This is a genomic window from Chromobacterium haemolyticum, from assembly GCF_009936155.1.
Classification (GTDB): domain Bacteria; phylum Pseudomonadota; class Gammaproteobacteria; order Burkholderiales; family Chromobacteriaceae; genus Chromobacterium; species Chromobacterium haemolyticum.
The window spans coordinates 1,408,196-1,465,866 of record NZ_AP019312.1; the positions used below are offsets into that span (position 1 = coordinate 1,408,196).

A 57,671-nucleotide genomic window follows, 5' to 3' on the forward strand; every position below is an offset into this window, starting at 1 on the left:
TTGTCTATTTATTTTTATTTAAAAAACATCTGGTTATATTGATTTTGTGTGCTGTTAAACCGTTGGAATAATTTATTTTTCTGTTATTTTAATGCACATAGCATTTTCAAAACTGTACATTAGTTGATTATAATCAAACGGCTTAAAAAATGATGTCAAAATCATTATTTTAACCATTGGATATAGTGTGTTTCAGGACTTTTTTGTTTGAAACCAAGCGTTTGCCGAGTTTTTGGGGCGGGGTTCAGGCTGGTTTGCGCGCGCCTCGGCCGGTTTCGCTCTGGCGCTCCTGATGCCAGGCTTCCAGAGCCTCTTCCGCGTTCAGAATGTGCTGCCGCAAGAAGGCTGCAGCGCTGATTGCATCCTTGCGGCGGCACAATTCGAGCATTTCGCTGTGTTCGCGGTGGGCGCGGTCGCTGAAATTGGTCAGCAGAATCTGCATACGCGTGTAGCGGTCGGTGCGATTGTGAAGCTGCTCTATCAGCGCCAGGGTTTGCGGCCGGTTGGCCGCCTGATACAGCGCCAGGTGGAAGCGTGAATTCAGGATGCCCCAGGCGCCGACATCCCGTCGGCGCAGCGCCTCTTCGAACTGCGTCAGCAGCGCGCCGGCCGCGTCCAGATCCGCCTGGGTTTGCCGCGGCACGGCCTCCAGCAACATATCGCATTCCAGCAGCACTCTCACCCGCAGCAACTCCATTACTTCCGGCAGCGACAGTTGGGCGATCACCGCGCCGCGTCGCTCGGTAATCGCCACCAAACCTTCCGCCTCCAGTTGCCGCAGCGCCTCGCGCAAGGGAACCCGGCTGACGCCCAATTCCTTGGACAGCGCTTCCTGGCGCAGTTGAGTGCCGGCCGGCCATTCTCCCAGCAAGATGCGCTGGCGCAGCGTGTCGGTAGTGGTGGCGGTGAGGGTTTGGCGCGGCGCTGTGGTTCGAGGCATGGCGGTGTCGACAGTTGGAGTTCTCAAATTATCACAGGCGCGGGGTGGGTCGGCAATGGTCAAGGCAACGGAGACTTGATTGCGGCCGGCTTTGATCTTTGCGGGTGCTGTTTACGGATTGGGTTGTGATTTTGTATTCAATTATTGATGATTTTTTCGTTTTTTTCACGAGTTGATATGGTGTGAAATATGTTGCAATGCAAGGTGATTAAAAAACAACAAACAATAACAATATGATTTCATTGGATCAAAATTTGATTTTGATGTAAAGAAACGCTTTCCCATCACTATCGCCTTTCCATTTTATGTCTGCAAAATTGTATTCAAAAAATGGCGGGGTTAGAGTGGCCCCATCACAAGCGAGGAGCAAGATCATGGCGGTGAGCGAATTCGAATGTCTCGATGGCCATACCTGCGGCAACCCAGTGCGGCTGGTGGTGAACGGCGGCCCGCGGCTGGACGGGGAGACGCAGGCGGAGCGGCGGCTGGACTTCATCCGCCGCTATGACTGGATACGCACCGGCCTGATGTTCGAGCCGCGCGGCCACGCGCAGATGTCCGGCGCCTTCCTGTATCCGTCGACGCGGGAGGACTGCGACATCGCGGTGCTTTACATCGAGACCAGCGGCTGCCTGCCGATGTGCGGCCACGGCACCATAGGCGTGGTCACCATGGCGCTGGAGCACGGCCTGGTGACGCCGGCAACGCCCGGGGTGCTGAACCTGGACACGCCGGCGGGCAAGGTGGCGGCGCAGTACCGGATGGAGGGCGACAAGGTCGCCGCGGTGACACTGACCAATGTGCCGTCCTTCCTCTATCTGCGGGACGTGGAGGCGGAGGTGTCGGCGCTGGGGCGCTTGCGGGTGGACATCGCTTACGGCGGCAATTTCTATCCCATCGTCGAGACGCAGCCGGGCTATCGCGACATGGCGGATTACTCACCGGCGCAACTAGTGGCGATGGGGCGCGAGCTGCGCGAATACCTGAACCGGCATTACGACATCGTCCATCCGCTGGACCCGAACATCCGCGGCGTCCGCCATTGCCAGTGGACCGGCGCGGCCAAGAACGCCGGCTCCAGCGCGGCCAACGCGGTGCTGTACGGCGAGTCGGCGCTGGACCGCTCTCCATGCGGCACCGGCACTTCGGCGCGGCTGGCGCAGCGCCATGCGCGCGGCCTGCTCGCCGTCGGCGAGAGCTTTGTCCACGAGAGCATCATCGGCAGCCAGTTCGTCGGCCGCGTGCTGGCGGAGACCCAGGTTGGAGATTATCCGGCAATCGTGCCTTCGGTTCAGGGCTGGGCGCGCTTCACCGCTTACAACCGCATCCTGCTGGACGACGCCGATCCCTACGTTCACGGTTTCGAGGTGGCCTGAGCATGAGCGAGCGAGTCATTGTCGTCGGCGCCGGCATCGTGGGCATCGCCACGGCGCTGCAATTGCGGCTGGCCGGACTGGATGTGTTGTTACTGGACCGCGGCGAGCCGGCGCGGGAAACCAGCTACGGCAACGCCGGCGCGCTGGCGGTCAGCGATGTGATCCCGCTGGCAGAGCCCGGAGTCTGGCGGCGATTGCCCGGCTGGTTGCTGGATCCGCTGGGACCGCTGGCGGTGCGCTGGCGCTATTTGCCGACGCTGACGCCGTGGCTGGCGCGCTTCGCGCTGGCCAGCCGGCCGGCGCGGGTGGCTTCGCTGACCCGCGCGCTGGCTGCCTTGTTGAGCCGAGCCGCCGCCGACTACGCGCCGCTAGTGGCGCGGGCCGGGCTGGACGGCATGTGGCGGCGGCACGGCGCATTGACCTTGTACCGCGACGCGGCCGAGCTTGAACAGGCCTTGCCGTCCTGGCGGCGCAAGGCCGAGCACGGCGTGGTCTGGCAGATGCTGGATCAGGCGGCCGCTCAGGATTGCGAGCCGGCGCTGCGGGATGGGTGGGCGCGCGCGGTCAAGGTGGCGGCCTGGTCCCATGTCGACGATCCCTATCTGTTCAGCCGCGGCCTGCTTGATGCCTTCGTCGCCGCGGGCGGCGTCTTCGAACAAGCGGAAGCGGCCGCCTTGAGCGAGAGTGGCGGCAAGGTGGACGGCGTGGTCTGCGCCGACGGTCGCACGCTGGCTGCCGGGCAGGTGATCGTCGCCGCCGGTATTTGGAGCGACCGCTTCACCCGCCAGTGCCGCTACCGGGTACCGCTGGAAAGCGAGCGCGGTTATCACGTCAACCTGCCCAAGGCCGGCGTGGCCTTGCGTCATTTCATCCAGTGCGCTAGCGAAAGCTTCGTGATTCTGCCGTTGGCCGATGGCGGTTTGCGGCTGGCGGGCACCGTGGAGTTGGCGCACCGCGACGCGGCGCCGGATTGGCGGCGCGCGGAGATCCTGCTGGACAAAGCGAGGGCCATCGTCGGCGATTTCTCCACCGAGGGCATGACCTTGTGGATGGGCAATCGGCCGTCGCTGCCTGACACCGTGCCGGTGATCGGCCCTGCGCCGGATCGAGCCGGCCTGTATTTCGCCTTTGGTCACGGCCACTTGGGCCTTACGCTGGCCGCCACCACGGGCGCGTTGCTGTGCGACATGGTGTTGCAGCGTTCCAGCGGCCTGGATTTGCATCCTTACCGCTTGGCGCGTTTTTAGCGCCGCGGCCGCACCGGCTGCTGAGAGCCGCCGGCCACCCACCCGCAGAGGAGAGACGCCATGCAGCAAACATCGCCGCGCTTGCCGAGCGCGATTCAGGTCGTCGCGGTGATGGCCGGTTTCGTCGCCATCATGTTCCTGTTCCTCAATGTGCTGGATCTGCCCATCCAACTGGCCTTGTTCAGCAGCTGGTTTCTGGTGATTGGCCTGGGCGTGTGGCTGGGCCGCAGTTACGACGATATGCAGCAGGGGCTGATTCAGGGCATTCACAATGGCATGGTGGCTGTGCTGGTGTTGATCACCGTGGGCGCGCTGATCGGCGCCTGGATCGCCGGCGGCGTGGTGCCGGCCATCATCTACTACGGCCTGGCCATCATGGACCCGCAGATATTTCTGGGCGCGGCCTTCGTCATCTGCATGTTGACCTCGCTGGCCACCGGCACCTCCTTCGGCACCGCCGGCACGGCCGGCATCGCGATGATGGGCATAGGCTACAGTTTCGGCATGCCTTTGCCGCTGGTGGCCGGCGCGGTGATTTCCGGCGCTTACGTCGGCGACAAGATGTCGCCTCTGTCGGACACCACGGTGATGACCGCCTCCTTGTGCAAGGTGGATCTGATAGACCATATCCGTTCAATGATGTGGGTCAGCGCGCCGGCTACGCTGTTGACCGCTTTGTTGTTCCTCGGCGTCGGCTTCTTCTATGCGGACGCCAGCCTGGATACCAGTCGCGCAGATCAGGCGATGCAGGCGCTGGCCTCGCACTTCGTCATAAATGGGTGGCTGCTGCTGCCCGCGGCGGCGGTGATCGGGATGCTGGCGATGCGGTTACCGTCCATTCCTGTGATCACTGCCGGCGCGGTCATGGGCGTGGTCTGCGCCTGGTGGGCGCAGGACATGCCCTTGTTGGACGCAGTGCGCACCGCGTATTTCGGCAACCGCACCGCGTCCGACGTGGAGTTTCTCAATACCTTGCTCAATCGCGGCGGCATTGAATCCATGCTCAGCGTGATCGCGCTGATCCTGTTCGCTCTGGGCCTTGGCGGCCTGATGGAGCGCGCCGGCATTCTGGAGGTGATCAGCGCTAATTTTCTGCGCTGGGCCAATAATCCGGGCCGGCTGACCGTCTCCACGCTCCTGGGCGGTTTCTTCGGTAATTTCTTCGGCGGCGCCGCCTATGTGTCGCTGATCACCGCCAGCACCATCACCGAGCGCAATTACGATCTGCAGGGCATTGAGCGCAGGGTGTTGTCGCGCAATGTCGAGGCCGGCGGCACTGTGACCGCGCCCATGGTGCCGTGGAGCGACGGCGGCGTGTTCATGGCGGCGACGCTGGGCGTGTCCACGCTGCAGTATCTGCCCTTTCTTTGGTACCACCTGCTGGTGATCGCCATTAGCGTGTTCTACGGCTACGCCGACATTGCGATTTGGCGCACCCGTCCCGCCGCCGCGACGCCGGTTTGAGCCGCGCGGCTTCCGTCCACCCTCAAGCACAAAGGAAACACCCTATGCAACAACAAGGCATTCTGGTCCCCATCGTCACGCCGTTCGACCGCGACGGCCGCCTGGATTTGGCGGCGCTGCGGCAGCTGGTCGAGCGCTTCATCGAACAAGGCGTCGCCGGCATCGTCGCCTGCGGCACCACCGGCGAATACTACGCGTTGGACGAAGACGAGCGCAGCCAAGTGCTGGAATGCGTGGCCAAGGCGGGCAAGGGCCGGTTGCGCTTGATCGCCGGCGCCAACGACCTATCCACCCGCGGCGCGATAGCGCGCGCGCGCCAGGCGGCGGAGCTGGGCTACGAGGCGCTGATGCTGGCGCCGCCGGCCTATAGCCTGCCGGATCAGGCCGGCATCGTCGCTCACTTCAAGGCGGTAGCCGCCGCCAGCGCGCTGCCCATCATTCTCTACAACTTCCCGGCCCGCGCCGGCGTGTCCATCGACGTCGCCAGCGTGATCGAGTTGAGCCGCGTGCCCAATATCGTCGGCATCAAGGAAAGCAGCGGCGATTTCAGCCGCGCGCTGGCGCTGATTCAGGCGCGGCTGCCGGATTTCGAAGTGATCTGCGGTTGCGACGACCAGGCGGCGGATTTCCTGTTTTGGGGCGTGCGCAGCTGGATCAGCGGCGCGGCCAATGTCTTCCCCGGCGAGCAGGTGGCGATGTTGAACGCCGCCAAGGCTGAAGACTGGGCGCGAGTACGCATGCTGATGGCGGCTATGTATCCGGCGATCCAGGCGATGGAGTCCGGCGGTTACAACCAGAAGGCCAAGCTGGGCGTGCGCCGCCACGGCGTCGAAGCCGGAGATGTGCGTCTGCCCCTACTGCCTTTGCCAGGCTCGGAAGCCAAGGCTTTTCTCGACGCGCTGGCCGCGTTCGATCGTTAACGGGAGACTGAGATGCCATTAAGCAAGGAAGCGGTATTCGAGAGCGCCCGCGCCGGGCGTTTGTGGGCCGGCTTGCTGATCCCCGGATATGAGGGCAGGGGAGCGCGGCTGGACAATATGACGCCGATGGACAACAGCCTGATCGGCCATGTCGCCGCCGGCGACGCCGCCGACGTCGACGCCGCGGTGGCGGCGGCGCGCGCTTGCTTCGAGTCCGGCGAATGGTCGCGTCGGCCGCCCGCGGAGCGCAAGCAGGCGATGCAACGGTGGGTGGCGCTTTTGCGCGAACACGTGGAGGAACTGGCGGCTCTGGACTGCATCGACGCCGGCAAGCCGATCACCGAATGCCTGAACACCGATCTGCCGGCCACGCTGGACACCTTCGCCTGGTACGCGGAGGCGATAGACAAGTGCTACGGCAAGGTGGCGCCCACCGGGCCGGAGGCGCTGGGCTTCATCGTCAAGGAGCCGATAGGCGTGGTGGGCGCGGTGCTGCCGTGGAACTTCCCGGCGCAGATGTACGCGTGGAAAGTGGCTCCGGCGCTGGCCGCCGGCAATTCGGTGGTGGTGAAACCGGCCAAGCAGACCTCGCTCAGCGCTTATCGCATTACCCAATTGGCGCATCAGGCAGGTATTCCCGCCGCGGCGCTGACCCTGGTCACCGGCTCCGGCCAGGCGGTGGGCGAGGCGCTGGGCCGGCATCAAGACGTGGACATGGTGTCCTTCACCGGCTCCACCGAAGTGGGCCGTTTGTTCCTGCAATACGCCGCAGAGAGCAATCTGAAGGAAGTGGTGCTGGAGCTGGGCGGCAAGAGCCCGCAGTTGGTGTTCGAGGACGCGGCGCTGGACGAGATCGTCGACGACGTGCTGGCCGCGGCGTTCTGGAATATGAGCGAAAACTGCAGTTGCGGTTCGCGCTTGATCGTCGCCGCCGGGGTTAAGGACGAGTTGCTTGAGAAGCTCAAGCGTCGGCTGGCCGGCTGGAAGCTGGGCCTGCCCACCGATCCGGCGGTGCAGGTGGGGCCGCTGGTGGAGCAAGCCCATTTCGAGCGGGTGAAAGCCTATTTGGAAGCGGCCAAGGCCGAGGGCGCGCGGCTGGTTCACGGCGGCCGCATCCACGCAGAGCTGGGCAGCGGTTGGTATATCGAGCCCACCATCTTCGATCAGGTCAGCGCCAAGATGCGTATTTTCCAAGAGGAAATCTTCGGCCCGATCCTGGCGGTAAGCACCTTCGACAGCGAGGAAGAGGCGGTGCGCTTGGCCAACGACAGCGTCTACGGCCTGGCCGCCTCGCTGTACACCCGAGACGTCAAGCGCGCGCAGCGCGTCGCCGCCGCGTTGCGCGCCGGCACGGTGTCGGTCAACGGTTTTTCCGAAGGCGACATCACCACACCCTTCGGCGGCTTCAAGCAGTCCGGATTCGGCGGCCGCGACAAAGGCCTGGAAGCGCTGGAGCAATATCAGCAGACCAAGACCATCTGGTATGTGAACTAGAGTCAGGCCCGGCGTCGCCAACGCGGCGCCGGGCCGCCTTCGGCAGCACCCATGTCAAAACAAAGGAGAGACGAGATGAAATCCATTACCCCCTTGCGAGCGGCGCTCGCCGGCGCCGCGTTGCTGATAGGCGCCTGGCCGGCCGCCGCCGAAACTCTGGTCAAGATCGGCTTCGCCTCGCCCTTGTCCGGCCCGCAGGCGCATTACGGCAAGGACAATGAAAACGCCGCGCGGCTGGCGGTGGACGAATTGAACGCGCGCAAGTTGCAGGTCGGCGGCCAGCCGGTGCGCTTCCAACTGCTGGCGGAGGACGATCAGGCCGATCCGCGCATCGGCACTCAGGTGGCCCAGCGCTTCGTCGACTCCGGCGTCAAGGCGGTGCTCGGCCATTTCAACTCCGGGGTGTCGATCCCGGCGGCGCGCATCTACGCCGCCGCCGGTGTTCCGCAGTTGTCTGTGTCCACCAACCCGGCTTATACCCGGCAGGGCTATCGCACGGCCTTCCGGCTGGTGGGCAGCGACAGCCAGGTGGGGGCGGCGTTGGGCCGCTTCGCGGTGCAGACGCTGAAGGCGGCGAGCATCGTGGTGATAGACGACCGCACCGCCTACGGTCAGGGCATCGCCGACGAGTTCGCCAAGGCGGTGCAGGCCAGCGGCGGCAAGATCGCTCGCCGTGAATACACCAACGACAAGGCCAGTGATTTCTCCGCCATTCTGACCGCGGTCAAGCCCTTGCGGCCCCAGGTGATCTTTTACGGCGGGGCCGACGCCCAGGCCGCGCCTATGGCCAAGCAGATGAAGCGGCTGGGCCTGGACGCAAGGCTGTTGGGCGGAGACATGCTGCAGACGCCTACCTTCCTCAGCCTGGCCGGCGACAGCGCGGGAGGCCACTTCGCCGGGATTCCCGGCGGCCAGTTGAACGACAGACCGGCGGGCAAGGCTTTCCGCCAGCGTTATCAGGCGCGTTTCAAACAGGATGTGGTGCGGCTTGGGCCGTAGTTCTACGACGGCATGATGATGGTGGCCGCCGCGATGCAGCAAGCGGGCTCGGTTGAACCGGCGCGCTTCATGCCGGCCTTGACCAAGCTTAGCTACGCCGGGGTCAGCACTGATTTTTCCTTCGACGCCAAAGGCGATCTCAACAAGGCGGCGGTGACGATTTCCGAGGTCAAGAACGGCCAGTGGACGACAAGAGCGGTGATGCAGTGAAAGGAGGTTTGAATGATGCGGTATTCCCAAGGGCAGTTGGACGAATGGCTGAGCTTCGCTCGGGAACTGGTGGCGGACAGCCGCGACTTGCTGGCTTCCCGTTCTGACTGGAGTTCGCAGTTCAAACCGGACCGCACTCTGGTGACCCAGTTGGATCTGGAGATTGAGCAAAAGCTGCGCGAGCGCATCCTGTTGCGCTATCCGGGCCACGGGGTGCTGGGCGAGGAGTTCGGCGCGCGGGAGCGAGACGCGGAATGGCTGTGGGTGTTGGACCCTATCGACGGCACCGCCTCTTTCATGGCTGGCATGCCGGTCTACGGCACGCTTATCGCGCTTTTGCATCAGGGGGCGCCAGTGCTGGGCGTGATAGATCAGCCGGCCACGGACGATTGCTGGATCGGGCGTCAGGGATTGCCCACCTTATTGTTTACGCGCGACGGAGCCCGCGAATGCCGCACCCGCGGCTGCGCCAGCCTGGAGCGGGCTTTCGTCTCGGTCAGCAGCCCGGATTTTTTTCTGCCGGAGGAAAGGCCGGTATGGCAGGGCTTTTGTCAGCGCAGCGGCTGGCGGGTCTACGGCGGCGCTTGCCGCAGCTACGGCCTGCTGGCCTCCGGGCGCACCGATCTGGCGCTGGACGCCGGCCTCAAGCTCTACGACTACGCGGCGATGCGGCCCATTATCGAGGGCGCCGGCGGCGTGATCAGCGATTGGGAGGGCAGGGCGATCACATTGGACAGCGGCAGCCGGGTATTGGCGGCGGGCGATCCAGCCCGCCATCGCGAGGCGCTGGATCTGATTCAGCGCCTGGGTTGAGGCAAGGCGCGCGGAGACGCGCCAGTAACAACAGCGCCGCCGTCGCAGCGGCGCGGACAGAGGAGAACGCACATGTCCCTGAGACCATGGCTGAGTTGGCTGCGCGCGCAGCCGGAAGCGCCGGTAGACAAGAGCCAGGAAGAAATCAACGCCAGCTACCGCCATTGGCGGCTCCACATCATGCTGGGCTTGTACGCCGGTTATGCCGTTTACTATTTCACCCGCCGCAGTTTCAACTCCATCATGCCGGCGATGCTGGACGACCTGGGCTGGGAACGGGCCGCCGGCGGCGCCATCCTGTCGATGTTCTACATTGTTTACGGCGTGTCGCGTTTCGTGTCCGGCATGATGAGCGACTTCGCCAATCCGCGTTACTTCATGGGCCTGGGGCTGATCGCCACCGGCATCGTCAACATTCTGTTCGGCTTCAGCAGCAGCCTGCTGGCCTTCACCGCGCTGTGGACGCTGAACGCTTTCTTTCAGGGCTGGGGCTGGCCGCCGTGCGCCAAACTGATGACGGCCTGGTACTCGCGCAACGAGCGGGGTTTCTGGTGGGCGATTTGCAATACCTCGCACAATGTCGGCGGAGCCTTGATCCCGCTGCTGGCGGGCGCCTTGGCGATGGGGTACGGCTGGCGCTACGGCATGATCGTGCCGGGCCTTATCGGCATCGCCGTCGGTCTGTTGCTATGCGTCCGTTTGCGCGATCGGCCGGCGTCCATGGGGTTGCCTACGGTGGGCGTCTGGCGGCGAGACGAACTGGAACTGGAGCAGGAAAAGAACAGCGCCAAGCTGCCGATGGCGCAGGTGCTGCGGCGTTATGTGTTCGGCAACCGTTTCATCTGGCTGCTGGCCGCGTCTTATCTGTTCGTTTATGTGGTGCGCATCGGCATCAACGATTGGGGCAACAAGTATCTGCAGGAGCAGCATGGCTACGCGTTGCTGAAGGCCAACCCGGCGATTTTCTGGCTGGAGGTGGGGGGCTTCATCGGCACCATTGTCGCAGGCTGGGGGTCGGATCGTTTTTTCCGCGGCAACCGGGTGCCGATGAACATCATCTTCACGCTGGGCATCTTGCTGTCGGTGCTGCTGCTGTGGACATTGAGCGTCGATCACTACTTATTGATCGCCGGCAGCTTCTTCTTCATCGGCTTCTTTATTTTCGGGCCGCAAATGCTGATCGGCATGGCGGCGGCCGAGGCCGCGCACAAGGAGTCGGCGGGCGCCGCCACTGGTTTTGTCGGCGTGTTCGGCTATCTGGGGGCGGCGCTGTCCGGCTATCCCTTGGCCAAGGTGACCGATGCCTGGGGCTGGGACGGGTTTTTCCTCGCCCTGTCCGTGACCACCATGCTGTCCGCCGCCTTGCTGCTGCCCCTGCTGGGGCAGCGCAAGCGGCTGGAGCCGGCTCGTGGCCGGGCCTGAGGAGACTTAGCGGACGTTGGCCGGGCTGAGCAGTTCGGCCAGCAGGGGCACGCCGGAGCGGTGTTGCAGCGGATCGAAGAAGCTGAAGTTCAGCCGCATCGCGTTGCCGGTGTCCTGGCCAGGGGTGTGGAACATCTGGGACGGCGCGAAGTGCAGCCCTTGTTGCATCGCCATCGGCAGCAAGCGGCGGCAGTCGACGCCGGGCGGCAGCTCCACCCACAGGAAGTAGCCGCCTTGAGGCCTAGGCATCCGGCAGTCGGCGGGGAAGTGGGCGGCAATCTGTTGTTGCAGCGCGGCCAGATTGTTTTGCAGACGCTGGCGCAGCAGGCTGAGCATGTCCTCGTGATGGCCGCCGGCCAGCAGCCGGGCCAGCGCCATCTGGCTGGGCAGCGGCGTGGCCAGCGAACTGCATAGTTTGAGGCCCAGAATGCTGTCGCGGAAACGTCCGGCGGCGATCCAGCCCACGCGATAGCCGGGAGCCAGCGATTTGCTGAAGGAGGAGCAGTGCAGCACGCTGCCGCGCTGGTCGAAAGCTTTGAGCGGCAGCGGCGCGCCTTCGCCGAAGTACAGCTCGCGATAGGTGTCGTCCTCGATGATGGGCACGCGGTGGCGTTCCGCCAGCGCCAGCAACGCGGCTTTTTGCGAATCGCTCATCACCTGGCCGGTGGGGTGTTGGAAATTGGGCATGGCGATGATGCCGGCCGGCTGGTGCTGGATCAGCAGCGCCTCCAGCCGCTCCAGGTCCAGCGGCTGCCCTGGCGGGCAGTTGAAGTCGACTGCGCGTAGCTCCAGGTGTTCCAATTGCTCGAAGATGGGCGGGAAGGCCGGAGTGATCACCAGCATGCAGTCGTTGCCGCTGAGGCGGGCCACCGAGCGGATCGCCAGGTTCAGCGCCTCCATGCCGCCGCAGGTGATCAGCATTTCCTCGCCGTCCAGCTCCACGCCCTGGGCCAGGTAGCGCAGTGCCAGTTCTCGGCGCAGGCCTTCGTAGCCTTCGCTGTCGGTGCTGGACAGCGCGTAGCGGTAATCGCTGAGCGCGCGGGTCAGCGCGCGGGTCAGCGGGGTGGTGTTGATCAGCACCGGGTTCATGAACGGGCAGCCCCATGGCATGGGCAGCGCCATGGTCAGGTGCTCGGCGCGGAACTCCCCGGGGTGGTCCGGCAGCGGCGGCGCTTGGCGCAGCGACAGCGAAGACAGGCCCAGCACCCGGAAGCCGGAGCGGGGGAGGGATTCGATCAGGCCTTGTTTTTCCAATTCGGCGTAGGCGCGTTGGGCGGTGGTGATGCTGACCTTGTGGTCCAGGCACAGTTTGCGCAGCGAGGGCATGCGATCGCCGGGGCGCAGATGGCCTTGCTCGATGGCATGGCGAAAGCGCTGGCTCAGTTGACTGGTCTTGCTCATTGTATTCCTGGCGGTTGGACCGCGGCGGCGTTGCGCCGCGGCTTGACTCCTGATGGACTGCCTAGGATCGCCGACGTTTGCTTGGCGCTGAAAAAACGTCGGCCGGTCCTAGATTCATTCGCCGATGAAGCTGGATTTTTCCCTGATCATACTACCGTCATGGCTCAGCGAGCTGACCACAAAGTAGATGTCGTGCGCGCCGCGGGTGGCGTGCTCGGGTTCGGCCTGCACCCGCACGGTGACGGTCTCGGTTTGCGTGGGCGCGACTTCGACCACCTGTCCAGGCTTGTCCAGCCTCAGGCTGGGCAGGCCTTCCACTTGGATCTTGAAGCGCTGCGCTTGTTCGCTGGTGTTGATCAGCTTCAGGTTGTAGCTGTTTTCCAGCAGGCCGTCGTCGGTGGCGCGCACCAGGACCGCGCGGTCACGCAGAACGTCTACTTTGAACGGCTTTTTCAGGATCAGCGCGGTGGTGGACAGGGCGATGATGCCGGCCAACAGACTGGAGTAAACGATGACCCGCGGACGATGGCTGCTGCTGGGGCGGTTCGGTTTGCCGGCGGCTTCCAGCGCGGCGGCGCTGGTGTAGCGGATCAGCCCGCGCGGCGCATGGATTTTGTCCATTACTTGGTCGCAGGCGTCGATACAGGCGGCGCAGCCTATGCACTCGTATTGCAGGCCGTTGCGGATGTCGATGCCGGTGGGACAAACCTGCACGCAGATGCCGCAATCGATGCAGCTGCCGCGCGCCTTGTCCGCCGCCTGCTTGCTTTTGCCGCGTGGTTCGCCGCGGCGGTTGTCGTAGGAGATGATCAGGGTGTCATTGTCGAACATTGCGCCTTGGAAGCGGGCGTACGGACACATGTGCAGACAGACTTTCTCGCGCAGCACGCCGGCCAGCAGCCAGGTGAAGCCGCCGTAGAACAGTATCCAGAAGCTTTCCCACGGGCCGTAGGCCAGGCTGGGTGCGGCGGCGGCCAGTTCGCGCACGGGGGTGAAGTAGCCCACCAGAGTGAAGCCGGTGATTAGCGAGAACAACCCCATCAGCCCGTGCGCCAGTGTTTTGCGCGTGAATTTGTTCACGTTCATCGGCGCGGCGTCCAGCTTGCGGCGCGCGTTGTGATCGCCCAGGGTTAGTCGTTCGATCCACAACATGATCTGGGTGTAGACTGTCTGCGGGCAGCTGTAACCGCACCAAAGCCGGCCCGCCAGCGCGGTCCAAAGGAACAGACCCAGCGCGCAGATCACCAACAAGGCGGCGAAAAAAATGAAATCCTGCGGCCAGAAAGTGAGGCCGAAAATCAGGAAACGGTGTTGTTCCAGGTCCAGGTGCACAGCCTGTCTGCCGTTCCACTGCAACCAAGGCAGGCCGAAGAACACCAGTTGGGTGGCGAGAACCATGAACACCCGAACATTGTTGAAGCGGCCGGTGGTCAGGCGCGGATAGATTTTAATGGGGACGGCTTGCTGGCTAGACATGGCAAAATGACCATTGGATGAAAACCCCTTATTAGTACTGCTTGGGATCGGTACAAACAATGAACAGTTGCTCTTGAAAATGTGTATACAGCGTAATCTGTCTATATACAGATCAGGGCTGGGGCTTGACGGGTATTTAGGGAAACTTCAAGTGAAAACAATGAGTTTCCCGTGCATGAAACGGGTGCTTCCCCTGGCCGGTCCCGCTTCATGCTGTATTGGATGCGTGGGACTGTGCTGATCGCCTCCACACAATAATCCTGCCAAGTTTGTGGGTTTTACGGGATTTTATCTGGCAAGCTGCGGGAAAAGCCGATAAATCCCGTCCACGATGATTTCCACCGACACCGCCGCCAGCAGCATGCCCATCACCCGGTTGACGATGTTGATGCCGGTTTGCCCCAGCAGGCGCGACAGCGGGGAGGCAAGTACCAGCGCGCCGTAGCAGGTGATGGCCACCAGCAAACTGCTTACCAAAAGGTAAACCACCTGTACCCATGATGAAGCCGTGGTCGCATAGATGATCACGGTGGAGATGGTGCCCGGCCCGGTCATCAGCGGAATTGCCAGCGGCACCACGGCGATATTGGTTTTGGTTTCCGCCTCCTCGCGTTCCACCTTGGTGGTTTTGGTGGGGCCCGGCTTGGCGTTCATCAGCGCGATGGCGATGAGCATCACCAGCAGGCCGCCGCCCACCTGGAAGGAGCCGACGCTGATGCCGAGAAAGCGCAGCAAAGTTTCGCCGACGACGGCGAACAGGCAGAGCACGATGGCTACGGCGATGGCCGTGGTCTTGGCGATCTTCTTGCGCTCCAATTGATTGGAGGTGGGCGTCAGGCTGATGAAGATGGGGATGGCGCCCAGCGGATTGACCAGCACCAGCAGCGCGATGAATATTTTTGCGATTTCGACTTCCATGGTTCGGATCATACCTTTCGCTGAAGGGCTGCGCATTCAGGCGGGAGACGGGAAGCGTCGGCACTGCGTCAGACAGGGGCGTCTCCACGTAAAAAACCGGTTGGCCCAATTGGGCGCAACCGGTTTCAGCATAGCTGGAATTCAGCTCAGTCCGTGTTCAGCAATTGCTCCAGCGTGCGGCGGTAAATTTCGGACAGCGGTTCGATGTCGGCCACCTCCACGCATTCGTTCAGCTTGTGGATGGTGGCGTTGACCGGGCCGAACTCCACCAGTTCGCGCGCGATGCGTTTGATGAAGCGGCCGTCGGAGGTGCCTCCGGTGGTGGACAGTTCGGCCTGGCGGCCGGCGACGGCGGTGATGGCGCGGCCGAGGGCATCGGTAAGCTTGCCTGGCTGGGTCAGGAAGGGCTGGCCGGACAACTGCCAGTGCAGTTCGTAGCCCAAGCCGTGGCGGTCCAGAATGGCGCAGACGCGCTCCTTCAGCGATTCCGCGCTGCTCTCCGGCGAGAAGCGGAAGTTGAAGCGAATTTCGCAATGGCCGGGGATGATGTTGCTTGCGCCGGTTCCGGCGTGGATGTTGGAGACCTGCCAGCTGGTGGGCGGGAAAAAGGCGTTGCCCTCATCCCAGCGCGTCGCCGCCAGTTCCGCCAGCGCCGGCGCCATCAGATGCACCGGGTTTTTGGCCAGATGCGGGTAGGCGATATGGCCCTGGATGCCGTGCACGATCAACTGGCCGGACAGCGAGCCGCGGCGGCCGTTTTTGATGGTGTCGCCCAGGGCTTGATCCGAAGTGGGTTCTCCGACGATGCAATAGTCTATGGTTTCGCCACGCGCTTCCAGTGCGTCTACTACCTTAACGCTGCCGTCCACCGCCACGCCTTCCTCGTCCGAGGTGATCAAGAGGGCGATGGAGCCCGTGTGTCCAGGGTGGAGGGCGACAAAATCTTCGCAGGCGGTGACGAAGGCCGCCAGCGAGGCTTTCATGTCGGCGGCGCCGCGGCCGTAGAGCAAGCCATTGCGGACGGTGGGTTCGAACGGCGGGCTGTCCCATTGTTCCAGCGGGCCGGTGGGCACTACATCGGTGTGGCCGGCGAAGCAGACCAGCGGGCCGTCGTCCCCGCGGCGCGCCCAGAAATTATCGACGTCGCCGAAGCGCATGCGCTCCACGCGAAAGCCGATGGCTTCCAGCCGGGCTATCATCAGCTCCTGACAGCCTTGGTCGCGAGGGGTGACCGAGTCCAGCCGGATCAGTTGCCGCGCTAGTTCTAGGGTTGCGCTCATTTCAGCAGGCGCTCCGCCCAGTCGGCTTCGACGAAGCCGACGCTGATCTTGCCATTTGCGTCCAGCACCGGGCGTTTGATCACAGAGGGGGTGGCCTGCATCAAGGCCAGGGCGGCCGGCAGTTGATCGGCGCCGGCCTTGACCTCGTCCGGCAGCCCGCGCCAGGTGGTGCCCTGGCGGTTGATCAGCTTGGCGAGGCCGACCGCGTCGGCCCAGCGCTCCAGGCTGGCGGCGTCCGCGCCTTGTTTCTTGAAATCATGGAAGTGGTAGTCGAGGCCGTTGTCGCTTAGCCATCGGCGCGCTTTTTTGACGGTGCTGCAGTTGGGGATGCCGTAAAGAGTAATCATGGGTGGGTTACAGGTCCAGTTTGATGCTGTCGAAGCTTGGCGGCTCGTCGCCGGCTTGCTTATCGTCGCCGCTCGCCGCTTTTTCCTTGCTCTGATTGATCAGCCAGTACAGGTTGGTGGGCGAGTCGGCGTTTCTCAGGGCCTCGTCCAGGCTGATGCGTCCCGTGCTGTAGAGCCGGTACAACGCCTGTTCGAAGGTTTGCGAACCATCGCTCATGCTGCTTTCGATGGCCTCCTTGATTTTGTCTATCTCTCCGTTTCGGATCAACTCCGAAATGCGCGGGGTGTTGATCAATATTTCAATCGCCGGCACTCGGGCGCCGTCCACGGTGGGGATCAAGCGCTGCGAAACCACCGCCTTCAGCGCGGAGGAGAGGTCCATCAACAAGGCGGCACGGCTTTCCGCCGGGAAGAAATTGATGACTCGGCTCAGCATGTGATAGCTGTTGTTGCCGTGCAGCGTGGAAATGCACAGATGGCCGGATTGGGCGTACGTGACCGCCTGGGTTAGGGTTTCGGGGTCGCGGATCTCGCCTATCATCAGCACGTCCGGCGCTTCGCGCATCGCGTTCTTCAGCGCGCGGGCGTAGGAGAGGGTGTCGAAGCCCACCTCGCGCTGGTTGACGATGGATTTGTCGTGGCGGAACAGAAACTCGATCGGGTCCTCCACAGTGAGGATGTGGCCGCTCATGGTCTGGTTGCGGGTTTGCAGCATCGCCGCCACGGTGGAGCTTTTGCCGGAGCCGGTGGAGCCTACCACCAGGATCAGGCCGCGTTTGAGCTTGATCAGTTCGCTGAGTATCGGCGGCAGCTGCAAGTGATCCAACGAAGGAATATTGGGCAGGATGTAGCGCACTACCATGCCCACCGAGCCGCGCTGCCAAAAGATATTGATGCGGAAACTGCCGAGGCCGGGCACGGGATGGCCCAGATTCATTTCCCGCTCCTGCTCGAAGACGCTTATCTCCTCTTCGCTCATCAAGCTGTAGGCCAGTTGCTTGACCATGTCCGCGGTCAGCGGTTTTTCATTCAGCGGCAGCAGTTCTCCGTTCTGCTTGATCATCGGCGGAGAGAAGCTGGTGAAGAACAGATCGCTGGCGCGGCGTTCGGCCATCAATTTGAAAAACGGCAGCATCAACATAATCGGGCACCCGGAAGCGGCAAGGTTTATCAATAAAACGGTTTTTTAAAGTGTAGCCGTCTCGCGTCCAAAAAAAACGCCGCCCGACAGGACGGGCGGCGGCGATTTCATGGTGTCGGCATGCGTCAGGCTGGTTTGGCGCCGCTGTTCTCGTCCCGCAGCGCGCGGCGCAGAATCTTGCCGACATTGGTCTTGGGCAATTCGTCGCGGAATTCCACCAGCTTGGGCACTTTGTAACCGGTGAGGTTGTCGCGGCAATGCTGGATGATGTCCTTTTCCGTCAGCGCGCGGTCCTTGCGCACCACGAACACCTTAACCACTTCGCCGGACTTGTCGTCCGGCACGCCGATGCAGGCCACTTCCAGCACCCCGGCGTGGCCGGCCACCACGTCTTCGATCTCGTTGGGGTAAACATTGAAGCCGGATACCAGAATCATGTCCTTTTTGCGGTCCACTAGTTTGACGAAGCCATCCGCGGTCAGCATGGCCATATCGCCCGTGGCGAGGAAGCCGTCCGGGCTCAACACCTTGGCGGTTTCGTCCGGGCGGTTCCAATAGCCTTTCATCACCTGAGGGCCGCGGATGCATAGCTCGCCCTGTTCGCCGGGCGCCACTTCATTGCCGTTCGCGTCGCGCAGTTGCATTTCGGTGGAGGGCACCGGCAAGCCGATGGCGCCGTTGTAGGCGGGGAGGTCCAGGGGGTTCATGCACACGGCCGGGCTGGCTTCGGTCAGGCCGTAGGCTTCCACCAGAGTGACTCCGGTCACTTGCTTCCACTTGTCCGCCACGGCTTTTTGCACCGCCATGCCGCCGCCCAGCGCCAGGCGCCAGGTGGAGAAGTTCAGCTTGGCGAACTCGGGATTGTTCAGCAGCGCGTTGAACAGGGTGTTGACCCCCGTCATGCAGGTAACCGGGTACTTGCCCATTTCCTTGATGAAGCCGGGGATGTCGCGCGGATTGGTGATCAGGATGTTGAGCGCTCCCACCTCGGTGAATACCATGAGGTTGGCTGTCAGCGAGAAGATGTGATAGAGCGGCAGCGCGGTGACGATGATCTCTTGTCCTGGACGGATAACCGGCTTCACCCATTCGCCGGCCTGCAGCATATTGGCGACAATATTGCGGTGCAGCAGCATTGCGCCCTTGGACACGCCGGTGGTGCCGCCGGTGTATTGCAGGAAGGCGATGTCGTCGTGGCCCAGTTCCACCGGGCTGTAAGGCGCGCGCGCGCCGCGGGACAGGGCGTCGCTGAAGCGGACATGGCCGGGCAGGCGCCATGGCGGCACCATTTTCTTAACCTTGCGCACCACGAAGTTGACCAGCATGCCCTTGGCGAAGCCCAGCATCTCGCCAATGGAGGCCACGATCACGTGCTTGACCTGGGTGCGAGGCAGCACTTGCTCCAGCACATTGGCGAAGTTTTCCAGGATTACGATGGTTTCCGCGCCTGAATCCTTCAACTGATGCTCCAGCTCGCGCGGGGTGTACAGCGGGTTGACGTTGACCACGGTGCCGCCGGCGCGCAGGGTGCCGAACACCGCAACCGGATATTGCAGCAAATTGGGCATCATCACCGCCACGCGGTCGCCCTTCCGGAGTTTCAGCTCATGCTGCAAATAGGAGGCGAAGTGACCGGAAAGCTGATCCATCTCGCGGTAGCTGAGCTCTTTGCCCATGCAGGCCAGAGCGGGGCGGTCATGGAATTTCTTTACGCTGCGGTCGAAAACCTCGACCACGGATTGAAACTGATTGATGTCGATTTCGTGAGCTACGCCCGGCTGGTAGTTTTTGAGCCACACCTTTTCCATAAATCCCGGTTTCTCCATCGTGCTGGTTAACGAGAGTCGCGCCAGCGTGTCGCGCGCCGGCGGGCGTCGTACCTTTTGGTAACTATAATATTTGTTATGTCGCGGCGGCTTGGCCGCTCATGACGTCAAACTGCTGTTTGAGTGCCCGGTAATGTACCGTAACTAGAACCGCTCGCAAAGAAGTCCGGCGCAAACAGCCGCCCGAGTCCGTTGGCGGCGGGTGGTTCGCCGGTTTTCTTTTTCAATGGAATAGGTTACAATCGCGTCGGTTAGGGATGGGCGTTTCGCCCATTTTTTATTTGTGGAAAAAGCAATGGATGTTCGTTTGCTGCTGGACAGCACCCTGCCGGGTCTCGGCTATGAGTTGGTCGATTTCGAAATGACCCCGGGGGGCGGTTTTCGCGTTTTTATCGACAAGCCGGGTGGCATCACCGTGGAAGATTGCGTCCAGGTGAGCAATCACTTCACCCGCCTTTTCATGGTCGAGAACATCGACTACGAGCGACTCGAAGTATCTTCGCCGGGCTTGGACCGTCCGCTGAAGAAAGAGGCTGATTTCGTCCGCTTCGCCGGAAAGCTTGCCAAGATCAAGACGCGCATGCCGATCGAGCAGCAGAAGAAATTTACCGGTCGTATTGCCGGGGTCGAGGAAGACTCTGTGAAGCTGGATGTGGATGGCCGCATCATGGCAATTCCGTTTGCCAATATCGACAAAGCCAGGCTGGAGCCTGAGTTTTGATGTCTGGACGGCCATAAAGCCACGCAAAAGGACAAAAATCGGAGAGGAATGAATGAGTCGCGAGATTTTGTTGCTGGTGGATGCCCTGGCGAGCGAAAAGAATGTCAGCAAGGATGTGGTGTTTTCCGCCCTTGAGATGGCGCTTGCCTCGGCAACCAAGAAAAAGTTTACCGATGACGAGATGGACGTGCGCGTCGAAATCGACCGTCACAGCGGCCAATACCAGACCTTCCGCCGCTGGTTGGTGGTGGAAGACGAGCTGCTGGAGTCGGAAAGCAAGGAAATCGGCGTAATCGACGCGCGTGAGCGCGATCCGCGCATCGAAGTGGGCGCGTTCATCGAAGAGCCGATGGAAGCGGTGGAGTTTGGCCGCATCGGCGCTCAAACCGCCAAACAAGTGATCCTGCAACGCATCCGCGACGCTGAGCGCGAGCAGCTGCTGAACGAGTTCCTGCAGCGCCGCGAGCACCTGGTGACCGGCACCATCAAACGCATCGAGCGCGGCAACGCCGTCGTCGAGTGCGGCAAGCTGGAAGCGGTGCTGCCGCGCGATCAGATGATCCCCAAGGAAAACCTGCGCGTGGGCGACCGCGTCAAGGCCTTCCTGTTGCGCATTGATCGTTTGGGGCGCGGCCCGCAGTTGGTGCTGTCGCGCACCTCTCCGGATTTCCTGACCAAGCTGTTTGAGTTGGAAGTGCCGGAAATCGACGAAGGCCTGCTGGAGATCAAGGCCGCCGTGCGCGATGCCGGCATGCGCGCCAAGATCGCGGTTAAAGCCAACGACGCGCGCATCGACCCGCAGGGCACCTGCATCGGCATGCGCGGTTCGCGCGTTCAGTCGGTCAGCCAGGAGCTGGGCGGCGAGCGCATCGACATCGTGCTGTGGGCGCCGGAACCGGCTCAGTTCGTGATCAACGCGCTGTCGCCGGCCGAGGTCAGCCGCATCATGGTGGATGAAGACAACCACAGCATGGACGTGGTGGTGGAAGAGGAACAGCTGGCGCTGGCCATCGGCCGTAGCGGCCAGAACGTCAAGCTGGCCGCCGAATTGACCGGCTGGTACCTCAACATCATGACCGTTGCCGAGGCTGAAGAGAAGCACCAGGCGGAAGACGCCGCCGTGCGGGATCTGTTCGTGAGCGCCCTGGGCGTGAGCGAGGATGTCGCCACCGTACTGGTGCAAGAAGGCTTTGCCGCTTTGGAAGAAGTGGCTTATGTGCCAATTGCGGAAATGCTGGAGATTGAAGGGTTTGACGAGGAGCTGGTCAACGATCTGCGCAGCCGCGCACGTGACGCTCTTTTAACACAGGCTATTGCGTCCGAAGAAAAGGTGGAAAGCGTTTCCGATGGCCTGCGCGATATCGAGGGCCTGGACGCCGAGCTGGTTCGCAAGCTGGCCGAAGGCGGCGTGATCACCCGCGACGACCTGGCCGACTTGGCCGTGGACGATCTGGTGGACATGACCGGCATGGAAGCCGAGACCGCCCGCGCCGTCATCATGAAGGCGCGCGAGCACTGGTTCGACCAGTAAGGCCTGTCCGGAAAGAATTTACAGAATTTGGGAAGACGCATGGTTTTGACAAACGTAAAACAATTTGCCAGTGAGCTGAATCTCACCCCGGAGCGCCTGCTGGAGCAGCTGGGCGCGGCGGGCGTGAGCAAGCGTTCGCCGGATGACGCGCTATCCGCGCAAGACAAGACCCAGCTTCTAGACTATCTGAAGCGCTCCCACGGCGCGCGCGACGAAGAGTCGCGCATCGCCCTGACGCGCAAGTCTACCAGCGAGATCAAGACCGCCGACGGCAGTACCGTCAAGGTGGAGACCCGCAAGAAGCGTTTCGTGGTGCGTCCGGAAGAGGCGTCCGCGGCTCAGCCCGCCGCCGCGGCGGAATCCCGCCCGGCCGAACCGGTGAAGGCGCCGGAACCGGCGCCGGTGGTAGAGGCCAAGCCCGAGCCGAAAGCGGAAGCCAAGCCCGAGCCTAAGCCGGAACCCGCTCCGAAAGCGGTGGAAGCCAAGCCCGAGTCCAAGCCGGCGGAAGCGCCGCGTCAGGAAGCCGCCAAGCCGGCCGCTCCCAAGCCGGCCGCGCCGGCGCAGCGTCCCACCGTGGCGTCCATCCTGACCCCGGAAGAGATTGCCGCCCGCGAAGCGGAAGAAAAGCGTCAAGCCGCGTTCCGCGCCCGTCAGGAAGCGCTGATGCGCGAGAAGATCGAGCGCGAAGAACGCCGTCAGGCTGCCCGCCAGGCCGCGCTGCAGCCGCCTCCGCCGCCGCCGGCTCCCGAGCCGGTACGCGCCGCGGAGCCGGCACGCCGTGACGAACCGCGCCGCGACGATCGTCGTCCGGCAGGCGACAACCGCGGTCCGCGCCCGACGGGCGACAATCGCGGCCCGCGCCCGGCAGGCGATAACCGCGGCCCGCGTCCGGCAGGCGACAATCGTGGCCCGCGTCCTGCAGGCGATAACCGTGGTCCGCGTCCGGCGGGCGACAACCGCGGTCCGCGTCCGGCGGCTGCCGGCGCGCCCGGCGCTCCTGTGGTTCCGGCTACGGTGGCCGGCCGTCCCGACGCCAAGAAGGGCGGCGGCAACAAGAAGGGCGGCGATCGCTGGGATGAAGGCAAGAAGGGCGGCCGCGGTCTGAGGACCAAGGGCGGCGATGCCGGCAACGACTGGAAATCCCGCGGCGGCAAAAACCGTCACAAGCAGAACAATCAGCACGCTTTCCAAGCGCCGACTGAACCTATCGTGCACGAAGTGCTGGTACCGGAAACCATTTCCGTTGCCGACTTGGCGCACAAGATGGCCGTTAAGGCCGTTGAGGTGATCAAAGCGCTGATGAAGATGGGCATGATGGTAACCATCAATCAGGTGCTGGACCAGGAAACCGCGATGATCGTGGTGGAAGAAATGGGACACGTGCCTAAGGCGGCTCAGGCCGACGATCCGGAAGCCTATCTGGAGCTGGGCGGCGGCGAAACTGTGGAAATGGCCGAGTTGCCGCGCTCCCCGGTGGTGACCGTGATGGGTCACGTCGACCACGGCAAGACCTCGCTGCTGGACTACATCCGCCGCGCCAAGGTCGCCGCGGGCGAAGCCGGCGGCATTACCCAGCACATCGGCGCCTACCACGTGGAAACCCCGCGCGGCATGATCACCTTCTTGGATACCCCGGGTCACGAAGCGTTTACCGCGATGCGTGCCCGCGGTGCCAAAGCCACCGACATCGTGGTGCTGGTGGTGGCGGCCGATGACGGCGTGATGCCGCAAACCATCGAAGCCATTCACCATGCCAAAGCGGCCAAGGTGCCGATGGTGGTGGCGGTGAACAAGATCGACAAGCAGGGCGCCAACGTAGAGCGCATCCGCCAGGAACTGGTATCGCACGAAGTGGTGCCGGAAGACTGGGGCGGCGACACCCAGTTCGTTGAAGTGTCGGCCAAGATGGGCCTGAACATCGACGCGCTGCTGGAAGCCATTCTGCTGCAAGCCGAAGTCCTGGAGCTGAAAGCTCCGGTGGACGCCCCGGCCAAGGGCATCATCGTCGAGGCTCGCCTCGACAAGGGCCGCGGCCCGGTGGCCACGCTGCTGGTGCAGTCCGGCACCCTGAAGAAGGGCGACGTGGTCCTGGCTGGCACCGCTTTCGGTCGCGTTCGCGCCATGATGGACGAAAACGGCAAGGCCATCGAATCCGCCGGTCCGGCGATTCCGGTGGAAATCCTGGGTCTGTCCGACGTGCCGCAGGCCGGCGAGGACGCGATGGTGCTGACCGACGAGAAGAAGGCGCGTGAAATCGCCTTGTTCCGCGCCGGCAAGTTCCGCGACGTGCGCCTGGCCAAGCAGCAGGCGGCCAAGCTGGAAAATATGTTCGCGCAGATGGCGGAGGGCGAGGTGCAAACCCTGTCCATCATCATCAAGGCCGATATGCAAGGTTCTTACGAAGCGCTGGCCGGCAGCTTGCAAAAGCTGTCCACCGACGAAGTGCGCGTGGGCATTCTGCACTCCGGCGTGGGCGGCATCTCGGAGTCCGACGTCAACCTGGCGATCGCCTCCAAGGCCATCGTGATCGGCTTCAACACCCGTGCCGACGCCGCCGCCCGCAAGCTGGCGGAGAGCGAGGGCGTGGACATCCGCTACTACAACATCATCTATGATGCGGTAGACGAAGTGAAAGCGGCCTTGTCCGGCATGCTGGCTCCGGAGAAGAAAGAGCAGATCCTGGGCACGGTGGAAATCCGTCAGGTGATCCCGGTGTCCAAGGTGGGCAATATCGCGGGTTGCATGGTGACCGACGGCATGATCAAGCGCACTGCTTCGATCCGTCTGATCCGCAACCACGTGGTGGTGCATACCGGCGAACTGGACTCCCTGAAGCGCTTCAAGGACGACGTGAAGGAAGTGAAGCAGGGCTACGAATGCGGCCTGATGCTGAAAAACTTCAACGACATCCAAGAAGGCGACCAGCTGGAAGCGTTCGAAATCGTGGAAGTGGCGCGCTCTCTGTAAGCGAGACGCCAGGGGCGGGCGCCGGTCTGACCGTGAGGTCGGCGGGCGCTCGCCTTTTTTAATTTCGCCGCGAAAACCACGAAATGACATGGCGGCCCAGGCCGTGTCATTTCGTGGGTTTCGTGGCCTTGAGCGGCGGCGACGCCGCGCAAAGTTGATTGGAAGTGATATGGCAAAAGCCAAAAAAGGTTTCTCCCGTTCCGACCGCATCGCTGAACAGATTCAGCGCGAATTGGCGGAACTGACCCGCAAGGGTTTGAAAGATCCGCGCGCAGGCTGGATCACCATCACCCTGGTGCAAGTGACCCGGGACTACTCGCACGCCAAGGTGTTCTACACCGTGATGGACGAGAAGACGCGGGAAGCGACACAGGAAGCGCTGGAAAGCTCCGCAGGCTATCTGCGTTCCGAGCTGGGCCGCAGCATCAAGATCTTCACCACGCCGCAGCTGCATTTCGTCTATGACGAATCGGTGGAGCGCGGCATGCACATGACCAGCCTGATTAATCAGGTGGCGCGCGAGGACGCCGAAAAATTCGGCGGCCAGGAAGCCCCGTCCAGCGAGGACGGCGCCGAGGGCAAGGAATGAGCAAGCCGCGCAGCAATCGCCGACAGATAGACGGCGTGCTGCTGATCGACAAGCCCTACGACATCTCCAGCAACGGCGCCTTGCAAAAGGCGCGCTGGCTGCTGAACGCCGCCAAGGCCGGCCATACCGGTGTGTTGGATCCGCTGGCCACCGGCCTGTTGCCGGTGTGCCTGGGCGAGGCGACCAAGTTTTCTTCCTATTTGCTGGATGCGGACAAGGGGTATCGCGCCACGGTGAAGTTTGGCGTGGTCACCACCACGGGCGATGTAGAGGGCGAGGTAGTGTCCGAGCGCCCGGTGGCTTTCGACCGCGAGGGCTTGCTGGCGGCGATGGCGGCGTTCCGAGGCGAAATCTCCCAGGTGCCGCCGATGTATTCGGCGCTCAAGCATCAGGGCAAGCCCTTGTACGAGTATGCGCGCGCCGGCATTGAGATTGAACGCGAGGCGAGGCGGGTGAATATTCGCCGGCTGGAGCTGATCAGCCTGGACGGCGACAGCGCTGTGATCGAGGTGCTGTGCAGCAAGGGCACGTATATCCGCACCCTGGCCTGCGACATCGGCGAAGCCTTGGGCTGCGGCGCGCATTTGACCGGTTTGCGCCGTACCGCCACCGGCGGTTTTTCGCTGGGCGAGGCCTTGCAGCTGACTGACATTGAGGCGTTGGACATGCCGCAGCGGGAGGCTTTGCTGCTTCCGGCGGACATCCTGGTGCGCCATCTGCCGGAAGCTGAGTTGGGCGCCGACGAAGCCGGTAAATTCATGCACGGGCAGCCCGTGCGTTTTGCCGAAAAATGTGCGAAAATGCAGCGTTTCCGGATTTACCGCGAGGGAAGCCGGGAATTTCTGGGGCTGGGCGAGGCGCGCGACGATGGTCGCCTGCATCCGATCCGGCTCCTGGCGAGCAAGGCGGCAACGTCTTGAACGCCGGCGGCCTTAAGGCCGCAACCGGAGTGTTGATGGGTTGTCGGGGTTTCGGCCTTGCTTGCTCGCTGCACTTGTCGGGTTGAAAAACCCCTACTGATAATTTGGAGTTACCCCAAAATGGCAATGACCGCCGCTCAAAAAGCAGACATCGTTAAAGACTTCCAGCGCAGCGAAGGCGACACCGGTTCGTCCGAAGTGCAAGTGGCTCTGTTGACCGCTCGCATCAACGACCTGACCCCGCACTTCAAAGCCAACACCAAGGATCACCACAGCCGTCGTGGTCTGTTGAAGCTGGTTAGCCGTCGTCGTCGTCTGCTGGATTACCTGAAGCGCACCGATGCCGATAGCTATCGCGCATTGATCGCCCGTCTGGGTCTGCGCAAGTAAGGTTGGGTTTTGGAAAAGTCGCAGCGTGCTGCGACTTTTTCATGCCGCATCAAGATCGCGAGCATTACTGCTGTAACAACGGGGGGAGCCTCTAAAAATTCGGATCCATATGCCTTGGTCAGAATTTTTAGGGGTTCCCGTTGTTTTTTCGGCTTGCGATTATTTGTCACACACCAAGAAATAGGGAAACCCTGTGTTCAATAAAATCACTAAGTCTTTCCAGTACGGCCGTCATACCGTGACTCTGGAAACCGGCGAAGTCGCACGCCAGGCGTCCGGCTCCGTCATCGTCACCGTTGAAGACACCGTGGTGCTGGTCTCCGTGGTTGGCGGCAAGAACGTCAAGCCGGGCCAGGACTTCTTCCCGCTGACCGTGGACTACCTCGAGCGCACCTACGCCGCAGGCAAGATCCCGGGCGGCTTCTTCAAGCGCGAAGGCAAGCAGTCCGAGAAGGAAGTGCTGACCAGCCGCCTGATCGATCGTCCGATCCGCCCGCTGTTCCCGGAAGGCTTCTTCCACGACGTGCAAATCGTCGCCACCGTGATGTCGCTGAACCCGGAAGTGGATTCCGACATCCCGGCGATGATCGGCGCTTCCGCCGCTCTGGCCATTTCCGGCCTGCCGTTCGCCGGCCCGATCGGCGCCGCGCGCGTTGGCTACGCCAATGGCGAATACATCCTGAACCCGACCCGCACCGAGTTGGCCGCCTCCGAAATGGACCTGGTGGTTGCCGGTACCGAGCGCGCGGTGCTGATGGTGGAATCCGAAGCCAAAGAACTGCCGGAAGCCGTGATGCTGGGCGCCGTGGTGTTTGGCCACGAGCAAATGCAAGCCGCGATCAAGGCCATCAACGAACTGGCCGACGAAGTGAACCCGGTGATGTTCGACTGGGCCGCTCCGGTCGCCAATGAAGAGCTGATCGCCCAAGTGCGCGCCATCGCCGGCGAGCAACTGGCCAACGCTTTCCGCCTGCGTCAGAAGCAAGCCCGCACCGTGGCGATCAACGAAGCCTGGGACGCGGTTAAGTCCAGCCTGATCACCGAAAACACCGATACCCTGAAGGCCAATGAGATCAAGGGCATCTTCAAGGGTCTGGAAGCTGAGATCGTTCGCGGTCAGATCCTGGCCGGCGAAGCCCGCATCGACGGTCGCGACACCCGCACCGTGCGCCCGATCAGCATCCGCAACAACGTGCTGCCGCGCACCCACGGTTCCGCGCTGTTCACTCGCGGCGAAACCCAAGCCATGGTGGTGACCACCCTGGGCACCAAGCAGGACGAGCAGATCATCGACGCGCTGGCCGGCGAGTACACCGAGCGCTTCATGCTGCACTACAACTTCCCGCCGTACTCCACCGGCGAAGCCGGCCGCATGGGCCCGCCGAAGCGCCGTGAAATCGGCCATGGCCGCCTGGCCAAGCGCGCGCTGGTAGCCGTGCTGCCGCCGGAATCCGAGTTCGGTTACTCGATGCGCGTGGTGTCGGAAATCACCGAATCCAACGGCTCCTCGTCGATGGCTTCCGTGTGCGGCGGCTGCCTGTCGCTGCTGTCCGCCGGCGTGCCGCTGAAGGCGCACGTGGCTGGTATCGCCATGGGTCTGATCTTGGAAGGCAATCGCTTCGCGGTGCTGACCGACATCCTGGGCGATGAAGATCACCTGGGCGACATGGACTTCAAAGTCGCCGGTACCGCCGCAGGCGTGACCGCGCTGCAGATGGACATCAAGATCCAGGGCATCACCAAGGAAATCATGCAGGTGGCGCTGGATCAGGCCAAGGAAGGCCGCATGCACATCCTGGGTCTGATGAAGGAAGCCGTGGACGGCCCGCAAGAGCTGTCCGCTCACGCTCCGCGTCTGTACGTGATGAAGATCAACCCGGACAAGATCCGGGAAGTGATCGGCAAGGGCGGCGAAACCATCCGCTCCATCACCAAGGACACCGGCTGCGAGATCAACATCGAGGAAGACGGCACCATCACCATCGCTTCGATCAGCAACGAAGGCGCGGAAGCCGCCAAGAAGCGCATCGAAGAGATCACTGTTGAAGTGGAAGTGGGCAAGGTGTACGAAGGCACCGTGGTCAAGATCCTCGACAACAATGTAGGCGCCATCGTGTCTATCCTGCCGGGCAAGGATGGTCTGGTTCACATTTCCCAGATCGCCAACGAGCGCATCAAGAATGTGGCCGACTATCTGAAAGAAGGCCAGGTAGTGAAGGTCAAGGCCATCGAAATGGACGACCGCGGCCGCATCCGCCTGTCCATCAAGGCCCTGCTGGAAGAAGAAGCCAAGACCGCGCAGGCGACTGCCGATTCCTTCGGTCTGAAAACCCAGTAAGCCAGCCTGAGCGCCGCTCCGATGCGGAGCGGCCGTCGGCTAGCATCACCCCCTGCCAAGGCAGGGGGTTTTTTTATGCGGAGTTTGCTAAGGATGGTGTTGGCGTCATAGAGAACTGCCTTGCTTAAGTGAAGCCAGTTGGATTTATTGTCGTTACAAACATGCTGTTAGATTTTAATATTTAAAATATTAATGCCATAATGATGGTTTTGATGTGGGTAGGCATGTAATGAAAAAACTATTGTTCTGTGTCTTGGCGCTCAATTTGCTGGCAGCAAATATCAGTAACGCTGATAGCTTGAAAACCCGGTATGGCACAGTGTCCGAAGATGGGGCTGGGCAGTTGTTTTTAGGTAAAAAAATGCTGCACGACGCGGATGGAAACAGTGTTTATCTGCAAGGAAGCTTTCAGCTCAAAGACAAGGACGTGGTCTTGTTCAATAGCCACTGCGGTGGCAGCGGCTGTGTGGAGCAAAGCTTTTATCTGCTGACGGTAAGCAAGGGAGGCTCCAGTAAAAAATTCAAGCTAGGAGATTTCTCCATGGGGGTCGAGGCGAAAGCCCGTGTTGAAGGCGAGCGCTTGAAGGTGGTTTTCAGCTTGGAAAACGGTAGACAGGAAACCGTGGTTTTTGATGGCGATAAGCCGGCGAAAAAGGTTAAGCGCGTCAAGTCCAAAGCGGAGCTCAGCAAGGAAAACTGTCAGTGGGTCTATAAGTATGCCGACTCATGTGTGGACGCCGGACAAAACGGAAATGATTGTAATGCGAAGCTGCGCGATGATTTCCCCGGCTGGAGCGCTCGCGGTATCGCCGAACTTGACGACAGTTACAAGCCGGCGGCATTCGACAAGGCATGCCGTTCAATGTGCCTGGCCAAGCGCAAGAATCTGAGTTTTGATGCTTTTGCCAAGAGCGTGTGCACATCGTGATGTTCTAAAGGGCAAGTCCCGAAGAGAGCTTCGATATAAAAATGCCGGTACCCGTGGAAAGGGGCCGGCATTTTTATGGACAGTGTTCAGGGCTGGCCTGGCTTGACCGCCATGCCTCGCGCCAGCAGTTTGGCGCTATCGCGGCACCAGTCGTCGATCAGGCTTTCCAGGCTCTCCAATTTGACTGGTTCGCCGCGCTGGCGGCTTTTGTCGCTTTTGCGCAGATTGACGCTGCCGGCCAGCAGTTTGCCGTTATTGGCGTCTTCCAATTGTCCCATGCTGGCCACCTTGGTCAGATAAGGCTCCTTGCCGGCGGCCAGCCGGCCCAGATTGAACACCGCCTTGATCGGCAAGATGTCCAGCGGCTCCACGCCCGGCCGTTCCTGAGCCATGCCGGTGACCGCCACGCGCAGGCGGGCGCTGTCCGGCAACGCTTCGCGGCTGACAGGGATGCCGACCTTATGCAACTCTTCGGTCATCCGTCGTTGAAAATAAGCGGCGATCCGGTTTTCCTCGCCGCTTTGCAGCAGTTGCCAGTCGCCGTCTGGCTGGTGGCGCATGAAATACAGCGGCTCCACCACAATGGATTTGTAAGCGTTCAGCTGAGCGTCCGGCGCACGGTACAGCCGTTGGGAGGCGTCGCGGTCCGAGGCTTTGAACGCGGTCAGCGGCAGGCTGAACAAGGTTTGCGGGTCTGCTGCGTCCTGAGCCATTGCAGGCAGAGCGGCCAGCAATAGCAGGCCGAGCGATAGAGTCTTGCGCATGATGCGTTCCTGTTGGTGTTGAGTAATCGCGCGCCATCCGCCCGCGGCGGCGGATTCGGCGGCAACCGCGGCTAGACCGTCGGCATGACGCCGGCGTTCCCCGGCTTCACAGATATTTGCATTCCGCCATCATCATGCTAGCAGTCCGAGGCGGGAGAGCACGATTTTGATCTTGAGCATTGAATACCACATTAATACCAGTTAGCCTGTGCCCACGGTGGCATGCGGATGACGAATGGGAGGCGCGGCGGTAGGGTTTCCGCCGCGCGGCGCGCCACGCAAATCGCAGAGGTGAGCATGAGGACGAAACAACTATTGGCGGCTGGCCTGTTGTCGGCCAGCGCGCTGGCGTGGGCGCAGCCGGATGTCGCGGCGCTGGCGCGGGACCTGTCTCTGGCTGTAGCGGTGGACAGCAATAAGGGGGCCGCCGCCGGCGCGCCCTGCGTGGAGTTGGGCGCGGACTGGGGCAGCTGTTTGAAAGGGCGGCTGATTCTGCGTAACCAGGGCTCGGCCGCGGTGCCGCCCAAGGATTGGAGCTTGTATTTGCACAGCATTCGCCGGTTGCTGCGCTTGGACAGCCCGGACTTCGAGCTGAGCCATCTGACCGGCGATCTGTACCGGCTGACCCCCAAGCCCGGCTTTGCCGGCATCGCCGCCGGCGCCAAGCTGGAGCTGCCGCTGGTGGCCGAGTACTGGATGTTGCATAACAGCGACGTGCTGCCGCGGCCCTACTTGACGGCGGAAGGCCAGGAGCCGGCGGTGCTGGCGCGCAATGACGATGACGACGCCAGCTATTTGCTGTCGTTGCCGGGTGATGAATGGAAGTCGCCGGCGGGGGAGGCGCGGCCTTTGATGGACGCTGCCGAACGCTACCGCGAGTTTGCGCGCCGGGGTCCGCAACTGGGCGCCGCCGACGTGGCCGCGCGGGTGATTCCCGCCGCGCTGCGCGTCAAGCGGGATGGTGGCAAGGCGGCTGCCGGCGGCCTGAGCTGGCGGCTGCCGGCCTTGCCCTCGGACGCGCGCGCGGCGCTGGCCCAGCGCAGCAGCCAACTGGGCCTGGCCGGTCAGGGCCTGCCGGTCAGCGGCGCGGTGGTCAAGGGTTTGCCGGCCGACATCGCCGTCGCCGGCGGCTACCGCCTGCGAGTGGAGCGCGGCGGCGCGCGCATAGACGCGCAAGACGCCGCTGGACTGTTCTACGGCGCGCAGACCTTGCTGGGCCTGATCCCGCAGGGCGGGGGAGAGATCCCGACGCTGACGGTGGAAGACGCGCCGCGTTATGGCCACCGTGGCTTCATGGTGGACGTGGCGCGCAATTTCCGCCAGCCGGCCACGCTTAAGCGCTTGATCGAACAGATGGCCGCCTACAAGCTCAACAAGCTGCATCTGCACCTGTCCGACGACGAAGGCTGGCGCTTGCAGATCAACGGCCTGCCGGAATTGACCGAGGTCGGCGCGCGCCGCTGCCATGATCTGAACGAGGACCACTGCCTGCTGCCGCAACTGGGTTCCGGCCCGGACAACCGTTCCGGCGGCGGCTATTTGAGCCGCGAACAGTATGTGGAATTGCTGCGTTACGCCAAGGCGCGCTTCATCGAGGTGATTCCGGAAATTGACATGCCGGCGCATGCGCGCGCGGCGGTGATGGCGATGGAACGGCGCTACCGCCATCTCAGCCAGTTGGGTCAGCCGGAGGCGGCTTCGGCTTACCGGCTGATCGATCCGCAAGACCGCTCCAATACCTTGTCGGTGCAATTCTACGACCGTCACACCTATGTCAACCCCTGCGTGCCCGGCGTGCCGCGCTTTGTCGACAAAGTGGTGTCGGAAGTGGCCGCCATGCACCGCGAAGCCGGCGCGCCGCTCGCCACTTGGCACTTTGGCGGCGACGAGGCCAAGAACATCCTGCTGGGCGGCGGCTTCCAGGACCTGTCCGGCCAGGACCCAGGCAAGGGCAAGATCAAGTTGGCGGAACAGGACAAGCCCTGGGCGCGTTCGCCGGCCTGCCGCGCCTTGCTGGCGGGGCAGCCGGGGAAAACCGTCGCCGATCTGCCCTTGCAGTTTGCCGAAGACGTCAGCCGCATCCTGGCGCGGCATGGCATCGCCACGATGGGGGCCTGGCAGGACGGTTTGAAGGGGGCGAAATCGCCCAAGAGCTTCGCCACCTCCAAGGTGATGGTGACCGAGTGGGACACCTTGTTCTGGGGCGCGGCCAAGGAGGCGCACGAGTTCGCCAACAAGGGTTTCCAGACCGTGCTGGCGATGCCGGATTATTTGTACTTCGACTTCCCCTATGAGCTTAACCCCAAGGAGCGGGGCTATTACTGGGCCTCGCGCGCCACGGACAGCTACAAGGTGTTCAGTTTCGCGCCGGACAATCTGCCGCAGAACGCCGAGGTGATGACGGATCGCCAAGGCAAGGCTTTTGAAGTGCCCAGCGAGGCCGCGCCAGCGCGCTTCGCCGGCATTCAGGGCCAAGCCTGGAGCGAGGTGATGCGCAGCGACGCCCAGTTTGAATACATGGCCTATCCGCGGCTGCTGGCATTGGCCGAGCGGGCCTGGCACCGCGCGGGCTGGGAACGGCCTTACCGTCAGGGCGAGCGTTATCAGTTAGGCGTCAGCCATTTGGTGGACCGCACGGCCTTGAACCGGGATTGGCAACAGTTCGCCGCGGTGCTGGGCTGGCGCGAGGCGGCCAAGCTGGAAGGCGCCGGCATCGGCCTGCGCATCGCGCCGCCGGGCCTGGATAGCGGGTCGGCCGGGGTGTTGACGGAATTCCCCGGCCAGGCGCTGCAGTTCTCGCCAGATGGACGCAACTGGGCGCCGTACCGGCCGGGCCAGGGCGCGGAAGCGTCCTACTGGCGCGGCGTTAGCGGCGATGGCGCGCGCTTTAGCCGGCAGGAGTCGCGAGGCGGCGACTGAGCGCCGATGCGAGCAAGACAAGGGCGCCCGGGCTGTTGGCCCGGGCGTTTTTCATTGCGAATAGCCGCTCAGGCGTTGATTAAGGCAATGGTGTTGATCTATCTTGCTCATTCCGCTTCAAGCCGGAGGGCGGCGTTTACAGCAGGATTGGACACAGTTGCCCTCTGTAATGGATGTTGTCGGACAAAATTTATTGCGCTGTATCAAGGAATGTATACGGCGGTGTCGCAAACCGGATATGGATTTGCGACGGGCTTACCTTAGAATCATTGAAACTTCATGAAATCGTCGATAAAGCCGGCTCCGCGACCGGCTCAGGATTTCATGATACGGATAAGAAACGACGATAGAGCAGGAAGGGAACCATCAAGATGAGCAATACTGTAACGCGCGCCGATTTCGACCAAGTCATGGTCCCCAATTACGGCCCGGCCGGTTTCATCCCGGTCAAGGGCCTGGGTTCCCGCGTATGGGACCAGAGCGGCCGCGAATTCATCGATTTCGCCGGCGGCATCGCCGTCAACTCGCTGGGCCATTGCCACCCGCAGCTGGTGGCGGCCTTGACCGAGCAAGCTTCCAAGTTGTGGCACGTGTCCAATGTGTTCACCAACGAGCCGGCCTTGAAGCTGGGTAAGCTGCTGACCGAGACCACCTTCGCCGAGCGCGTGTTCTTCTGCAACTCCGGCGCGGAAGCCAATGAAGCCGCCTTCAAGCTGGCGCGCAAATACGGGTCCGATCACTTCGGCCCGGAAAAGAACCAGATCCTGGCCTGCAAGAATTCCTTCCACGGCCGCACCTTGTTCACCGTCAGCGTGGGCGGCCAGCCCAAGTACACCGAAGGCTTCGGCCCGGTGCCGGGCGGCATTGCCCACTTCGAATACAACGACATCGAATCGCTCAAGGCGGCCATCTCCGACCAGACCTGTGCTGTGGTGATCGAACCCATCCAGGGCGAGGGCGGCGTGATGCCGGCCGACAAGGCCTTCCTGGAAGCCGCGCGCGAGCTGTGCGACCAGCACAATGCGCTGTTGGTGTTTGATGAAGTGCAAAGCGGCGTGGGCCGCACCGGCTCGCTGTTCGCTTACCAGGAATACGGCGTGACCCCGGACATTCTCAGCTCCGCCAAGGGTATTGGCGGCGGCTTCCCGATCGGCGCGATGCTGACTACCGAGAAAGTGGCCAAGAGCTTCGGCATCGGCACCCACGGCTCCACTTACGGCGGCAACCCGCTGGCTTGCGCGGTGGCGCACAAGGTGCTGGAGCTGGTCAACGAACCGGCGGTGCTGGACGGCGTGCGCGCCAAGCATCAGCGCTTCGTCGACGGCCTGAACGCGATCAACGCCAAATACCAGGTGTTCAAGACCGTGCGCGGCATGGGCCTGCTGTTGGGCTGCGTACTGACCGACGCTTACGCCGGCCGTGCCAAGGAGTTTCTGAAAGCCGCTGAAAAGCAGGGGCTGATGTTGCTGGTGGCCGGCCTGAGCGTGGTGCGTCTGGCCCCGTCGCTGGTGATCGAGGATATGGACATCGACGAAGGCCTGGCGCGTTTCGAGGCCGCCATCGCCGAGCTGACCTCCGCTCAATAAGGGCCTCGCGGCACTGATTCCGGGCGGCCGTCGCGGCCGCCCTTGCTCCAGACACAAATACTGTTATCCCCCACGTTCCTGCCCCCGGCTGGCGCGCGGGCGATGCTGCGCCGCGGTCCCGCCGCGGCCTGGCCGGATTTCAGCGATTAGGGGAGATGTCCCATGCTTACCGTGCGTCCTGTCCGCACCTCCGATCTGCCCGCCATCGAACGCATGGCGGTGGCCAGCGGCATCGGTGTCACCAGCTTGCCCAACAACCGGGAAAAGCTGTTCGAACGCATTCAACAGTCCGTATCCGCCTTCGAACACGAAGCCACTGGCGATTCCGGCTGCGAATACTATATGTTCGTGCTGGAAGAAGGCGGCCAGGTGCTGGGCACCGCGTCCATCAACGCTTCCGCCGGTTTCGACGAGCCCTTCTACAGCTACCGCAGCGAGATCTTCGTGCACGCATCGCGCGCGCTGAAGGTCAACAACCGCGTGCACGTGCTGAATATGTGCCATGACCTGACCGGCATGGTGCAGCTGTGCGGTTTCTATGTGGACGGCCATCTGGAGCCGCTGGCCGCCGAGCTGCTGTCGCGCGCCCGGCTGTTGTTCATCGCCAGCAAGCGCGAGCGCTTTGGCCGCCGCGTGATCGCGGAGATGCAGGGCATTCACGACGACGCCGGCCAATCGCCGTTCTGGAACGCCATCGGCCGCCGCTTCTTCAATATGGATTTCCTGCAGGTGGAGCAGGCTTTCGTCAGCCACAGCAAGACCTTCATCGCCGAGCTGATGCCCAGCTACCCTATCTATGTCCCGCTGCTGCCGGACGAGGCCCAGCACGCCATCGGCCAAATCCACGCCAGTTTCGAGCGCTCCTGCCAATTGCTGTGCAACGAGGGCTTCGAGGCCGACAACTACATCGACATCTTCGACGGCGGCGCGGTGCTCACCGCCGAAGTGGACCGGCTGAAAACGCTGGAAACCAGCCGTTGTTATCCGGTTGAGGTGCTGGCCAGCCTGCCGGAGCAGGCGCAGCCGCAGCTGTTGAGCAATCTCGAATCCAGCGAATTCGCCGCCGCGGTGTGCCGCGTGGCGGTGGTGGACGGCGTCGCCTTCATCAATCCCGACGCCGCCCGCGCGCTGGGCCTCGCCAGCGGCGGCCAGGTCCAGGTGGCCGGCCTGCAGCAGAAGGAGTCCGCAGCATGATGTTCATCCGCCCCGTAGCCCACAAAGACCTGGACGGCCTGATGAATCTGGCGCGCAGCGCCGGCGTCGGCCTGACCTCGCTGCCGGTCAACGAAGAGCGGCTGTCGCGCCGCATCGCCCGCTCGGTGCTGTCTTTCGCCGGCGAGCTGGACAAGGCCGACCAAGGCTATGTCTTTGTGATGGAAGACGGCGCCACCGGCGCCATCGCCGGCATCTGCGCGCTGGAGGCCGCGGTGGGCCTGAAGGAGCCGTGGTACAACTACCGCGTGGGGACCATCGTCCACGCCTCCGAGGAGTTGGGCGTGTATTCGCGCCACGACACTCTGTTCCTGTCCAACGACCATACCGGTTATTCCGAGCTGTGCACGCTGTTCCTGCACCCGGATTACCGCGCCAACCGCAACGGCGGCCTGTTGTCCAAGAGCCGCTTCCTGTTCTTGGCCCAGTTCCCGCAGCTGTTCGGCAAGCTGGTGGTGGCCGAGATGCGCGGCGTGTCCGACGAAGCAGGCCGCTCGCCGTTCTGGGAAGGCCTGGGCCGTCATTTCTTCTCCATCGACTTCGCTCACGCCGACTATCTGACCGGCGTCGGCCAGAAAGCCTTCGTCGCCGAGCTGATGCCCAAGCACCCGGTCTACATCGACTTCCTGCCGCCGGAGGCGCAGGCGGTGATCGGACAGACGCACGAAAATACCCGCCCGGCGGTGGCGATGCTGGAATCCGAAGGCTTCCGCTACGAAGGCTATGTCGACATCTTCGACGCCGGCCCGACGGTGCAGACCTATACCAGCGAAATCCGCGCGGTGAAGGAAAGCTCGGTGGCCGCGGCGCGGCTGGCGGACCCGCTGCCGGAAGGCGACAAGAACTTCTATCTGGTGTCCAACGACTCGCTGGCCGGCTTCCGCGCCATCCTGGCCGAGACGCTGGCGCCCACCCATGAAATCCTGCTGACGCCGGAACAGGCGCAGGCGCTGAATGTGGAAGAGGGCGGTCATCTGCGTTGCGTCGCGCTCTACCCCAAGGAGAATGCATAGTGAGCAGCTTATTCATCAACGGACAGTGGCAAGAAGGCGCCGGCGCGGCGCTGAGCAAAACCAATCCGGCCGACAATAGCCCGCTGTGGCAGGGCCGCGCCGCCGACGCCGCCCAGGTGGACGCCGCCGTGGCCGCCGGCCGGGCCGCGTTCAAGCACTGGGCGCGCACGCCGCTGGACGCGCGGGTTGCGGTGGCCAAGCGCTTCGGCGAACTCTTGAGCGCCAACAAGGACGCGCTGGCCCGCGTCATCGCCCAGGAAACCGGCAAGCCCTTGTGGGAGGCGCTGACCGAAGTGACCACCATGGTCAACAAGGTGGACATCTCGCTGAAGTCTTACCACGAGCGCACCGGCGAACGCGCCGCCGCCATGGGCGACGCCCAGGCAGTGCTGCGCCACAAGCCGCACGGCGTGGTGGCGGTGTTCGGCCCCTACAACTTTCCCGGCCACCTGCCCAACGGCCACATCGTGCCGGCGCTCTTGGCCGGCAACGCGGTGATCTTCAAACCGTCCGAACTGACGCCGTGGACGGCGCAGGAAACGGTGCGGCTGTGGGCCGAAGCCGGCCTGCCGGCCGGCGTGATCGCGCTGCTGCAAGGCGCGCGCGATACCGGCGCGGCACTGGCCGGCCATGCCGGCATCGACGGCCTGTTCTTCACCGGCAGTTCCGCCACCGGCGCGCTGCTGCACAAGAATTTCGCCGGTCATCCGGACAAGATCCTGGCCTTGGAAATGGGCGGCAACAATCCGCTGATCGTGGAAGGCGTCCAGGACATCGACGCCGCCGTCCACCACATCGTCCAGTCCGCCTTCGTCTCCGCCGGCCAGCGCTGCACCTGCGCGCGCCGCTTGCTGGTGCCGCAAGGCGCCTGGGGCGACGCGCTGCTGGCGCGGCTGGTGGAGGTGACGGCCAAGCTGCGCGTCGGCAAATACGACGCCGAGCCGGCACCCTTCATGGGCGCGGTGATCTCCAGCGCCGCCGCCGAGGCACTGCTGCGAGCCCAGGCCGCGATGCTGGCCGCGGGCGGCAAGGCGCTGCTGGAAATGCGCCGGCTGACGCCGGACGCGGCGCTGCTGAGCCCGGGCATCATCGACACCACCGCCGCCGCGCGTCCGGACGAGGAATACTTCGGCCCGCTGCTGCAAGTGGTGCGCTACGCCGATTTCGACCAGGCCATCGCCATCGCCAACGACACCCGCTTCGGCCTGGCCGGCGGGGTGCTGTCCGACGAGCGCGCGCTGTACGAGCGCTATCTGCTGGAAAGCCGCGCCGGCGTGGTCAACTGGAACAAGCCCTTGACCGGCGCCTCCAGCGCCGCGCCCTTTGGCGGCGTGGGCGCCTCGGGCAACCATCGCGCCAGCGCCTATTACGCCGCGGATTACTGCGCCTATCCGGTGGCCTCGCTGGAATGCGACAGCCTGGCCGTGCCGGCCCAACTTTCGCCGGGGATCACGCTGTGAACGCCTATGAAGTGAATTTCGACGGTCTGGTGGGCCCGACGCATAATTACAGCGGCCTGTCCTTCGGCAATGTGGCGTCCACCAGCAATGTCAGCGCCGCGTCCAATCCCAAGCTGGCCGCCAAGCAAGGCCTGGCCAAGATGAAGGCTTTGCACGACCTGGGTTTCAAGCAGGGCGTGTTGGCCCCGCACGAGCGTCCGGACGTGGCCAGCCTGCGCCTGCTGGGCTTTGCGGGCAGCGACGCCGAAGTGGTGGCGCGCGCCGCCAAGGAAGCGCCGGCCATCCTGGCCGCGGCCAGCTCGGCCTCCTGCATGTGGACGGCCAACGCCGCCACCGTCAGCCCGTCCGGCGATACCGCCGATGGCCGCGTGCACTTCACCCCGGCCAATCTGAACAATAAATTCCACCGTTCGATCGAGCACCCAACCACGGGCCGGCTGCTGCGGGCGATGTTCGCCGACGAGTCCCGCTTCGCGGTGCATCCGGCGCTGCCGGCGCAGATGCACTTCGGCGACGAGGGCGCGGCCAACCATACCCGTTTCTGCGCCGAGTACGACGGCACGGGCGTGGAGTTCTTCGTGTTCGGCGCGGCGGCTTTCGACGCCCGCTATCCCAAGCCGGCCAAATTCCCGGCGCGCCAGACTCTGGAAGCCTGCCAGGCGGTGGCTCGGCTGCATGGCCTGAGCGCGGAGCGCGTGGTTTACGCGCAGCAGGACCCGGACACCATAGACGCCGGCGTGTTCCACAACGACGTGATTTCGGTGGGCAACCGCCAAGTGCTGTTCCACCACGAGAAATCCTTCTTCGATCAGCACAAGGTGCTGGCCGAGCTGAGCGCCAAGCTGGCCGCTGTTGGCGGCAGCTTCGTGCCGGTGGAGGTGCCGGCGGCGGAGGTCAGCGTAGAGGAGGCGGTGAAGAGCTATCTGTTCAACAGCCAACTGCTGTCCAAGCCGGACGGCAAAATGATCATCGTGGTGCCGGAGGAGTGCCGCAATCAGCCGCGCGTCTGGGCTTACCTCGGCAAGCTGGTCGCCAGCGGCGGCCCCATCGACGAGGTGAAGGTGTTCGACCTCAAGCAAAGCATGCAGAACGGCGGCGGCCCCGCCTGCCTGCGGCTGCGCGTGGCGCTGTCCGCTGCGGAGATTGCCGCGGTCAACCCCAAGGTGCTGATGAGCGACGCGCTGTTCGCCACGCTCAACGCTTGGGTGGACCGCCACTACCGCGACCGCCTGAGCAGCGATGACTTGGCCGATCCGCAGCTGCTGATCGAAAGCCGCACCGCCTTGGACGAGTTGAGCGGCATCCTGGGCTTGGGCTCGGTGTATCCGTTTCAGCTGGGCTGAAGCAGCCAGACCCACGCCTGATTTCGAGTCAGGCGAGCTAGCAAAACAGGCCGGGATTCCCGGCCTGTTTTGCGTTTGAAACGGCGGCGTCCGCCTGGATTCGCCGTCGTCGTCGTCGGGATGACGACAGATTTTATTCCCCCGAAAACTGTCCTGATTAATGGTATCTATTTGACGATTATCATCTATTTTTGGTTTTTAATGTTGTTTGACATGACAAAAGTCATGTGATAGCTTGAATGACATTGGAATATATTGATCGATACTGCTTGCGAAATTCGGCCTCTTAGCCATGGAAGACGCGGGTTTTTGGATGGCTGTCCGCAGCGGCGCAGCGGCATGGAGTTTGGCGAGCGTGGAGACGAAACGACGTTTGGGGTTTTTCTACAACGGGATACGGCCTGGTCTTTAGTACTGGCTTGGACGAAACAGTGGATGTTCATGTCGGAGCGGGCGGCGCTGCGCCCCGGCAATGCTTTGGCGGTTTGATGATTGTTGTTGATTGCGAATGAGAGTGCCGGTTGGGTTTTCCGCCGCTGCGACGCGCAGTTCATCGCGGCTCCTTTTGTCTTGCATACACTTCGAGTGCCAATACATCATGAAATATCACTGCATCGGCATTGGCAGCGGGCCGTCCAATCTGAGCGTGGCTTCGCTCTTGCATGGCCAGCACGACATCAAGAGCATCTTCTTCGAACAGAAACCGGCGTTCACCTGGCACGACGGCATGATGATTCCAGGCGCGGGGCTGCAGGTTTCCCTGTTCAAGGACCTGGTCACGCTGGCGGACCCGACCAATCGTTTCTCCTTTGTGTCCTATCTGCATCAGCACGGCAGATTGCTGCAGTTTCTCAATGCGCGTTTCGATCAGGTGTCGCGGCTGGAATTCCGCGACTATCTGAAATGGGCGGCGGAGAACAACGGCAATATCTGTTTTGGCGAACGGGTGCTGGAGGTGGATTTCGACGGGAGCGCTTTCGTGGTGCAAACCACGAAGCGACGGGTGCAGGGCGACAACGTGGTCGTCGGCGTCGGCATTGTGCCGGAGGTGCCGGACTTCGCGCGCTCCTGTCTGGACGAGGTCACGCATTTCCACATTAGCGACTTCGCCGCCAAGGCCGGCGTCGCGGCGGGCAAGCGCGTGCTGGTGATAGGCGGCGGACAGTCCGGCGCCGAGGTGGTGCTGGATTTGCTGCGCCGCGGCGGCGGTCAGGCGCCGGCCGCGCTGAGCTGGCTGTCGCGCCGGGAAAACTACTTCCCGCTAGACGACTCGCCGTTCACCAACGATCTGTATACGCCTACCCATTCCAACTACTTTTACGAGCAGGACGAAATCTTCCGCAGCGCGTTCATCAAGCGCAATCTGCTCAGCAGCGACGGCATTTCCGAGTGCACCTTGCGCAGTCTCTACCAACAGATCTATTCGCTGCGTTTCATCGAACGCGCGCCTATCGACATCAGCTTGCTGCCCTTCCGCGAGGTGCGCGCCATCGGCCGGAACGGCGAGCGCTGGTCCATCGCCGCCAGCCATTTGGGTGCCAACGCGTCAGAAACGCTGGAAGCGGACGTGGTGATCTGGGCCAGCGGATTCAAGCCGGCGCCCACGCCCTTCCTGCAGCCGCTGCGGGAGCGTCTGGAGCGGGAGGGCGAGGAAATCGCCGTCGACCGGGATTACGCGGCGCTGGGCAAACTGCCGCGCAATCGCAGCCTGTTCATTCTGAACGCCATCCGCCAGCAGCGCGGCTTGGCCGATCCCAACCTCAGCCTGACAGCGTGGCGCAGTCAGATCGTCATCAACCGCATGCTGGACGCGCCGCGCGCCGACAACGTCGATGCCGCTTTCGTGTCCTGGGCGCCGTTGGCTTCAACCTTAGCGGACGAGCGCAAGAACAAGAGGGAATGGGCATGACGACACCATGCATCGTCGTCGTCGGCGGCGGCATTCTCGGCTGCACGATAGCAGCGCGCCTGCTGGAGCGCGAGCCGAGGGCCCGGCTCACCCTGGTGGACCGCGGCTTGGTCGGCGCGGGAGCGTCGATGTATTCCGCCGGCGTCCATTTTCCGGTGGGACGCTCCGAGCGCGTGCGCCAACTGAGCGCGGCCAGCGCGGATTATTACCAGACTTTGCGCGCCCGCCATCCGCGGCTGCCCATGCATGGCTTCGACTTTTTCGTCGCGGCCGGCGCGGTTGACGCAGAGGAGGTCCGCGCCCGCTGCGCCGGCTTGCTGCCCTTGTCGGCGGAGGAAAAGTCGCGCGTCGCGCCGGATCTGCCGGCCGGCCGCGAGCTGTGGCGGATGCCGGATTGTCATGTGACGGATGTGCAGAGGCTGGCCTTATGGTACGCGCAGCGTCTGCGCCGCCGCGCCGAGGTGTTGGAGGGGATTGGGGTCGAGGCTCTGGACGAGAGCGCCGACAGCGTTCGCCTGACCCTGTCCAGCGGCCGGGAGCTGGCCGCCGACGCCGTGGTGCTGGCCCCCGGGCCGTGGGTCAACGAGGGCTGCTGGAGCGGGCTGACCGCCGGGCTAGGCGTCCGCGTCAAGAAAGTGGTGGCCCTGCATATTCAGCGGCCGGCGGAGGAGGGGGCCGCGCTGTTCTTCCCCGCCGAGGACGCTTTTCTGGCGCCGCTTCCCCATCGCGGGCACTGGCTGTTCAGCTACACCTGCCAGCAATGGGACGTGTCGCCGGAGCAGTGCCGGCAGGCCAGGGTGGAAGCCCGCGAGATCGCGGAGGCGCGCGAGACGTTGAAGGGCGTTGCGCCGGACCTGGAGTCGCTGGCGGGCTCGGGCCGGGTGTTCTGCGACGCCTACAGTCCAAGCCGGGAACCGCTGGCGCAATACCTAGGCCGCCATCGACGCATTCTGTTCGCCGGAGCGTGCAACGGCTCCGGCTATCGGCTTGCTCCCGGCGTCGCCGCGGAAGCCGTCGCCCTGCTCAATCACACTCTCACCATGGGATAGCCGATCATGCACATCATAGACTTGAACGAAGCGCAGCTGGCGCCGGCTTTCGGCATCGAGATGGCGTCCATTGCCGGCCTGGGCGACCAGGAGCGCGTGCGACTGGCTTACGGCGTTGTCGAGCCCGGCGGGGAAAGCCAGCCGCACAAGCACGACGAACTGGAAGCCTTTCTGATTTTGAGCGGCGAAGGCGTCATCGACACCGACGGCCGCTCCCAGCCGGTGCGCGCCGGCAGCCTGGTGTTGTTCAAACCGTTTGAAAAACACGTGTTGCGCAATCCCGGCGAGCAGCCGCTGCGCTTCTGCGACTTTTACTGGCGGGACGCGGCCAAACGCGACGTCGCCGCGCAAGACAACGGCGCCGCGCGTTTGAAGGGGCGTCCGGTGTTCGTGTTTTCCACGCCGCCCACGCCCAACGGCGACCTGCACCTGGGCCATCTGTCCGGCCCCTATCTGGGCGCCGACGTCTATGTGCGCTTTCTGCGCGCGAGCGGGCACGAGGCCTATCACCTCACCGGCAGCGACGATTACCAGAGCTATGTGGTGGGGCGCGCCCGCCAGGAAAACAGCAGCCCCCAGCAGGTGGCCAGCCATTATTCGGCGGAGATCAAGGCCACGCTGGACCTGATGGACATCCATCTGGATCAATACACCGTCACCACCCGCGACCCCGGCTACGCCGCCGGCCTGCGCGATTTCTTCTCGCGCCTGGTGCGGGGCGGCGCGCAGCTGCGTTCCGACGCGGCGCTGTTCGACGCCGAAACCGGCGACTATCTGTACGAGGTGGACGTTTCCGCCAAGTGTCCAAGCTGCGGCTCGCCTTGCGGCGGCAATATCTGCGAGGAGTGCGGCGAGCCGAACAACTGCGTGGACCTGGACGCGCCGCGCTCGCGGCTCTCGGACGCGGTTCCCGTCACCGGCGCCATCCGCCGCTACATGATCAATCTATCCGCCTTCAAGGACGCGGTGGAACAGCACCACCGCCTGAGCAAGGTGTCGCCGCGCTTGCAGCAATTGGCTGAGCGGGTGCTGGCGCGCAAGGACTATTGGGTGCCCATCACTCATCCGGCGCAGTGGGGCGTGCCGCCGGCGGAGGAGGTCGAGGGCAGTCAGGTGATCTGGGTGTGGCCGGAAATGGCGTACGGCTTCCTGTACGGCATTGCGGAACTGGGCGGCCGGCTGGGCAAGCCCTGGCAAGCGGACCGGCCGCAGCCGGATTGGAAGATCGTCCACTTCTTCGGCTACGACAACAGCTATTACCACTCCATCCTCTATCCGGCCTTGTACCGGATGGCCTTTCCGGACTGGCAATGCGACATCGACTACAACGAGAACGAGTTCTATCTGCTTGAGGGCCTGAAGTTCTCCACCAGCCGCCGGCACGCGGTATGGGGCAAGGATATCCTGAGCCCCGACAGCGTGGACGCGGTGCGTTATTACCTGGCGCGCACGCGCGGCGAGCAGGAGCGGACCAATTTCACGCTGGACGACTTCCATGCATGCGTGGAGCGGACGCTCTTGGGCCAGTGGCAGGCCTGGTTGGCCGGCCTGGGCGAGCGCTTGCGGCAGGATTTCCAGCAGCGTGCGCCCGACGCCGGCAACTGGACCGCCTTGCACACCGCCTATTTCGATGCGCTAAGCAACCGGCTGGCCAGCCTGAGCACCCATTACGGCGCCGATGGTTTTACGCTCAACCGCGTGGTGGAAGATCTGGACGGGCTGGTGGCCGGCGCGCTGCGCTTCGCCAAATCGAACGAGCGCATCCGTCTGAATCCGGCGCTGCGCGACGAGTACCGGACCACGATCGCGCTGGAGCTGGCCACGGCCCGCCTGCTGGCTCAGGCCGCCGGCCCGTTGATGCCGCGCTTCGCCCAGCGCTTGGGCCGCGCCTTGGGCATGGAGCGCGTCGACGTCTGGCCGGAAAGCGTGGAGCTGTCGCCGCCGGGCACGTCTTTGAACTTGGCGGAGCAGCGTTTCTTCACGCCGCTGCGCCGGGCGGACGCGGCGGAGGAAGGGCGGTCATGAGCGAGATGATGTCTCAAGCGCCGCGCGGCCAAGACGTTGATCTGGTCAACGCCGTCGCGCTGCGCGGATGCGATGACGAGCAACATGTCATCCGGTTTCGGCAAGACGGCGCCGTGCGCGCCTGGACGCTGGCGGAACTGGACCGCAAGGCGGCGCGCGTGGCCCGGCGCTTGCAAGCGCTGGGCTTGCGCCCGCGCGACCGGGTGGGCGTTTTGTCCCGCAACCGGATCGAATTCGTGCTGCTGGATCTGGCCGTCCTGAAACTGGGGGCGGTGACCGCGGGCTTCGAGGCCGGGCGTTTCGAGCCGGCGCGCATCGTGGACCTCTACGACTTGAAAGCCTTGTTCGCCGAGGGCGTGGACCGCTCGGGCGCGGTTTTCGACATCGCCGAGGTTTATGCCTGGGCCGAATGCGCCGAGGCGGACGCGACGGAGCGGCCCTTGCATGCCGGCTATGACCCGGCCGACGTGCTGGCGATCAAATTCACCTCGGGTAGCACCGGCGCGCCCAAGGGCCTGGAAGCCACTGTCGCCAGCGTCAACAGTTCCATCAATGAAGTGCAGGCGATGTTCGCGCATGGGGACGGCGACAATCTGCTGGTGTTCCTGCGGCTGGCCCTGCTGCAGCAGCGCTACTGGATTTATTCGGCGCTGGCGTTTGGACACGACATCACGCTTTCGGATCTGGATCAGGCGCTGGACATGGCCAAGGCTTGCCAGCCCACCGTTGTCATGGGGGTGCCTGGCTTTTACGAAGCCTTGCGCGCCAGCCTATTGCAGCGGCACGGGGACGGCGACCCGGCCGCCCGCGGCGCGCAGATACAGGCCGCGCTCGGCGGTCGCGTCCGTTATCTGTGGACCGGTTCCGCCCCGGCCAGCCGGACCGTGCTTGAATTCTTCAACCATGCCGGCGTGCCGTTGTACGAGGGATACGGCAGCAACGAGGCCTGCATCGTCGCCAAGAATCACCCCGGCGCCTTCCGCCTGGGCAGCGTGGGCAAGGTATTGCCGAACAAATCCATCCGTTTCGACAAGGACGGCGTCTTGATCGTGGCCAGCCGTCATCCGGTCAACTGTCGCTATACCTGGTGCGATCCCGGCGTCAGCGAAAAAAGCTTTCTGCCCAGCGCCGAGGTCAAGACTTGGGACTTGGGCCATGTGGACGAGGATGGTTTCCTGTACATCCACGGCCGCGTGGACGACATCTTGACCATGGCCAGCGGCCGCAACGTGCTGGCGAGGCCGATGGAGGAGGGCTTGCGCCGCCATCCGGACGTGCACGAATGCGTGCTGTACGGCACCGGCAAGCCTTTCATCACGGCCATCCTGTCTCCGGCGCTGGCCGGGGCGGACGCCGAGGCCTTGCGCCGGCATATCCGGGCGCTGAACGAGGAAGCGTTTCCGGAGGCGCGCATCCTGGCGGCGCTCATCGTCGACGAGCCGTTTTCCATCGAAAACGGCCTGCTGACTTCTCAATTCAAGCCCAAACGCAAAATGATTCATCAGCGTTACGCGGCGCAGCTGGACGAAATCTATGCGCGCCACGCGCGGACGCCGGAAGCGTTTTCGGCGGACGCGGCGTATGTGCGGGATTGCCGGGCGCCGCAGCCTTCTTTCTGACTTGTGGCCCGCTTAAACCTATGCAAGGAGCGATAAATGACTTGGCGTAATTTGAAGGACCTCACCCTGGAAAACGAACGCGTGCGTTTGCGCCGGATTCAGATCGGCGATTACGCGGCGTTTGAGCGCATCGTGTTCGAGCCCGCCATCTGGGAGTATTTCGTCGCCCGCATTCAGACGCCGGACGATCTGGGCCGTTTCGTCGAGCAGGCGATACAGGACACCCTCAACGGCAGCCGCATCGTGTTCGCCATCATCGACCGCCGGACGGACCGCATCGTCGGCAGCACCGCTTACGGCAATCTCGCCGAGGGAGAGCGCCGCCTGGAAATAGGCTGGTCCTGGCTGTGCCGGGACGCGCGGCGCACCGGCATCAACCGCGCGGTCAAGTTCGAACTGCTCAAGCACGCTTTCGAAACGCTGGAGTGCGAGCGCGTGGAGTTCAAAACCGACGTGTTGAACGCCGGCGCGCGCGCGGGCCTGGCCGGCATCGGCGCGACGGAGGAAGGCGTGCTGCGCAGCTTCAACTTCATGCCCGGCGGCCGCCGTCGCGATGTGATCTATTACAGCGTGCTGCGCCAGGAGTGGGAGCGGGTCCGCGCGGAACGTTTCCCAGAGCTGGCAGCCGCGGCAAGCCGTTGAGCGGCCGGGCAGGCAAGAATATGGACGCCCCCGACATTTCCGCGAGCCCGCCGATGAAAACGGAAGACTTCGTCTTTAGCGCCGGCGAGCACTGGCTGGCCGCCACCCGCGTGCAGCCGGACGCCGGCGCGGCAAGCAGCATCCTCACCCTGCACGGGCTGGGCAAGACCGCGAACCGGCACACCATACGCTATGTGCTGGACCACCTGGCCGGGCACGGCCTGGCTTCGGTGTGCTTCGAATTCTCCGGCAACGGCGACAGCAGCGGGGCGATGGAAGAGGCCTGCCTGCGGCGTCGTTACGAGGAAACGCTGGCCGCCGCCGAACATCTGGACAAGCGCGAGCCGCTGACCCTGATCGGCACCAGCATGGGCGGCCATCTCGCCGCCTGGGTCGCGCCGGTGCTGAAGCCCGCCTGCCTGGTGCTGTTCTGCCCGGCAAGCTATCCGGCCGACGCCGCCGAATCCCGGTTCGACGGCGGCCTGGCCCGGCCCGGTCCCTATCCTGACTCCCCAGCCTATGCGGGCATAAGTGAATTCAGCGGCGATTTGCTGATCATAGGCGCCGACAAGGACGCGGTGGTGCCCGCCGAGACGCTGGACGGCTATCTGGCCGCGGCCAAGAACGCCCACAGCAAGCATATTGTCTGGCTGAACGACTGCGAACATTTCATCCATCGCTGGCTGCCGCATCAGGACGCTTTGCGGCCGCAAGTGCTGACGACGATAAGGGACACCATTCTGCGGGCGCACGCTCGCCAATAAGACCCACTAACAAAACCCCTGATCCCGCGTTGCGCCTCCTTGTCGTACGACTTGTACTGCCCGCGTCGGCGCGCCTTGGCTCAGGCTCTCTGCGAGGTTTTGTTAGCGGCTCTAAGTCTATTGGAGGAATCCATGCAAAACGCTCCCGTTCTGATCGAAGCGAATATCTTGAAGCGGCGCGATGTCGCCAGCTTGCAGCTCGTTGAAAACGCGTTCTCCGACGGCCCCGTCGCCGAGGCCCTGCGCCGGGCGCCGGACATTGAGCGCCGCAGGGGTTTGAGCAAGGAGACTTTCGACCGCGAATACCGTCATCGGCAGCGGCCGGTGATCCTGGAAGGCTACGCCGCTGACTGGCCGGCGGTGCGCCATTGGAGTTTCGAACATCTGGCCCGGCGCTGCGGCGCAACGCCGGTGGTGGTCAACAGCTATAGCAGCCAGCGTTCCGTCCAGGCCAGCTTCTCCGAATTCGTCGACATGCTGATGAACAACGAGGGGCCGGGGGCGACGCCCATCTATCTGCAGGAATGGTATTACCAGGCCTCCTGCCCCGAACTGGCCGAGGACATGCCGGAACTGGACATCGCCCAGTACGATTTCCGCCGCGACCTGTACGGCGAAGTGATCTCCACCAATCACCAGCTCTGGCTGGGCCAGCGAGGCGGCGTCACCCGGCTGCATCAGGACTCCTACACCATAGACGTCATGCATGTGCAGCTGGTGGGGGAAAAGCACTGGACCGTCATGGGGCCGCAGGCGATGTTGCGGGAAACGGAGACGGGGGACGCCGATCTGCAAGCGCTGGCCGACGATCCCGCCGCCCAGTTGATGCAATGCACGCTGACGCCCGGCGACGTGCTCTATCTGCCGGCGCTGTGGTTCCACCGCATCAAATTACTGAGCAATTCCATCGGCCTGGGTCGGAAGTGCCTGGACCAGGCCAATCTGCAAACCCATATCCGGCAACGGATGGCGGAACTGTTGGCGCTCGCCCTCAATCCGGAAGAGGTCAAGCTCACTCATCCCGAACTGTTCAACGTGGTGATGATGCGCAACCGGGTCTGGGCCAAGCGCATGGGCATCGATTTGTCGAAACTGCGTCCATGATCCGGCTTTCGCCCCGCAGCTTGGGACACCTCATCAGGAGAGAATAAATGAAGCAAGCGCATGTATTGGTTGTAGGGGGATTGAACCACACGCTGGATAGGCTGGAGCAGCTGGGCGCCCGCTATTCGATGATGCAGATCCCGGAGCGGGTCAATGAGCGGCAGTACAGCGCGGCCGCCCGCTACGCGGTGATGGATTACGAAGACATGGAGGAGGTGCTGCTGCTGGCGCGCGCCTGGCACGCCAAGGATCCGTTCGACGCGGTGGTGTCCTTCACCGAATACGGCCTGCATCCGGCGTCGCAATGCGCGATCGAGCTCGGCGTCGCCGGCGACAATCTGGAAGCGGTGCTGAACACGCGCGACAAGATCAAGATGCGCGAGCTGCTGGGCCGCCACGGCCTGAGCCCGGTGCGATACCAGGTATGTCAAAGCCTGGACGACGCGAGAAGTTTTTTCCGCTCGCTCAACGGCGAGGCGATGGTGCTGAAGCCGTTTGCCGGCGGCCTGAGCGAGGGCGTGTTCTTCGTGGATGAGGACGCGCATCTGGAGGAGCGCTGGAACGGCTCCCGCGCGGTGATGGACGGGCCGGTCCTGGCCGAGGAGTTTTTGCACGGCCCGGAGTACAGCGTGGAGTCGCTGTCCATCAACGGCCTGCATCAGATCGCGATGATTACCGAGAAGGAGGTCACGGCGCTGCCGCGCTTCATCGAGCTGGGCCACCAGGTGCCGGCGCGGCTGGACGAGGCGCAGCAGGCGGCGGTCAAGGCGCTGGTCAGCCGTTTCCTGGACGTCATCGGTCAGAAAACCGGGCCCGCGCACACCGAGATCCGCCTGACGCCGTCCGGGCCCAGAATCATAGAGTCGCAAACCCGGATAGGCGGCGATCAAATCTGGGAAATGTGCGAGATGGTCAGCGGCGTCAATCTTACCGGCGAGACCATGGCGGCGCTTACCGATCTGCCGCGGCCAGAGCGCAAGCCCGCGGCCAAGGCCGCCGCCATCCGCTTCTTCTCCTACGAGAACGCCCGCATTCTGAGCGTGAGCGGCATTGAGCAGGCGAAAAGCGCCCAGGGCGTAGTCCGGGTGGAGTGCCAGCTGCACGCGGGCCTACGCTGCGAGACGCTTAAATCGTCCAATTCCCGCCAGGGCTATGTGCTGTGCGTGGGCGACACGATAGAGCAAGCCGTCGCCAACGCGGAGGCCGCGCGCGACGCGGTGCGGGTGGAATGGGAGCCGCTGAGCGCGGAGCAGGGCGGACTTTGAACCGTTTCTTGGATCAACTCGAATAAAGACAGGCAAGCATGAACTCGCATCCGGTCCGGCGCAGCGTGTTGTACATCACCGCGCACTACATCATGACTTATCTCGGCTACTACGGCCTGGTTTCCACCCTGGTGGTCACGCTCAACAAGGCCGGGTTCCGCGCGGAACAGATCGCCATGCTGGTCATTCTGTTCACCTTGACGACCAAGGCGGCGAAGATACCGCTGGCGCCGTGGCTGGACCGGATGGCCGCGACGAAGTCCGTCTTGATAGGCTGCGTCATGGCCGCGGCCGGTTTCATGCTGCTGTATTCGGCCAAGGACGTGTATTTGACCGCCTGTGCGCTGGCCTTGTCCGGCACCGGTATTTCCATCAACGCGCTGGCGAGCAAGCAGTTGGCCGCGGCGACCAGCGATATGATGGAGAACCGCGCCAAGCTGTTCTCCATCACCTATATCGGCATCAATATCGCCGCGGCGGCGGCGGCGCCGCTGGCCCTGTACTTGGCGGCCAAGGGGCAGTACCAGCTAGTGCTGATCGGTATCGCCGTCTCCTATTGCGTGGCCGGCGCGGTGACCTTCCTGAACTTCGGCAAGCTGGGCATGAAGCGCCCCGGTGGGGGCGCGCCGTCGTTTCTAGCCTATTGGAAGTTGCTCTACGTGCCCGGCATTCCTCCCTTTCTGCTGATCAATTTCTTTTGCTGGTTGCTGTACGGCCAGCTGTTCAACGTGCTCGCGCTCTATGTCTCGGAAACGCTGGCCCAGCCGGGCAAGCTTGGCTGGCTGTACACCATGAACGCCTTGCTGGTGATCGCGTTGCAGCTCTTGGTCACCCATCTGGCCCACCGCTGGAGCGGTGGCAAGTCGCTGGGCATTGTCCGTTCCTCCTACGCCACCTTCGGGCTGGCCTTCATCATGCCCTTCATTCTCCCGGGCTATATCGGCGCGCTGGCTTTCGTGCTGGTGTTCACCTTCGCCGAGATGATGTTCGCGCCCAGCATGGACGTGCTGCTGCTGTCCTTGATCGGCCAGGAAAGCCGGGCGGTTGCTTACAGCGTGCTGTCCATCAGCACCGCGCTTGGGGAGTCGCTGGGCGGGGGCATGGGCGTCGCGGTTTACCGCTGGATGGCGGACTACGGCCATGCCGGACAATTCTGGCTGGCGCTCGCCGGCTTGTCGCTGCTGTGCATCGTCGTCGCCTATGTGTTGCAGGAGTCGAGCGCCGGCTTGCGCGCGCAGGCGGCGGGCGCGGTTTAGCGAAGCGGAGCAGAGCGTAAACCGCTGCTTAGAAGCTGCTCAAAGTCTTGCGAGCTAGAGCGAGACAAAGCGAAAACGGCTGAAGAAGCGGAATGTACATGTGGTACATGAGCATTCTGAAGTCGTACTCACCGGGCGACTTTTCACGAAGCGCAGCAGACTTTGAATAGGTTCTCAGTGGCGGATCTGGGTGCTGCCAGCCTCCGCCAGCGCCTCCAGCAGCAGGGCGGTGCTGGCGCCGGGCAGGTTGAACGGGTCCAGCCGAGCCTGGGCGGAATAGCGCAACAGTAGCGAGGTGTTGAGTTTTTCCATCATCACCTCCGCCATGCTCCAGTTGGCGAAGCGGCGCTGTTCCACTTCCTGATAATCCAGCAGTGTCAGACATTGATGGCGCGGGTCGTGGCTCAGTTTCTGGTACAGCAGGTTGACCTCGGCGCGGCCGCCTTCCAGCGATTGAACAAACACGTCCTTGCTGTAGCACAGCACCCCGGTGATGCCCTGGGCGGGATTGTATTTGCGCGCGGCGATCATGATGTCGTCCACCAGATCGCTGTCTACGGATTTGTGCGCGCGGCTGCAGTAGGTCAGGCGTACCAGCATGATGTTTCCCTTGAATGCGAAGAAGCCGCGCCAGACCGGCGCGGCCTCGTTTTCATCTTAGTCGCTGTGCGCCGTCTTGCCGCCGGCGACAGCCTTATTTATGCATCAAGGACAGGAATTCGCGGCGCAGATTGGCGTCGCTGAGGAAGGAGCCGCGCATCACGCTGTTGGTCATCTTGCTGTTGCTGTCTTTCACGCCACGCCAGTGCATGCAGAAGTGGTCCGCTTCCATCACGATGGCCAGGCCGTCCGGCTGCAGTTTTTTCATCAGCAGGTCGGCAATCTGCGACACCGCTTCTTCCTGGATTTGCGGACGGGTCATCACCCAATCTATCAGCCGCGCGTATTTGGACAGGCCGATCAGATTGGAATGTTCATTGGGCATCACGCCCACCCAAACGCGGCCGATGATGGGGCACAGGTGGTGGGAGCAGGCGCTGCGCACCGTGATGGGGCCCACGATCATCAATTCGTTGAGTTTTTCCACATTGGGAAACTCGGTGCTGGCGGGCATCGCCACATAGCGGCCGCGGAAGACTTCCCTGATGAACATCTTGGCCACGCGCTTGGCGGTGTCCTGGGTGTTGTGGTCGTGTTCGGTGTCGATGACCAGGCTTTCCAGCACCGCTTTCAGTTTTTCCTGAACCTCGGCTTGCAACTGGTCCAGCTCGCCATCTTCGATATGAGCGGCGATATTGTCGTTGGCGTGAAAACGGACGCCGGCTTGCCGCAGGCGGCTGCGGATGCGCTGTGAGACCGGCAGATGGTCAACGGTATTGGTCTTGTTCATTGTGTTGGCAGTCTCGGATGCTTATTTATCATTTTGGCGCCGCCATGGCCGGCGGCTCTATCCATTGCGCATGATTCGGGACGGGGCAGGCGGTGGGCACCTCCCCGGAGGGCGGCGTGGTTGGAGCCTGACCGATGCGACAGGAACGCTCCATGTTAGCACAAGCGCTGGAGCGCATCCGCAGCCGATGCGCCTAGTAGAAACCCTTAGCCCATCAGGGCTTGACGCGGAAAGTCCTTAATTTGGCTGGTATGCAAAGTCAATGCCGGCGGCTGGCCGTACAGGATCTTGCTGTCCTTTTGGACGGGGATGAGCATAGGCGGCGAGACCTTGTCGCGGCGGCGCAAGCCTTATTTGTCGGAAGCGGGCGCGCTGTTCGTCTCAGCGCCAATCCGCATTGGTGTTTTCGACACAGAAATTATCCGGATTGCATTTCCTCCCGCCTGGATTACCACTCACATAACGACGACAACTTATGAAGAGGGGTGGGACGGTATGAATAGTCAACAACAAAGCGGCGGGCAACGCTGGGCCCGGGACTATGTGTTCGACGCATTGAGCGAGTTGGGCATCCATCGCATTTTCGGCGTGCCGGGCACCAATGAAATCCCCATCATCGACGGTACGTCCTACCCGGAAAACCAGGTGGAGTACATCGAGTGCCTGCACGAGAACATCGCCATGGGCGCGGCGATGGGGTCGGCGCGGATGACCGGCAAGCCCGGCGTAGTGGTGGTGCATGTTACCCCGGGCATCGCCCACGGCATCGGCAATCTGTTCAACGCCTGGCGTTCGCAGGCGCCGCTGGTGATTCTGTGTTGCCAGCAGCAGAACGAGCTGGTCACCCAAGAACCTTTGTTGGCCTCCAACCTGGTGGACCTGGCGCGGCAATATACCAAGTGGGCGCATGAGGTGCGCACCGAGCAGGAGCTGCCCATGGTGTTGCAGCGCGCCTTCAAGGAGGCGATGGCGCCGCCCAACGGGCCGGTGTTCGTGGCGATTCCCTGGGAGTTCACCATGAGGCGCATCGGCGATGGCGACCGCCTGCCCGGCATTACCCGCATCTCCCCGCACTTCACCGCGGACGCCGACGCCATCCGCCAAGCGGCCGCCATGCTGCGCGAGGCGGTCAACCCGCTGATCGTGGTGGGCGACGCCGCAGGTTACGCGGAGGCCTGGCCGGAACTGCAGGCGCTGGCGGAGTTGATCGGCGCGCCGGTGTCGCTGCAAACCTTTAGCAGCCTGGCCAATTTCCCCAATGGAGATTACCACTGGCAAGGCGAACTACCCGGCGGGCAAAAAGATCTGCAGAAGGTTTTCGCCGGCCATGACGTCGCCTTCTTGTGCGGTTTCAGCAACCAAGCCCAGGTCACCGTGTTCAAGTACAGCGACGGCCCCTTGATTCCGCCCTCGGTGCGCCAGGTTTACCTGAGCAACAACAGCTGGGACATCGGCAAGAACTACTACGGCGAGTGCGCGTTGTTCGGCGACATCAAGGCCACTTTGCCGCTGCTGAACCGAGAGATCGGCGATCAGCCGTCGGCCGCCGCGCGGCAACGCAATGAGCTTTTGCGGCAAAAGGCCGAAGCGCGGCGTGTGCAATGGGATGCGTATCTGTGCGAGGCGATGCGTCAGCAAGAAATCTGGGCGGTGGTGATCGCCGACGCCTTGCGCCTGGAAATCAGCGAACGCGGGCTGGAAAAGCAATTCGTCTACGTGCACGAAGCGGTGTCGGACCCGGCGCCGTTCCAATACCTGTTGCCGTTCACCGAAGAGGCCGCCGCGCCGATCAGTTACTACTGCGTGGGTGGCGGCTCCTTGGGCTGGTCCATGCCCGCCACCCTGGGCATCAAGCTGGAGGCGCAAGGGTGCCAAGGCATCGACACCCGTTTCGTGGTGGCGGCCACCGGCGACGGCTCCTCGCTGTTTTACCCGCAAACCTGGTGGACCGCTCAGCACCGCCAACTGGGCGTGCTCTACATCATCACCAACAACCACGAATACCACACCCTGCAAATGGGGCTGCAACAAGTGGAGGCGATGTACGGCGACGCGGCCGGCTACGGTTGGCATGCGCGCACCCAGGATCCGGAATACCTGCGCATTCACCGGCCCAAGCCGGACTTCGTCGCCCTGGCCAAGGCCTTTGGCGGCATGGAGGGCGAGGTGGTGGCGCATCCGGAGGCGGTGCGCGCCGCGGTGCGGCGCGGGCTGGACCACGCGCTGGCCGGCCGCGCCTATGTGCTGGATATGCAGACCGTGGGCCTGGACCAGCCGCCGCCCACGCCGCAGCAGGCCAACGCCCGCTACCGCAACCAGCCGCGGCTGGACTGCTTCCACGTTCAGGACGGGGACGCCCAGCGCAACACGGACAACGGCCAGCCGGCCAATGTGCCGGTGATTTTCTGATCCCGGCTTCACTCAGCGAGGACGAGCAAAAATGGCTAGCGAAAACATAGACATCGCCATTGTCGGCGGCGGCGTGTCCGGCGTGTACAGCGCCTGGCGGCTGCAACAGCATTATCCCCAGAGCAAGATCGCGGTGTTCGAGGCCAGCGATCACATCGGCGGCCGCTTGCTGTCGGTGCGGCCGCCGGACATTCCCGACATGGTGGCGGAACTGGGCGGCATGCGCATCCTGCCGGAGGTGCAGCCGCTGATTTACGACTTGATCCAGGAATTGAATGCGCTGCTGCCGGCGCCGGAACAGATCGAGCTCTACCGCTTCCCGGTGGACGAGCCGCAAAACATCGCCTATCTGCGCGGGGTTTACCTGCGTTTGCAAGACTTCACCACCGAGCCGGACAAAGTGCCGTACCGGCTCAACTTTCTGGATCGAGGCCAAACCGGCGGCAGCGTCATCATCGACGCCATCGAGCAAATCGTGCCCGGCATCACCAATAAATCGCTGACCGAGGAAGAGCGTCGTCTGATGGCGCAGAGCGCCAGCTTCGGCGGCGTGCCGCTGTACCAGCAGGGTTTTTGGAACGTGTTGTTCCGCGTGATCACCGGCGAAGCCTATCAATACGCCGAAGACACCGGCGGTTACGACACCACGCTGTGCAACTGGAACGCCGCCGACGCCATCCCGTGGTTTCTGTCCGACTTCGGCGTATCGGCGCAATACATGGGGTTTTGCAACGGCTTTCAGCAAGTGCCGCTGGTGTTGGCCCAGCTGTTTGAACAAGCCGGCGGCGAGGTGCGCCTGGAAGCGCCGGTCAGCGGCGTGACGCGCAGCGAGCAGGGCTTTCAGTTTCAGACGCCGGGCGGTACCGTGTCCGCCAAGACCCTGATCCTGGCGATGCCGCGCCGCGCGTTGGAACTGCTGTCCGCCACCAGCCCCTGGCTGCAGGAGTCCGCGCGCTTCCAGCAATTGACCGCCAGCGTCACCCCGCGGCCGCTGTTCAAGCTGTTCACCACCTACAACAGCCCCTGGTGGCTCAATACCGGCTACAGCAAGGCCGACGGCGAATACGTGCCGGTCAAGTCCGGCCGTTCCGTCACCGATTTGCCGGTGCGCCAGACCTATTACTGGCCGCGCAGCAACGGCCAGCCCGCTTTGCACGGCCACGCCATGTTGCTGGCCAGCTACGACGACGGCGACAACACCGGCTTTTGGGACGGCTTGCGCGGCCGCCGTCACAGCGCCTGGAAGAAGGGCCTGGAGGTGGCGGAGCTGGCCGATCCCTTCATCGGCGCGGACGACCATGTGCGCGCCAATGAACTGAGCTGGCACCGCTACAAGGCTCCGCGCATGATGACCGAAGAAGTCACCCGCCAACTGACGGTGATGCACAGCCTGTCCTACACGCCCAAAGTGCGCAACGCCGCCTTCCGCGACTGGGGCGACGATCCGTTCGGCGGCGGCTGGAACAGCTGGAACATCGGGGTGAAAAGCTGGGAAGTGAAACGGCAGATCATCCAGCCGCTGGACGGCCAGCCGCTGTATGTGTGCGGCGAGGCCTATTCCGACGCCCAAGGTTGGGTGGAGGGCGCTTTGCAGACCGCGGACATGATGTTGGCCAAGCTGGTGTGAGTGGGTAGCGAGGAGAGGATTCCACCGACCGCTCGCGAGTGTGGTCGGTCGGTGGAATGGCGTTTGCGGATCGCTATTGCGGAGCGCCCATCGCTCTGAATTCGCGGATGGTCAGCAGATTGCCATAGAACGGGGGATCCGCAATCAGGCGCAAATAGCGGGCATGCGTGGGCGGGATGGTGTGCGTGGTTTGGCCGGCGGCGTTATTGGAGGCCGTGACGACCGTGGACCAGACAATATTGTCCATGCTGGTTTGGATTCGATAAGCCTGGGTATTGTAAGGATTCTTGATGTCGGGAAAGACAGAGTAATGTCCCAGCTCGAAATAGCTCAAGCGATACGTTCCCTGCAAATCCACGTTCAGGGTTTGCGCGGTGTTATCAGTCACTGCGCGGCTCCAGCCGCCGGTCTGCACATTTCCATCCACCGCTAATTCTGGAGCGCCGCCGCCCCATGGGCTGGCGGAGGCGGCAACCGGCTTGTTCAGCGTCGCATTGACGAGTTTGGGGCCTGCCGGACACATGCCTTGCGCCTGCATGGCGGCCAACCATTTGCCGGCGATCTTGACCTTGCCGGCCACGGTAGGGTGCACTCCGTCATCCGTATCCACCTCCGGGTTAAAGCCCTCCGATTGATTCACCACGATCACCGGTGACA

46 protein-coding genes (1 of these 46 cut by a window edge) are annotated in these 57,671 nt (G+C 63.2%); 34 read left to right on the forward strand and 12 right to left on the reverse strand.

What is annotated here, in order from left to right; translation table 11 throughout:
* Window positions 1-244: 244 nt before the first annotated feature.
* The gene (locus GYH29_RS06600; RefSeq protein WP_019100554.1) at window positions 245-940 is read right to left on the reverse strand and encodes a GntR family transcriptional regulator; all 696 of its coding nucleotides are present in this window, start codon (window positions 938-940) and stop codon (window positions 245-247) included.
* 374 nt (window positions 941-1,314) lie between these two features.
* Between GYH29_RS06600 and GYH29_RS06605 the strand changes: the two genes are divergently transcribed.
* The 9 genes from GYH29_RS06605 (at window position 1,315) to uhpC (ending at window position 10,885) form a co-directional block, all read left to right on the forward strand.
* Window positions 1,315-2,316, forward strand: coding sequence for a 4-hydroxyproline epimerase (locus GYH29_RS06605; protein WP_081576067.1), 1,002 nt, complete (start codon window positions 1,315-1,317; stop codon window positions 2,314-2,316).
* Window positions 2,317-2,318: 2 nt separating this feature from the next.
* Window positions 2,319-3,563 carry an NAD(P)/FAD-dependent oxidoreductase gene (locus GYH29_RS06610; protein ID WP_161523396.1) on the forward strand — a complete coding sequence of 415 codons (1,245 nt, stop codon included), beginning with the start codon at window positions 2,319-2,321 and terminating at the stop codon, window positions 3,561-3,563.
* A gap of 60 nt (window positions 3,564-3,623) precedes the next feature.
* A complete protein-coding gene (gene nhaC, locus GYH29_RS06615) occupies window positions 3,624-5,027 on the forward strand; it encodes a Na+/H+ antiporter NhaC (protein WP_019100557.1) in 1,404 nt (467 codons plus the stop codon).
* A gap of 44 nt (window positions 5,028-5,071) precedes the next feature.
* Complete coding sequence (gene dapA, locus GYH29_RS06620; protein ID WP_019100558.1) at window positions 5,072-5,947, forward strand: 4-hydroxy-tetrahydrodipicolinate synthase; 876 nt, start codon at window positions 5,072-5,074, stop codon at window positions 5,945-5,947.
* A 12-nt stretch (window positions 5,948-5,959) separates the two neighbouring features.
* Window positions 5,960-7,441: an aldehyde dehydrogenase gene (locus GYH29_RS06625; protein ID WP_019100559.1), complete on the forward strand. Its 1,482-nt coding sequence runs from the start codon at window positions 5,960-5,962 to the stop codon at window positions 7,439-7,441.
* Window positions 7,442-7,516: 75 nt separating this feature from the next.
* Window positions 7,517-8,440: a branched-chain amino acid ABC transporter substrate-binding protein gene (locus GYH29_RS06630; protein WP_232060531.1), complete on the forward strand. Its 924-nt coding sequence runs from the start codon at window positions 7,517-7,519 to the stop codon at window positions 8,438-8,440.
* A gap of 15 nt (window positions 8,441-8,455) precedes the next feature.
* Window positions 8,456-8,650, forward strand: coding sequence for a hypothetical protein (locus tag GYH29_RS24790; protein ID WP_232060532.1), 195 nt, complete (start codon window positions 8,456-8,458; stop codon window positions 8,648-8,650).
* 12 nt (window positions 8,651-8,662) lie between these two features.
* Window positions 8,663-9,463, forward strand: coding sequence for an inositol monophosphatase family protein (locus GYH29_RS06635; RefSeq protein ID WP_019100561.1), 801 nt, complete (start codon window positions 8,663-8,665; stop codon window positions 9,461-9,463).
* A 72-nt stretch (window positions 9,464-9,535) separates the two neighbouring features.
* Window positions 9,536-10,885 (forward strand): MFS transporter family glucose-6-phosphate receptor UhpC, encoded by a 1,350-nt coding sequence (gene uhpC, locus GYH29_RS06640; RefSeq protein WP_161523397.1) that lies wholly within the window; start codon window positions 9,536-9,538, stop codon window positions 10,883-10,885.
* Between the two features lie 6 nt (window positions 10,886-10,891).
* Here the strand turns inward: uhpC and GYH29_RS06645 are convergent, their stop codons facing one another.
* The 7 genes from GYH29_RS06645 to GYH29_RS06675 form a co-directional block, all read right to left on the reverse strand.
* Window positions 10,892-12,286, reverse strand: a complete 1,395-nt coding sequence (locus GYH29_RS06645) for an aminotransferase-like domain-containing protein (RefSeq protein ID WP_161523398.1) — start codon at window positions 12,284-12,286, stop codon at window positions 10,892-10,894.
* Window positions 12,287-12,400: 114 nt separating this feature from the next.
* Window positions 12,401-13,762, reverse strand: a complete 1,362-nt coding sequence (gene ccoG / locus GYH29_RS06650; protein ID WP_081576071.1) for a cytochrome c oxidase accessory protein CcoG — start codon at window positions 13,760-13,762, stop codon at window positions 12,401-12,403.
* 288 nt (window positions 13,763-14,050) lie between these two features.
* The gene (locus GYH29_RS06655) at window positions 14,051-14,680 is read right to left on the reverse strand and encodes a MarC family protein (protein ID WP_019103674.1); all 630 of its coding nucleotides are present in this window, start codon (window positions 14,678-14,680) and stop codon (window positions 14,051-14,053) included.
* A 146-nt stretch (window positions 14,681-14,826) separates the two neighbouring features.
* On the reverse strand, window positions 14,827-15,960 hold the full coding sequence (gene dapE, locus GYH29_RS06660) for a succinyl-diaminopimelate desuccinylase (protein WP_161523399.1): 1,134 nt from the start codon (window positions 15,958-15,960) through the stop codon (window positions 14,827-14,829).
* A complete protein-coding gene (locus GYH29_RS06665) occupies window positions 15,957-16,307 on the reverse strand; it encodes an arsenate reductase (protein WP_161523400.1) in 351 nt (116 codons plus the stop codon). The genes dapE and GYH29_RS06665 overlap by 4 nt, the downstream gene beginning before the upstream one ends.
* A gap of 7 nt (window positions 16,308-16,314) precedes the next feature.
* A complete protein-coding gene (locus GYH29_RS06670) occupies window positions 16,315-17,448 on the reverse strand; it encodes a PilT/PilU family type 4a pilus ATPase (protein ID WP_161523401.1) in 1,134 nt (377 codons plus the stop codon).
* Window positions 17,449-17,573: 125 nt separating this feature from the next.
* The gene (locus tag GYH29_RS06675) at window positions 17,574-19,256 is read right to left on the reverse strand and encodes a long-chain-fatty-acid--CoA ligase (protein WP_107731745.1); all 1,683 of its coding nucleotides are present in this window, start codon (window positions 19,254-19,256) and stop codon (window positions 17,574-17,576) included.
* 313 nt (window positions 19,257-19,569) lie between these two features.
* Between GYH29_RS06675 and rimP the strand changes: the two genes are divergently transcribed.
* The 8 genes from rimP to GYH29_RS06715 all read left to right on the forward strand — a co-directional run bounded on the left by rimP (window position 19,570) and on the right by GYH29_RS06715 (window position 29,658).
* Window positions 19,570-19,995, forward strand: coding sequence for a ribosome maturation factor RimP (gene rimP / locus GYH29_RS06680; protein ID WP_043591711.1), 426 nt, complete (start codon window positions 19,570-19,572; stop codon window positions 19,993-19,995).
* Window positions 19,996-20,047: 52 nt separating this feature from the next.
* A complete protein-coding gene (gene nusA, locus GYH29_RS06685; protein ID WP_043591710.1) occupies window positions 20,048-21,526 on the forward strand; it encodes a transcription termination factor NusA in 1,479 nt (492 codons plus the stop codon).
* A gap of 39 nt (window positions 21,527-21,565) precedes the next feature.
* Window positions 21,566-24,493: a translation initiation factor IF-2 gene (gene infB / locus GYH29_RS06690; protein WP_043591709.1), complete on the forward strand. Its 2,928-nt coding sequence runs from the start codon at window positions 21,566-21,568 to the stop codon at window positions 24,491-24,493.
* Window positions 24,494-24,662: 169 nt separating this feature from the next.
* The gene (gene rbfA, locus GYH29_RS06695; RefSeq protein ID WP_019104451.1) at window positions 24,663-25,082 is read left to right on the forward strand and encodes a 30S ribosome-binding factor RbfA; all 420 of its coding nucleotides are present in this window, start codon (window positions 24,663-24,665) and stop codon (window positions 25,080-25,082) included.
* Window positions 25,079-26,002, forward strand: coding sequence for a tRNA pseudouridine(55) synthase TruB (gene truB, locus GYH29_RS06700; RefSeq protein ID WP_019104450.1), 924 nt, complete (start codon window positions 25,079-25,081; stop codon window positions 26,000-26,002). Before rbfA ends, truB begins: the two co-directional genes overlap by 4 nt.
* A gap of 120 nt (window positions 26,003-26,122) precedes the next feature.
* A complete protein-coding gene (gene rpsO / locus GYH29_RS06705) occupies window positions 26,123-26,392 on the forward strand; it encodes a 30S ribosomal protein S15 (protein ID WP_019104449.1) in 270 nt (89 codons plus the stop codon).
* Between the two features lie 193 nt (window positions 26,393-26,585).
* Window positions 26,586-28,730 carry a polyribonucleotide nucleotidyltransferase gene (pnp, locus tag GYH29_RS06710; protein WP_019104448.1) on the forward strand — a complete coding sequence of 715 codons (2,145 nt, stop codon included), beginning with the start codon at window positions 26,586-26,588 and terminating at the stop codon, window positions 28,728-28,730.
* Window positions 28,731-28,959: 229 nt separating this feature from the next.
* Window positions 28,960-29,658, forward strand: a complete 699-nt coding sequence (locus GYH29_RS06715) for a hypothetical protein (RefSeq protein ID WP_146176069.1) — start codon at window positions 28,960-28,962, stop codon at window positions 29,656-29,658.
* Between the two features lie 86 nt (window positions 29,659-29,744).
* Here GYH29_RS06715 and GYH29_RS06720 read toward each other — a convergent pair whose 3' ends face one another.
* Entirely contained in the window at window positions 29,745-30,422 is a 678-nt protein-coding gene (locus GYH29_RS06720) for a DUF3313 domain-containing protein (protein WP_043591707.1), read from the reverse strand.
* Window positions 30,423-30,719: 297 nt separating this feature from the next.
* Here GYH29_RS06720 and GYH29_RS06725 point away from each other — a divergent pair, with 297 nt between their 5' ends.
* From GYH29_RS06725 to GYH29_RS06795, 15 genes are all read left to right on the forward strand, one after another.
* Complete coding sequence (locus GYH29_RS06725) at window positions 30,720-33,341, forward strand: family 20 glycosylhydrolase (RefSeq protein WP_161523402.1); 2,622 nt, start codon at window positions 30,720-30,722, stop codon at window positions 33,339-33,341.
* Between the two features lie 371 nt (window positions 33,342-33,712).
* Window positions 33,713-34,927, forward strand: coding sequence for an aspartate aminotransferase family protein (locus GYH29_RS06730; protein WP_161523403.1), 1,215 nt, complete (start codon window positions 33,713-33,715; stop codon window positions 34,925-34,927).
* A gap of 162 nt (window positions 34,928-35,089) precedes the next feature.
* Window positions 35,090-36,121, forward strand: a complete 1,032-nt coding sequence (gene aruF, locus GYH29_RS06735; RefSeq protein WP_019104582.1) for an arginine/ornithine succinyltransferase subunit alpha — start codon at window positions 35,090-35,092, stop codon at window positions 36,119-36,121.
* The gene (gene astA, locus GYH29_RS06740) at window positions 36,118-37,152 is read left to right on the forward strand and encodes an arginine N-succinyltransferase (protein ID WP_043591699.1); all 1,035 of its coding nucleotides are present in this window, start codon (window positions 36,118-36,120) and stop codon (window positions 37,150-37,152) included. The genes aruF and astA overlap by 4 nt, the downstream gene beginning before the upstream one ends.
* Window positions 37,152-38,612, forward strand: a complete 1,461-nt coding sequence (gene astD / locus GYH29_RS06745) for a succinylglutamate-semialdehyde dehydrogenase (RefSeq protein ID WP_081576323.1) — start codon at window positions 37,152-37,154, stop codon at window positions 38,610-38,612. Before astA ends, astD begins: the two co-directional genes overlap by 1 nt.
* Window positions 38,609-39,955, forward strand: a complete 1,347-nt coding sequence (gene astB, locus GYH29_RS06750; RefSeq protein WP_174243634.1) for an N-succinylarginine dihydrolase — start codon at window positions 38,609-38,611, stop codon at window positions 39,953-39,955. The genes astD and astB overlap by 4 nt, the downstream gene beginning before the upstream one ends.
* Window positions 39,956-40,553: 598 nt before the next feature.
* Entirely contained in the window at window positions 40,554-41,864 is a 1,311-nt protein-coding gene (locus tag GYH29_RS06755) for a lysine N(6)-hydroxylase/L-ornithine N(5)-oxygenase family protein (RefSeq protein WP_118266821.1), read from the forward strand.
* On the forward strand, window positions 41,861-42,913 hold the full coding sequence (locus GYH29_RS06760; RefSeq protein WP_161523405.1) for an NAD(P)/FAD-dependent oxidoreductase: 1,053 nt from the start codon (window positions 41,861-41,863) through the stop codon (window positions 42,911-42,913). The genes GYH29_RS06755 and GYH29_RS06760 overlap by 4 nt, the downstream gene beginning before the upstream one ends.
* A gap of 6 nt (window positions 42,914-42,919) precedes the next feature.
* Window positions 42,920-44,938, forward strand: a complete 2,019-nt coding sequence (locus tag GYH29_RS06765; protein ID WP_043591691.1) for a class I tRNA ligase family protein — start codon at window positions 42,920-42,922, stop codon at window positions 44,936-44,938.
* Window positions 44,935-46,557: an AMP-binding protein gene (locus tag GYH29_RS06770; RefSeq protein ID WP_118266829.1), complete on the forward strand. Its 1,623-nt coding sequence runs from the start codon at window positions 44,935-44,937 to the stop codon at window positions 46,555-46,557. Before GYH29_RS06765 ends, GYH29_RS06770 begins: the two co-directional genes overlap by 4 nt.
* 36 nt (window positions 46,558-46,593) lie before the next feature.
* Window positions 46,594-47,199 (forward strand): GNAT family N-acetyltransferase, encoded by a 606-nt coding sequence (locus GYH29_RS06775; RefSeq protein ID WP_019102101.1) that lies wholly within the window; start codon window positions 46,594-46,596, stop codon window positions 47,197-47,199.
* A 20-nt stretch (window positions 47,200-47,219) separates the two neighbouring features.
* Entirely contained in the window at window positions 47,220-47,963 is a 744-nt protein-coding gene (locus tag GYH29_RS06780; protein WP_019102102.1) for an alpha/beta hydrolase, read from the forward strand.
* A gap of 132 nt (window positions 47,964-48,095) precedes the next feature.
* On the forward strand, window positions 48,096-49,067 hold the full coding sequence (locus GYH29_RS06785; protein ID WP_019102103.1) for a cupin-like domain-containing protein: 972 nt from the start codon (window positions 48,096-48,098) through the stop codon (window positions 49,065-49,067).
* Between the two features lie 47 nt (window positions 49,068-49,114).
* A complete protein-coding gene (locus GYH29_RS06790; protein WP_043591690.1) occupies window positions 49,115-50,332 on the forward strand; it encodes an ATP-grasp domain-containing protein in 1,218 nt (405 codons plus the stop codon).
* A 38-nt stretch (window positions 50,333-50,370) separates the two neighbouring features.
* Window positions 50,371-51,588: an MFS transporter gene (locus tag GYH29_RS06795; protein WP_081576330.1), complete on the forward strand. Its 1,218-nt coding sequence runs from the start codon at window positions 50,371-50,373 to the stop codon at window positions 51,586-51,588.
* A gap of 174 nt (window positions 51,589-51,762) precedes the next feature.
* Here the strand turns inward: GYH29_RS06795 and GYH29_RS06800 are convergent, their stop codons facing one another.
* Window positions 51,763-52,188 carry a BLUF domain-containing protein gene (locus GYH29_RS06800; protein ID WP_019102106.1) on the reverse strand — a complete coding sequence of 142 codons (426 nt, stop codon included), beginning with the start codon at window positions 52,186-52,188 and terminating at the stop codon, window positions 51,763-51,765.
* 94 nt (window positions 52,189-52,282) lie between these two features.
* Window positions 52,283-52,978, reverse strand: a complete 696-nt coding sequence (folE, locus tag GYH29_RS06805) for a GTP cyclohydrolase I (RefSeq protein WP_019102107.1) — start codon at window positions 52,976-52,978, stop codon at window positions 52,283-52,285.
* 495 nt (window positions 52,979-53,473) lie between these two features.
* Between folE and GYH29_RS06810 the strand changes: the two genes are divergently transcribed.
* Together GYH29_RS06810 and GYH29_RS06815 are read left to right on the forward strand one after the other, a co-directional pair.
* Complete coding sequence (locus GYH29_RS06810) at window positions 53,474-55,387, forward strand: thiamine pyrophosphate-binding protein (RefSeq protein WP_043591688.1); 1,914 nt, start codon at window positions 53,474-53,476, stop codon at window positions 55,385-55,387.
* 31 nt (window positions 55,388-55,418) lie between these two features.
* The gene (locus GYH29_RS06815; RefSeq protein ID WP_043591685.1) at window positions 55,419-57,014 is read left to right on the forward strand and encodes a flavin monoamine oxidase family protein; all 1,596 of its coding nucleotides are present in this window, start codon (window positions 55,419-55,421) and stop codon (window positions 57,012-57,014) included.
* 73 nt (window positions 57,015-57,087) lie between these two features.
* Here the strand turns inward: GYH29_RS06815 and GYH29_RS06820 are convergent, their stop codons facing one another.
* Window positions 57,088-57,671, reverse strand: the 3' portion of a protein-coding gene (locus GYH29_RS06820) for a GDSL-type esterase/lipase family protein (RefSeq protein ID WP_161523406.1). The gene runs 562 nt beyond the window's last position; only the last 584 of its 1,146 coding nucleotides appear in the window; its start codon lies off the right edge, out of view; its stop codon occupies window positions 57,088-57,090.

What these genes read in the sequence shown, in the direction of transcription:
- rbfA (WP_019104451.1), top strand. Translation starts at nt 24,663, where the DNA reads ATGGCAAAAGCCAAAAAAGGTTTCTCCCGTTCCGACCGCATCGCTGAA.
- GYH29_RS06670 (WP_161523401.1), bottom strand. Translation starts at nt 17,448, where the DNA reads ATGTTGATGCTGCCGTTTTTCAAATTGATGGCCGAACGCCGCGCCAGC.
- uhpC (WP_161523397.1), top strand. Translation starts at nt 9,536, where the DNA reads ATGTCCCTGAGACCATGGCTGAGTTGGCTGCGCGCGCAGCCGGAAGCG.
- GYH29_RS06675 (WP_107731745.1), bottom strand. Translation starts at nt 19,256, where the DNA reads ATGGAAAAGGTGTGGCTCAAAAACTACCAGCCGGGCGTAGCTCACGAA.
- GYH29_RS06795 (WP_081576330.1), top strand. Translation starts at nt 50,371, where the DNA reads ATGAACTCGCATCCGGTCCGGCGCAGCGTGTTGTACATCACCGCGCAC.
- GYH29_RS06725 (WP_161523402.1), top strand. Translation starts at nt 30,720, where the DNA reads ATGAGGACGAAACAACTATTGGCGGCTGGCCTGTTGTCGGCCAGCGCG.
- ccoG (WP_081576071.1), bottom strand. Translation starts at nt 13,762, where the DNA reads ATGTCTAGCCAGCAAGCCGTCCCCATTAAAATCTATCCGCGCCTGACC.
- rpsO (WP_019104449.1), top strand. Translation starts at nt 26,123, where the DNA reads ATGGCAATGACCGCCGCTCAAAAAGCAGACATCGTTAAAGACTTCCAG.
- GYH29_RS06630 (WP_232060531.1), top strand. Translation starts at nt 7,517, where the DNA reads ATGAAATCCATTACCCCCTTGCGAGCGGCGCTCGCCGGCGCCGCGTTG.
- GYH29_RS06665 (WP_161523400.1), bottom strand. Translation starts at nt 16,307, where the DNA reads ATGATTACTCTTTACGGCATCCCCAACTGCAGCACCGTCAAAAAAGCG.
- rimP (WP_043591711.1), top strand. Translation starts at nt 19,570, where the DNA reads ATGGATGTTCGTTTGCTGCTGGACAGCACCCTGCCGGGTCTCGGCTAT.
- GYH29_RS06635 (WP_019100561.1), top strand. Translation starts at nt 8,663, where the DNA reads ATGATGCGGTATTCCCAAGGGCAGTTGGACGAATGGCTGAGCTTCGCT.
- GYH29_RS06800 (WP_019102106.1), bottom strand. Translation starts at nt 52,188, where the DNA reads ATGCTGGTACGCCTGACCTACTGCAGCCGCGCGCACAAATCCGTAGAC.
- nhaC (WP_019100557.1), top strand. Translation starts at nt 3,624, where the DNA reads ATGCAGCAAACATCGCCGCGCTTGCCGAGCGCGATTCAGGTCGTCGCG.
- GYH29_RS06600 (WP_019100554.1), bottom strand. Translation starts at nt 940, where the DNA reads ATGCCTCGAACCACAGCGCCGCGCCAAACCCTCACCGCCACCACTACC.
- aruF (WP_019104582.1), top strand. Translation starts at nt 35,090, where the DNA reads ATGCTTACCGTGCGTCCTGTCCGCACCTCCGATCTGCCCGCCATCGAA.
- GYH29_RS06760 (WP_161523405.1), top strand. Translation starts at nt 41,861, where the DNA reads ATGACGACACCATGCATCGTCGTCGTCGGCGGCGGCATTCTCGGCTGC.
- GYH29_RS06645 (WP_161523398.1), bottom strand. Translation starts at nt 12,286, where the DNA reads ATGAGCAAGACCAGTCAACTGAGCCAGCGCTTTCGCCATGCCATCGAG.
- dapA (WP_019100558.1), top strand. Translation starts at nt 5,072, where the DNA reads ATGCAACAACAAGGCATTCTGGTCCCCATCGTCACGCCGTTCGACCGC.
- GYH29_RS06770 (WP_118266829.1), top strand. Translation starts at nt 44,935, where the DNA reads ATGAGCGAGATGATGTCTCAAGCGCCGCGCGGCCAAGACGTTGATCTG.
- GYH29_RS06815 (WP_043591685.1), top strand. Translation starts at nt 55,419, where the DNA reads ATGGCTAGCGAAAACATAGACATCGCCATTGTCGGCGGCGGCGTGTCC.
- GYH29_RS06605 (WP_081576067.1), top strand. Translation starts at nt 1,315, where the DNA reads ATGGCGGTGAGCGAATTCGAATGTCTCGATGGCCATACCTGCGGCAAC.
- infB (WP_043591709.1), top strand. Translation starts at nt 21,566, where the DNA reads ATGGTTTTGACAAACGTAAAACAATTTGCCAGTGAGCTGAATCTCACC.
- GYH29_RS06780 (WP_019102102.1), top strand. Translation starts at nt 47,220, where the DNA reads ATGGACGCCCCCGACATTTCCGCGAGCCCGCCGATGAAAACGGAAGAC.
- GYH29_RS06655 (WP_019103674.1), bottom strand. Translation starts at nt 14,680, where the DNA reads ATGGAAGTCGAAATCGCAAAAATATTCATCGCGCTGCTGGTGCTGGTC.
- GYH29_RS06720 (WP_043591707.1), bottom strand. Translation starts at nt 30,422, where the DNA reads ATGCGCAAGACTCTATCGCTCGGCCTGCTATTGCTGGCCGCTCTGCCT.
- nusA (WP_043591710.1), top strand. Translation starts at nt 20,048, where the DNA reads ATGAGTCGCGAGATTTTGTTGCTGGTGGATGCCCTGGCGAGCGAAAAG.
- GYH29_RS06610 (WP_161523396.1), top strand. Translation starts at nt 2,319, where the DNA reads ATGAGCGAGCGAGTCATTGTCGTCGGCGCCGGCATCGTGGGCATCGCC.
- GYH29_RS06810 (WP_043591688.1), top strand. Translation starts at nt 53,474, where the DNA reads ATGAATAGTCAACAACAAAGCGGCGGGCAACGCTGGGCCCGGGACTAT.
- GYH29_RS06730 (WP_161523403.1), top strand. Translation starts at nt 33,713, where the DNA reads ATGAGCAATACTGTAACGCGCGCCGATTTCGACCAAGTCATGGTCCCC.
- GYH29_RS06625 (WP_019100559.1), top strand. Translation starts at nt 5,960, where the DNA reads ATGCCATTAAGCAAGGAAGCGGTATTCGAGAGCGCCCGCGCCGGGCGT.
- GYH29_RS06785 (WP_019102103.1), top strand. Translation starts at nt 48,096, where the DNA reads ATGCAAAACGCTCCCGTTCTGATCGAAGCGAATATCTTGAAGCGGCGC.
- GYH29_RS06790 (WP_043591690.1), top strand. Translation starts at nt 49,115, where the DNA reads ATGAAGCAAGCGCATGTATTGGTTGTAGGGGGATTGAACCACACGCTG.
- GYH29_RS06715 (WP_146176069.1), top strand. Translation starts at nt 28,960, where the DNA reads ATGAAAAAACTATTGTTCTGTGTCTTGGCGCTCAATTTGCTGGCAGCA.
- GYH29_RS06775 (WP_019102101.1), top strand. Translation starts at nt 46,594, where the DNA reads ATGACTTGGCGTAATTTGAAGGACCTCACCCTGGAAAACGAACGCGTG.
- GYH29_RS24790 (WP_232060532.1), top strand. Translation starts at nt 8,456, where the DNA reads ATGATGGTGGCCGCCGCGATGCAGCAAGCGGGCTCGGTTGAACCGGCG.
- GYH29_RS06765 (WP_043591691.1), top strand. Translation starts at nt 42,920, where the DNA reads ATGCACATCATAGACTTGAACGAAGCGCAGCTGGCGCCGGCTTTCGGC.
- GYH29_RS06755 (WP_118266821.1), top strand. Translation starts at nt 40,554, where the DNA reads ATGAAATATCACTGCATCGGCATTGGCAGCGGGCCGTCCAATCTGAGC.
- folE (WP_019102107.1), bottom strand. Translation starts at nt 52,978, where the DNA reads ATGAACAAGACCAATACCGTTGACCATCTGCCGGTCTCACAGCGCATC.
- dapE (WP_161523399.1), bottom strand. Translation starts at nt 15,960, where the DNA reads ATGAGCGCAACCCTAGAACTAGCGCGGCAACTGATCCGGCTGGACTCG.
- truB (WP_019104450.1), top strand. Translation starts at nt 25,079, where the DNA reads ATGAGCAAGCCGCGCAGCAATCGCCGACAGATAGACGGCGTGCTGCTG.
- astA (WP_043591699.1), top strand. Translation starts at nt 36,118, where the DNA reads ATGATGTTCATCCGCCCCGTAGCCCACAAAGACCTGGACGGCCTGATG.